This window comes from Halorubrum sp. Eb13 (assembly GCF_002252895.1).
In the GTDB taxonomy this organism is placed as follows: domain Archaea; phylum Halobacteriota; class Halobacteria; order Halobacteriales; family Haloferacaceae; genus Halorubrum.
In genome coordinates, this window is record NZ_NHPE01000036.1 from 1 (window position 1) to 48,684 (window position 48,684).

Consider the following 48,684-nt stretch of genomic DNA (forward strand, 5'->3'; position numbering starts at 1 on the left):
CGCGTCGGCGAACGCGGGGTCGAGCGCGCGCTCCAACTCGTCCGGCGCGATCTCGACGCGCGCCAGCCCGTCGTGGTCGCGGACGCGGAACCCCTCGAACCCCCACTCGCGGAGCACTCGCTCGGCCTTCTCCACCCGAGTGAGACGCTCCTCCGTCACCTCCAGCCCGGTCGGGATCCGCGAGGAGAGACACGCCATCGACGGCTTGTCGGCGACCGACAGACCGTACGCGTCCGCGATCGCCCGCACCTCCGCCTTCGAAATCCCGGCGTCCAACAGCGGCGAGAACACGTCCAGCTCCTCGACCGCCCGCAGGCCGGGGCGATGCCCCTCGCCGGGGTCGTCGGCGTTGGTCCCGTCGCAGACGGTGCCGATGCCCAGCTCCTTGGCCGCATCGTACATTCGGCCGAGCCGCATGGTGCGGCAGTGGTAACACCGGTCGCCGTCGTTGGCGACGAAGTTCGGGTCGTCGAGCTCGGAGAAGGTGACCGTCTCGTGGCGGATCCCGATCTCGCCCGCGACTCGATTCGCGTCGTCGAGCTCCGCGGCGGGCAGGGTCTCGCTCCGCGCCGTGCAGGCGACCGCGTCGTCGCCGAGGGCGTCGCGCGCGAGCGCGGCGACGACCGCGGAGTCGACGCCGCCCGAGAAGGCGACGAGGACCCCGTCGCGCTCGGCGAGGGCGTCGCGGGCGGCCGCCGCCTTCGCCGCCGTCTCCGGGTCGAGCGCGTCCCCGTCGGCGGCGAGGGTGTGATGGCTCATGGCCCCGCGTTCGCGGGCGGCGGGAAAAAGCGCGTCGGCCGCGGCGCGGAGACGGGATCGCGACCCCCCATCCTTTTGCGCGTCGCCGCGATAGCGGCGAGTAGATGGATCTGGAGGCGATCCCCGGCGTCGGGGCGAAAACGGCGGACGCGCTGCGCGACCTCGACGATCCCGCCGGGACCGTCGAGTCGGGAGACGTCGCCGCGATCGCCCGCGCGCCCGGCGTCAACGAGGCCCGCGCGGCCCGGATCGCCCGCGGCGCGATCCGCCGGCGACACGGCGACGACGGCCGCGTGCTGGCGACCGACCGCGCCCGCGAGGTGTACCGAGAGGCGATCGACCTGCTGCGCGAGCGCACCGTCACCGACTACGCCGCCAAGCGGCTGGAGACCTTTTATCCGAGCGCGTCCGCCTCGCGGATCGAGGAGGCGCAGTCGTTCGTCGAGGCGGCGATCGAGCGCGATCCCGTCCCCGCGGTCCGCGAGGCGCTCGCCGGCGTCGAGCCCCTCGCCGACCCGCCGACGGTCCGGGTGCGAGACCGCTGTCTCGCGACCGCCGACGCCGAGACGCTCGCCCGCGCGGAGTCCGCCGCCCCGGAGCTGTCGGTCGAGACCGTCGAGAACGCCCGCGACGTCTCCGAGCTCGCCCGGTCGTACGCGACCGTGATCGTCCTCGACGAGGAGTTCGCGGGGCTCGACGTCGAGGGCGACGTCCACGTTCGCCCGAACGCGCTCGATGAGCCCGCCGAGACCGTGCCCGAGCGCCTGCTCTCCTTCTTCGCCGCGAACCGCGAGCGGCTGGAGGCGGCCGCGGCGGTCCACGAGGCGGCCGCGACCGCGGGCGACCCCGTCTCTGACGGCGATCCCGCCGCGGACCCAGACCGTCTCCGCGACGCCCTCGCCCGGCTCGACGACGACGGAACCGTCGTGGGCGACGAGGAGCTGACCCGACTGACAGCCGCCGTCGACGACCTCGACGCCGCGGTGTCGACCGCGGAGTCGGTCGCCGACGACCGCCTCCGAGAGGCGATCCGCGAGCGAGACGTGACGATCGAGGGGACCGACTTCCTCTCCTTAGTCGAGCAGGGCGCCCGCGTCGACTCCCTGCTTGACCGCGAGCTCGCCGACGAGTACGACGAGGCGATGGCCCGCGCCCGCGAGCACCTCGCCGACGCGCTCCGTCTGGCGCCCGAGGAGGCGGAGCTCGCAGACCGCGTCTTCGGCGGCGACCCCTCGTTTCCGGTCGACCACGACGAAACGGCCGTCTCCCGGCTCAAGAACGAATTGACCGCCGCGCGCGACCGGCGCGCGGCCCGGCTGAAGGCCGAGCTGGCGAGCGACCTCGGCGAGCTCCGCGAGCCCGTCGAGGACCTCGTCCGGGACGCCCTCGAACTCGACGTGGAGCTCGCGATCGCGCGGTTCGCCGCCGACTTCGACTGCGTCCTGCCCGAGGTGGTCGGTCCCGAGTCGTCCGACTCGGGCTTCCGGATCGAGGGCGGTCGCTCCCCCCTCCTCGACGTCGACTTCGCCGACGCCGAGCCGGTCGACTACGCGGTGTCTGGCGCGACGCTCCTCTCCGGGGTCAACTCCGGCGGGAAGACGTCCACGCTGGACCTCGTGGCGCTCGTGGTCGTGCTCGCCCAGATGGGGATGCCCGTCCCCGCCGCGTCGGCGACGGTCGAGCGCTTCGAGGAGATCCACTACTACGCGAAGTCGCAGGGCACCCTCGACGCGGGCGCGTTCGAGGCGACTCTCCGCGACTTCGGCGACCTCGTCGAGGGCGCCGACGGTCGGCTCGTCCTCGTCGACGAACTGGAGTCGATCACCGAGCCCGGCGCCTCCGCGAAGATCATCGCGGGCATCCTGGAGGCGCTCGACGGGCAGAACGCGACCGCCGTCTTCGTCTCCCACCTCGCCCGCGAGATCCGCGACGCGGCCGACTTCGACGTCGCCGTCGACGGGATCGAGGCCGAGGGGCTCGTCGACGGCGAACTGCGGGTGAACCGCTCCCCGCGGAAAGGACACCTCGCGCGGTCGACCCCGGAGCTCATCGTCGAGAAGCTCGCCGGCGACCGCGACACCGAGTTCTACGGGGACTTACTGGAGAAGTTCTGACCAGGGAGCGGTCGTCCTCAGTCGTCGCCCAGCTCCGCCGTGACCGTGATCTCGACGTCGAGCGGCGCGGGGAGCCGGGACACCTCGACGCAGGTCCGCGCCGGGTACGGCTCCGAGAGGAACGACCGGTACGCCTCGTTCACCGCGTCGTAGTCGTCCATGTCGGTGAGGTAGGCGGTCGCCGACACGATGCGGTCCGGCGTCGTCCCGGCCGCCTCCAGTATCGCGGCGACGTTTTCGAGCGTCTGCGTCGTCTGTTCGGCGACCGATTCGGGCGCCTCGCCCGTGTCGGGGTCCACGCCCGTCTTCCCCGAGACGTGGACCGTGTCGCCGGAGACGATCCCCTGCGAGTACGGGCCGAGGGCCTCCGGCACGTCGTCTGTCGTTATCTCTCGCATCGGTCGGAGCGACGGCGTGCCGAGGTATCAAGATGCGGGTCGCTCACAGGTCGGGTCGCCCGATGACCGGTATCGCCGGCGCCGGCCGACGACCCGCGACCGACTCGGCGGGACCGTTCAGAGCCAGACGAGGCGCCACTCGTCGCCGGCGGTCGCGACGAGCCACTCCAACTCGGTGCCGTTCGCGCTCCGGTCGCCGTCGAGGGTCACCGCAACGACGGCGTTCTCCGCGGCGATCGCCTCGACGGCCTCGTCGTCCACCCAGGCGTTGAAGAAGTCGGAGACGCCCCTGATTCGCTCGGCGCCGACGTCCCTCGAGACGACCTCGGCGTCGGCGAGGTCCTGTCGCCGAGCCCCGTCGAAGAAGCCCGGAACGTCCGCCGCCACGTCGGACAGCGGTGAGACGGGGTGGGAGAGCTCGTCGACGTCGTCCGCGAACGCCTCGGCGCTCTCGGCCGCCTCGGCCCGACGGTAGAACTCCCTGACGACCGCCGCCGGCCCCTCGGGTTCGCCGGGCCACACGAGCCGCCACTCGTCGTCGTCGGTCGCGACCAGCCACCGGAGCTCGAACTCGCCGCCGTCGACCCCGTCGTCCGCGACGATCGCCGAGACGACGGCGTTCTCCGCCGCGATCGATTCGACCTCCGTATCGTCGAGCGACGCGGCGAGGAAGTCGGAGATCGACCGGATCCGGTCGGCCGAGACGTCCTCCGCGACGACCGCCGCGTCCGCGAGCTCCTGGCGGAGAGTGGCGTCGAACGCCATCGGCACGTCCTCGGCGAGACGCGAGAGCGGAGACGCGCCGTGCGCGAGGTCGCGGATGTCGTCCGCGAAGGCCTCGGTGTCTCCGGCCGCGCTCGCCCGCCGGTAGTACTCCTCGACGACCGTCGTGGGACCGTCGGCGTCGACGCCGCCGGCGATGGAGGTGCGTCCGGCCGCGAGCGCGAGGACCGCTACGCCGCCCGCAGAGAGGAACGAACGTCGTTCCATACCGGGACACCACGGATAGTTGAAACAAAACGATTTTCCCAATTTCGCCCGGAATCTCACCGCAGAGACGCCCGCGCGCCCTTCGGCGCTCCGACGCTCAGTCGTCGTCCGCGGCCGCGGGCTTCCGACGGTCGTCGCGCGGCCCGGCGATGTCGACGTCGGGGAGCAGATCCCGGAGGTACCGCCCCGTGTGAGAGTCGTCCTCGCGGGCCACGGCCTCCGGGGTCCCGCTGGCGACGAGTTCGCCGCCGCCCTCGCCGCCCTCGGGCCCGAGGTCGACGATGCGGTCGGCGTTCTTCACCAAGTCGAGCTCGTGCTCGATGACGACCACGGTGTTGCCGCCGTCGACGAGGCGGTGGAGCACGTCGATCAGCTTGCGCTCGTCTTCCTTGTGGAGCCCCGTCGTCGGCTCGTCGAGGAGGTAGAGGGTGTCCCCCGTCGCCTTCTTGCCGAGCTCCTCGGCGAGCTTCACGCGTTGGGCCTCCCCGCCCGAGAGCGTGGTGGAGGGCTGACCGAGCTCCATGTAGCCGAGCCCGACGTCTTTCAGCAGTTTCAGGCGGCGCTGGAGCCCCTGGTGGCTCTCGAAGAAGTCGTACGCCTCCTCGACGCTCATGTCGAGCACGTCGGAGATGGTCGCGCCCTTATACGTGACGTCGAGCGTCTCGTCGTTGTAGCGCGCCCCCCCGCACTGCTCGCAGGGGACGTACACGTCCGAGAGGAAGTTCATCTCGATCTTCACGGTCCCCTGGCCGCCGCACTCCTCGCAGCGCCCGCCCTTCACGTTGAACGAGAAGCGACCCTTCTCGTAGCCGCGGCGCTTGGAGAGCTTCGTCTCCGCGAACAGCTCGCGGACGTAGTCGAACACGTCGGTGTACGTCGCGGGGTTCGAGCGCGGCGTCCGCCCGATGGGCGACTGGTCGATGAGCCGCACCGTCTCGACGTTCTCGATCCCCTCGATCGCGTCGTGCTCGCCGGGGTCGACCGAAGTGTTGTCGTTCATCTCGCGGGCGAGCCCCTTATAAAGGACGTCGTGGACCAGCGTCGACTTCCCGGAGCCGGAGACGCCCGTGACGGTCGTCAGCGTGCCCAGCGGGATCGATACGTCGAGGTCCGTGAGGTTGTGCTGGCGGGCGCCCCGCACGGTCAGTTCGCCGTCCGGCTCGCGGCGCTCCTCGGGCACCGGGATCTCTTCTCGGCCCGCGAGGTAGTCGGCGGTGACCGACTCGTCGGCCGCGACGATGTCGTCGAAGTCGCCCTGCGCGACCACCTCGCCGCCGCGCTTACCGGGGCCGGGCCCCATGTCGATGATCTCGTCCGCGCGGCGCATCGTCTCCTCGTCGTGCTCGACGACGACGAGGGTGTTCCCGAGGTCGCGGAGCCCGGTGAGCGTGTCGAGCAGACGGTCGTTGTCGCGCTGGTGGAGCCCGATCGACGGCTCGTCGAGGACGTACAGCACCCCGACGAGCCCGGAGCCGACCTGCGTCGCGAGCCGGATGCGCTGGCTCTCGCCGCCGGAGAGCGTCGACGCCTCGCGGTCGAGCGTGAGGTACTCCAAGCCGACTTCCTCCATGAAGCCGAGACGCGCGCGGATCTCTTTTAAGATCTCCTCGGCGATCGTCGTGTCGCGCTCGCCGAGCCGGTCTTCCATCCCCTCGAAGTGCGCCCGGGCGTCGGCGATCGACATTTGGTTCACTTCGGTGATCGGCGTGCCGTCGACGAGCACGTGGCGCGACTGCTCTTTCAGACGGGTGCCCTCGCACTCCGGGCACGTCGTCACGGCCATGAACTCCTCGATGTGGTCGCGGGCGCGCTCGGAGTCGGTCTCGACGTGGCGTCGCTCTAAGTTCGGGATGACGCCCTCGAACCGCTCGGTCTTCTCGCGGGTGCCGTTCTTCGTTCTCCACTCGAAGTGGACGAGGCCGTCGGTGCCGTAGAGGAACTGCCGCCGGATCGCCTCGTCGAGCGCCTCGAAGGGCGTCTCAAGCGAGACGCCGAAGTGGTCGGCGACGTTGTCGAGCTGCCGGGAGTAGTAGGTGCGGTCGTAGCTCCACGGCTCGAAGACGTGTTTGAGCGGCTTCGAGGGGTCGTCGATTACGAGGTCCTCGTCGACCTCCTTCGTGGAGCCGATCCCCTCGCACTCGGGACAGGCACCGTACGGACTGTTAAAGGAGAACGAGCGCGTCTCGATCTCGGAGAACTGGAAGTCGGAGTTGGGGTTGCCGAGCTCCTCGGAGAACTCGACGACCAGTCGGTCGTCGCCGTCGGCGTCCTCGGCGAGCGACCCGGTCGAGCGCGTGTTGGAGGCGAAGGGGACGTCCGCCGGCGGCTCCGGGACGATCAGCTTGAGCGCGCCGCCGGCCTCCTCCAAGGCGGTCTCCACGGAGTCGGTGATCCGCGAGCGAGCGTCTGGCGAGACGGTCACGCGGTCGACGATCACGTCGATGGTGTGGTCGTAGTTCTGGTCGAGCTCGGGGTCGTCGAGCGTCAGGTCGACGGGCTCGCCGTCGACCTCGACGCGGGCGTACCCGTCAGAAACCAGCTCCTCGAACAGCTCCTCGAAGGCGCCCTTCTGGTCGCGGACGACCGGCGCGGCGATCTTCGCGCGGGTCCCCTCGGGCAGTTCGAGGATCGGGCTCACCATATCCTGCGCGGACTGCTCGCCGACCTCTTCGCCGGTGACGGGGTCGTACTGGGTCCCGATCCGGGCGTACAGCAGTCGGAGGTAGTCGTGCAGCTCGGTGACGGTTCCCACGGTCGAGCGGGGGTTGTTCGCGGCGTTCTTCTGGTCGATGGAGATCGCGGGCGAGAGCCCCTCGACGGCTTCCACCTGCGGCTTGTCCATCTGCCCGAGGAAGTTACGGGCGTACGCCGACAGCGACTCGATATACCGGCGCTGTCCCTCGGCGTACACCGTGTCGAACGCGAGCGACGACTTCCCCGACCCGGAGAGCCCGGTGACGACGGTGAACTCCTCGCGCGGGATCCGGACGTCGAGGTCCTTGAGGTTGTGTTCCTCGGCGCCGCGGACCTCGATGTAGTCCTTACTCATTTCGTCCGCTCATAACGTGCGCGCGCGGGAATACTCGTCGGTCGCGGCGGCGCCTCGCTCGGTCTCGCGGGCCGCGGTACCCGCGCTCGGTCGGCCTCGACGGCCGCGCTCAGCTACCCTTGACGCCCGCGCCCAGCTACCCGACGCCCGCGCTCAGCTACCCCCGACGCCAGCGCCGGTCAGGGCTCGATGACCCGCGAGGGCGGCGAGAGGTTCCGGCGCCCGCCGAACGTGACGAGGAACAGCAGGCCGACGCCGACCCCGTACGCCGCCATCAGCGGGAGCGTCGCGAGGATCATCGTGATCACGTCCGCGGGGGTGAACACCGCCGCGAACAGCATGATCCCGACGGTGACCTCGCGCCAGCGGCTCCGGAAGACGCGGTAGGGGACGCCGGCGTTGTTCAGCAGGATCATGGCGATGGGGATGTCGGCGAGGAAGCCGATCCCGATCGTCGTGTAGACGACGAGCCAGAGGAAGTCGCTCACCTGGTAGGTTATCACCATGTCCGCGAGCCGCGCGTCCGTCACGAGCCAGCCGATGAGCCCCGGCGCGATGTAGGCGTACCCGAGCGCGAAGCCGCCGAGGAGTCCGCCGAGCAGTGCGCCCGCCCAGAGGTACACCTTCCAGATCCGTCCGGCGACGAAGCCGCGCTCGCGGAGGGACGGCCACGCGTAGTAGAGCGCGACCGGGAACACCGCGACGATCCCCAGCAGTATCGAGAACTTCACCATGAAGATCAGCGCCTCGACGGGGTGGAGCGTGATGATGTTGATCCCGCCCTCGACCTCGGCCGGGACGCGCCGTTCGAGGTCGTTGCGCACCGTCTCGAGCCCGCCGAGGTACAGCCACGTGAACGCCGCCGCCATCACCGAACCGAAGACGGCGACGAGCCGGAACGACCGCGAGCGCAGCGAGTCGAAGATGAACTTGAGGTCGGTGTAGTACCCCCCGATGTCGTCTTCGGCCTCCTCCTCCTCGCCGTCGGTGAGCTCGGAGAGGAACGTCGAACTCGCGCGCGAGGTCCGGTCCTGCATCGTCCCCATCAGCCCGCCTTGGTCGCCGCCGCCCGCGCCGCCGGTCCCGCCCGACCCGGTCGCGTCGGCGTCGCCGCTCTCGTCGCCGTCGGCGCTCTCGTCTCCGCCGTCGCCGTCCCCGTTCACCTCGTCGAAGCGGTCGAGGATCGCCTGCGCCTTCGTCGGGTCGTCGTCGTCGATGGCGGCCTGCGCGAGCGCGAGCGACTCCTCTTCGTCCATCTCCGCGAAGGCGGCGGCGGGCGCGGCCCGGACGCCCGCGGCGTCGAGTTCGCCCACGTCGATCGCGGCCGGATCGCCGTACTGGTACCCCGCGCTCGTCGTGTCGAGGTCGGCGTAGACGGCCCACAGCGTCGCGACGGCGACGAACACCAGCGCCCAGACGGCGGCGTAGATCCCCGCGGCGGTCGCGGTGTCGACGCCGAGGCCGGCGCCCGGTTCGAGGAACCGCCAGTCGCTGTTGACCAGCCGGAGGAGGTCGTTGACCGCGGTCCGACCGCCGTACTCGTAGAAGGCGTACACGAGCCCGCCGCCGAGGACGGCCGCGCCGCCGACGACGTTCCAGTGGTTCCGGGCCGCGCCGAGCACGTCGATGCGGTCGGAGCTCCGCTGGGCCGTCACGACGAGCTTCGCGAGGTAGAGGCTGAAGCCGTAGAGGGCGATCAGCGGGAACGCCCACATCAGCTGCGTGAACGGGTCCGGCGGCGAGAACACCGCGCCGAAGACGAAGATGGCGACGACCGCGTAGCGCCACTTGTCGCGGAACGTCTCGTACTGGACGATCCCCGAGTACGAGAGCCCGGTGATCAGGAGCGGCATCTGACCGGCGAGGCCGAACGACAGCGAGAGGAAGACGATGAACTCCGTCCACATGACGATGGAGTACGTCGGCTGGATCCCCGCCTCCAGCCCGAAGCCGGCCAGGAAGGAGAACATGATCGGGAAGAACGCGTACACCCCGTAGCCGACGCCGACGCTGAACAGTCCGACGCCGAGGAGGCCGATCCCCGCGAGCTTCCAGCGCGGGATCGGCGACTGCGGCCACGCGCCGCGGGCGCGGAGCTCGTCGCGGGAGACGTAGATCAGCGGCGGGATCGCGACGATAGCGCCGACGATCAGTCCGATCTTCGCCTGGAGGAGGATCACCTCGAACGGGGTGGTCGCGATGACGTCGGCCTCGGCGGCGACCGCGGGCGACATGTTCGACTTGGTGACGGTGTACAGGAACTCCCAGATGTACGTGCGGAGCGCCCAGAACGTCGCGAGGAAACCCAGCAGGAAGACGACGAACACCTTCTGAAGGTCCTTCTGGATCGACCGCAGGAACGCCTTCGCCGACTCGCGTCCCTCCGCGAGCGACTGCTGGGTATCCTCGTCGAGGGCACTCGCCATACGAAAGGGGATGTCCGTCCCCGTTATCAACCTTTTCGACCCGCCCCGCGCGCCGCGAGCCGCGGGGTCGCGCTCGGCTCCATCCGAAAAGGCCTATAGTCGCCCGGTCGCGTAGGTGAAGTGAATGGACGACTCGGACCGGTCGCGCGACGAGCCATCGGCCCCCGAGGACGGCTCGGTCGACGACGCCACCAGCGACGGCGGCGGCACCGACGCGGGCGGAGACGAGCCGGACTCCGTCGGGACGGACTCCGTCGAGCCCGGGGTGTCCCCGGAAGTCACGCCCGAAGTCGACGGGGCCTCGGACACGGACGAGGCCGGCGACGCGGCCGAGGACGCCGATGCGACCGACGACGAAGACGGGAGCGGGACCGACGGCGCTGACGACGCCACCGGTGAGACGGGCGAGCGAGACGAGAGCGAGGACCCCGACGATCCGTCCTTCGTCCCCGACGACGACGCCGCGACCGCGGAGAGCCTCGGCGACGGCGGGACGCCGGCGACGGCCGAGGACGCGGCCGCGGCCGGTGCGGTCGAGGACGCGACGATCGTGGACGACGGCGCCGACGACTCCTTCGAGGGGTTAGAGGCGCCGGAGTCGGACGAGGAGATGCCGCTGGCGGCCCACATCGAGGAGATGATGCGGCGGCTCGCCGTCGTCTTCCTCTTCGGCGGGCTCGCGACGCTCGTCGTGGTGACGGAGTCGACGGAGCTCATCAACTACTTCTGGAGCTACCACATCCCCGCGCCGCTGGAGAACCGCCCGCGGCTGTACGGCCCCCTCGAACTCCCGCTCACGCGGCTGAAGGTCGCCGGGCTCGCGGGCGTCGTCGTCGGGCTCCCGGCGTTCGTCTACCAGACCTACCGGTTCATGAAGCCCGGCCTCTACGAGAACGAGCGGCGCTACTACCTCGCGGCGGTCCCGACGAGCCTCATTCTCGGCGGGATCGGCATCGCGTTCGCGCACTTCCTCGTGTTGCCGGCCATCTTCTCGTATTTCACCACCTACACCTCCGACGCCGCGACGATCGCGTTCGGGCTCGCGGAGACGTTCAACCTCATCGTCATCATGCTCGCGTTCATGGCGATCGTCTTCCAGATCCCGCTGTTCATCATGCTCGCGATCATGATGAACCTCGTCACCCGGCAGTGGCTGGAGGCGAAGCGCCTGCTGTTCTGGGGGGCGTTCCTCGGGATCGCGTTCCTGTTCAGCCCCGACCCGACCGGGATGGCGCCGATCATCGTGACGCTCACGATGATCGCCCTGTACGAGGGGACGCTCGCGATACTGCGCTGGACCGGGAACTAGATCGCGGTTCGAATTTCTGGCCTCGTTAGTACCCCCATACGGTGGATCGGTTTCGGTACTGAATCCCTAGTGTCGGTCGAACGCGAACACGGTGCGCGCGTGTCAGACGGAATCACTCGCAAGTTCGATCAGGCAAAGTCCGAAGATAAGTCCCGGACGTCGCCTATCTCTGGACGCGGTCGCTCCTCGTCGGTATCGCCTTGGAGGCGCCAAACGACACGGTCGACGTGCTCTCCGATGGCTGATTCGCGATCGACGAAGGGGGAGAGGCTGGGATACGTCGGTGAGCTCCCGTCGCTTACGGAGCCGTGACCGGTGGGGCCCGATGCCCCTTGAGATCCGGTTCAGTCGGTTTGCCGCCGCCCCGTGCGGCTCGATCTCACAGGCTCTGTGGCGGGTTCTGTGCCGGCTTGTCCATGTAGATCATCCCGATGACGTTGTGCTGTTTGGTGTTACCGCGCCGCTGTTCGGCGCTGATCTTGGCACCGCCGGGCGCCGGGTCGTACCAGTTCTGATCCTCGACGTCGACGCGGATGACGACGTCGTTAGCGCCGGGGTGATTCGGGTCGTAGATATTGATATACGTCTTGCCGCCCGACTCCGTGTAGTCGTACGCGAGCACCTGGTGGTTGTCCCAGAGTTGGCCGTCACCCGCGCGGACGTACACGAGTCCGACCACGACGGGCCGGCCGGTGTCGAGCGCGTCCTTCACCCGGCGGAACTCCGAGACGGACTTGGCGCGTGTGAACGTCGACGGGAGGTAGAACTTGAGGAACTTCGCGAGGTCGTTCCATCCGCTGGCGTGGTCGAACGTATCGAGCTGGCGCTCCCAGAGGTAGTTGAACAGCCGACCGGACTGGGGCGTCCTTACTCCCTCCGGAATCGCCCGGTCGTGCATGAAGAAGTCCTTGGCGGCCAGCGCCATTCCGCCGCACAGCCCGTACTCTCGGTCGATGTTCTCGATCTGGTTGTCGATGTTCGCCGGCAGATCCGGGATGTTCGGCATCTCGTTGAACGAGTTGCCGAATTCGAAGCCGTGACAGCTCGGCCGGAACTCGTCGATCGGGCGGCGATTGCCGAGCACGAGCTGCGGCGCGACTAAGTAGCCGATCGTCTCGTCGTTGTGGGCGCCGTCGCGGTTCTCCTCCTCTTGAACCCGGACATCGGCGCCGCGCCTGTTCACATTGCGATTTCGCGTGACGATTTCGTGCCATCCGTTGTACGTCTGGCAGTGACTGACGAGGACCGGGTTGCACTCGAACGTCTCGGCGTACGAGTAGTCGTTGTTGTCCTCGTCGTCGTCGAACTCGTGGTCCGCGACCGTGGTGCCGGCCTCGATCGGGAGGTCGCCCTCGAGTTCGTGGACGCCTTCCTCGAGTACGACGTACCCGATCTCCTCTCGATCGTGGCTGCCGTCGAGGTAGTTCCACTCCTCGATCTTGACGTCGAACGAGCCCGAGTCGACGTTCCGTATGCGGGTGTGCGACGGGTTCTCCCCGTTGTACGTCATGAGTTGCGCGAACGCGACCGGGTTCGCGTAACTGCCATCGAGAGACACGGTGTGCCACGTCTCACGATCGGGTTGGTCTGTCGCGAGTACGCCGGCCTCGCCGATGAGCGTGTCGGCGTCGTCGTGGATCCGCCCACTGGCTGTCGCGAAGATCGCGACGTCCTCGATCGTGTGAGCCATGTCGTCGTCAGCGGACTGCTCCTCCTCGAGGAACAGCTCGAACCCGCTGGAGCCGACGTTGCGCATCCGAACCCCCACAGGATTACCGCCGTTGAACGTCTCGACCGATGCGAGCGCTACCGGGTCGGTCGACGGCACGCCGGCTAGGCTGCTGTCGACCCATTCCTCGGTCGCCTCCACGAGCCCCGTCGTGACAGGGGGCGTGCTCCGCGGTGCGGCGACGTATCCTATCGTCTCGGTTTTGTGTTCATCGTCACGACCCTGTTCTTCCTGCACGCGGATCTCCGCGCCGCTCGCCGACACGTTCCGGTGTCGCGTGACGATCTCGTTCGTCCCGTTATACGTCTGCGATCGCGACACCAAGACCGGGCTGTGTCCGACCGGGCCGCTGAAGCCGACGTTCGTCCAGCCGTCGTCGCCCCGTGTCGTCCCGACCTCGACGGTCTCACCGCCGGCGAGGTCGTGGACGCCTTCCTCGAGCACGACGTACCCGATCTCCTCTTCGTCGTGTCGGCCGTCGAGGTAATCCCACTCCTCGATCTGGAACTCGAACCGGTCCGCGGAGACGTTTCGGATGCGGCCGTGACACGGGTTCGAACCGTTGTGGCTCATCACCTGCACGAACGCGACCGGGTTCGCGTAGCTCCCCTCGAGATCGACCGCATGCCACTCTCCGCGCCCCGGCTGGTCGGTTCTGAGCACGCCCGCTTCGCCGATCCGGGCGCCGGCGTCGTCGTACAGCGGTCCGGTCCCGGTCCTGAGGTAGCCGATCGCCTCCTCGTTGTGGTTCATCTCGTCGTCTGCGGACTGCTCCTCCTCGACGAACACCTCCATCCCGCCCCGTCTGACGTTCCGCAGCCGGGCGTCGGCGGTATTCGTCCCGTTGTAGGTGTCGATCGATGCGATCACGACGGGGTCGGACGGTCTGGCTCCGGAGAACCGGACGCCCGCTCTCTCGTGCGTGGTAGCGACGTGCTCGGCGGGCATCGCCGAGCGGAGCTGCGGCATCGCGAGGTAGCCGACCGTCTCGCTCACGTGGGCGCCGCCGCGTGCCTCCTCCTCCTGCAGCCGGACCGCCGCACCGGACCCGGAGACGCGGCGATTCCGCGTGACGACCTCATGAGCTCCGTTCCGGGTCTGACACCGCGTAATGAGTACCGGGTCTGTTCCGAGGTCCTCGCCGAAGAGGGCGTCCGACCAGGCATCCGTCTCGGACCTCGTCCCGACCACGAGCGGGACGCCGCCGTCGAGCTGGTGGGTCCCCCACTCCAGCACGACGTACCCGATCCGCTCGGTGGTGTGCTGGCCGTCGAGGTAATTCCACTCCTCAATCTGGAACTCGAACTCGGAACCGTAGCCGCCGCTGACCGATCGGAGCCGGACGTGACACGGGTCCGAGCCGTTGTAGCTCATCACCTGCGCGAACGCGACCGGGCTCGTGAATTCCCGTTCTAGGCTAACGGTGTGCCACTCGCCCTCGTCGGTCTGGTCGGTCGTGACGACTCCGGCCTCGCCGATGGTCGTCCCCGATTGGTCAGTAATCGGGCCGGCCTCGGTCGCGAAGAAGCCGATCTCTTCGACGTTGTGTCTGATCTCGTCGTCCGCCGACCGCTCCTCCTCGACGAACAGCTCCATCGTCTCGGACTCGGCGTTCCGCATGCGGACGTCGGCGGTGTTGTGGCCGGCGTACGTGTCGATCGACGCGAGCACGACCCGGTCGGATGCTGCCGACGGTAGCTCGAGTTCGCCCCATTCGTGCGAAGCTGCCACTCGCCCTGATAGCTGTTCTACCATGTTAACAAACGACACTGTCGCACATTATATAATTATTTGACACTTCATCAGATAATTCATGTGATAAGAACCTCAATTGTGCACCTATCCGTCTTAAGCTAATCGGAGCGTTCAGAGAACGCCCGCTGTTAGAAACGTGCTAACCGGTGGATACCCGGCTTTCACCCGATTCGGTGATAGAGGAGCGTTTGGTAAATCGCTTAACGAATTTTCGGCTGCACAGACCGGCTCTGGCAACCGGGTTCGACCAGCGCAATGGCGAGAAACCAGTGGCTGATCTCTTGGTTTGACCGCCAGCAATCTCATTCGTTGCGCCTCGTCCTCGCCGCTGTCTGCTTGAGTCTCACCCGACTGCACCGCCCCGTACCTCACGCCCCCCTACCCCGCGGCTCACTACGTTCGCCGCCTCCCTCGTGCGTGCTGCTCGCGGCCGTGGGGCGCTCGCAGGCACGCGCCACCGCACATCACTTATCAATAGTCCTGTGCCACGCTCGGCTTCCGCTCCTCCTCACTCCCCGCCGAGCAGTTCGACGAGCAGCGCGTTCTGCGCGTGCATCCGGTTCTCCGCCTGGTCCCAGACGAGGGCGCGGTCTGACTCCAGCACGTCGTCGGTGACCTCCTCGCCGCGGTGCGCGGGCAGGCAGTGCATCACCTTCGCGTCGGTGCCCGCCAGCAGGTCCGCGTTCAGCTGGAACCCGTCGAAGGCGGCGAGCTTCTCCTCGCGCAGGTCCTCCTGCCCCATCGAGATCCACACGTCGGTGTAGACGACGTCGGCGCCGTCGATCGCGGCCTCGGGGTCCGTGGTCGGCTCCACGTCCGCCCCGAACTCGGCGGCGCGGTCGAAGACGTCGGGGTCCATCCCGTAGTCGGCTGGGGTGGCGACGGAGACGTCGACGCCGGCCATCGCGGCGCCGACGACGAACGACTGCCCGACGTTGTTGCCGTCGCCGACCCACGCGACGGTGGCGTCCTCTCCGACCGTCTCGCGGATGGTGAGCAGGTCGGCGAGCGTCTGGCAGGGGTGCGCCTCGTCGGTGAGCCCGTTGATCACGGGGCAGTCGGCGTACTCGGCGAGCGTCTCGACGTCCTCGTGGTCGAACAGCCGGGCCATCACGCCGTCGACGTACCGGCCGAGCACGCGCGCGGTGTCCTTCAGCGGCTCACCGTGGCCGAGCTGGATGTCGTCCGGCCCGAGGAACATCGCGTGGCCGCCGAGCCGGGTCATCCCCGTCTCGAAGGAGACCCGCGTGCGCGTCGAGGGCTTCTCGAAGATCATCCCGAGCGTCGCGTCGCCCAGTCGGGGGTCGGTCTCGCCCGCCTTCATCGCGGCGGCGCGGTCGAGCAGGGCGTCCAGTTCGGCGGGCGTCACGTCGTCGATGTCGAGGAAGTCGTCGGTGGCGAGTGGCATCGTGTGGTGTGTGGTGCGTGTGGTCCGTGGTGTCGTTCGAAAACGGTCGCGTGTCGGTGCTCGCGAGGCGTCAGGTCACAGTCGCTTCCGACAGACGTCGGTCAGGACGGTCACGGCGCGGTCCAGCTCGGAGAGCGGGAGCCGCTCGTCCGGCGCGTGGTCCAGGTCCGAGTTCCCGGGGCCGTAGGTGACCATCGGGCAGTCCCACGCCGCCGCGAAGAGGTTCATGTCGCTCGTCCCGGTCTTCCGGAGCAGGCGCACGTCGCCGCCGGCGCCCCGGATCGCGACGCGGAACGCCCGCGCCAGGCCGGTCCGCGGGCTCTCCATCACGGGCGGCATCGGGTCGCCCCAGTGGACCGACCCGGTCGACAGCTCCGCCTCCGCGAGCTCGTGGATCTCGTCGACCGGTCGGGAGGGCGGCACCCGCAGTTGGACGTCCATCGTCGTCTCCACCGCGAGCCCGTCGTCGCTCAGCCCGCCGTCGATCGAGATGGGCTTGGTCGTCACCTGATCGAACACCGCGGTCTCCGGGTCCTCGGGGGTGAACGCCTCCTCGACGCCGTGCCACCAGTCGATCGCGTGCTGGATCGCGTTCGGCTCCGGCCGCGAGGAGTGGCCCGACTCGCTCGTGTTCACGTACGTCCCCTCAAGCAGGCCGCGGTAGCCGAGTGTGATCCCGGCCCAGCCGGAGGGCTCGCCGTTGATCACCGCCTCCGGCGCGTCGCGGTCGTCGATGAGGTGTCTCGCGCCGCCGGAGTCGACCTCCTCGCGGACGACGCCCGCGAACGAGACGCCCGTCTTCACCGCCGCGACCGCCATCGAGACCAGCGGTCCCGTCGCGTCGACCGCCCCGCGACCCCACAGCACGGGCTCGCCGGGCTTGCCGACGCGGACGTCGGACGGTTCGGGCAGTTCGCCTTCGGGGGGCGACGCCCGCACCTCGACCGGGATGTCGCCCGGGACCGTGTCGACGTGCGAGGTCAGGAGGACGGCGTCGTCGGCGGGCGCCCGGACGTTCCCGCCGTCGTCGACCCACGCGTCCCGACCGTTCGCCTCGAAGAAGTCGACGAGCCGCTCCGCGGCCCGCTCCTCTTCGCCCGAGGGCGAGGGGATCGACACCATGTCGTACAGCAGCTTCCGGGCCGGCGTGTCGCAGGCGGCGGGGTAGCCCCCGCCGGCGACGACGTCGGTCCCGGCCGCGGACGACTCGGCCGCCGCGTCCTCGGCGTCCGACTCCGCGCCGCTCTCGCGTCCCTTCCCGGTCGCCATCACCCGATCACCTCCGCGAGGGCGTCGACGACCGCGTCGGCGTGCTCGCGCTCGATCGTCAGCGGCGGGAGCAGGCGCAACACGGTCCGGCCCGCCGGCAGCGCGAGGATCTGGTGGTCGATCGCGAGGTCGCGAAGCAGGCGGTTCGAGCCGCGCTTCACCTCGATGCCGATCATCAGGCCGTCGCCGCGCACGTCGCGGACCTCGTCGCCGAGGCGCTCCTCGACCTGCCCGCGGAGGTACGCGCCGACCTCGGCGGCGTGGTCCGGGAGCCCCTCGCGCTCGATGACGTCGAGCGTGGCGCCTGCCGCCGCCGACACCACGGGCCCGCCCGAGAACGTCGAGCCGTGGTTCCCGGCGTCCTCGGCGATCCAGTCGCGGCACAGCGTCGCGCCGATCGGGAGCCCGCTGCCGAGCCCCTTCGCGGTCGTGAGGACGTCCGGGACGACGTCGTGCTTATCGGCCGCCCATAGCGACCCCGTGCGGCCGAGTCCGGTCTGGATCTCGTCGAGGATCATCGCCGCGCCCGACGTCGCCGTCGCGACGCGGACCGCCTGCAGGTACTCGGTGTCGGCGGGGTTGATCCCGCCTTCGCCCTGGAGGGGTTCCAGGATCACCGCGGCGGTCTCGTCGTCGACGGCCTCGCGCATCGCCTCGGCGTCGCCGTACTCGACGAACTCGACGCCGCCCGCGAGCGGCTCGAACCCGTTCTTATACTTCTGTTTCCAGGTGGTCGCGAGCGCGCCCATCGTCCGACCGTGGAACCCCTGGGTCGTCGCGACGATCTTCTCGCGGCCCGTCGCGTGCCGGGCGAACTTCAGCGCGGCCTCGTTGGCCTCCGTGCCGGAGTTACAGAGCCAGACGTTGTCGACGTCGACCGGCCCAGTCTCGGCGAGCCGCTCGTACAGCGCCGTCCGCGCCGCGTGCGGGTACGACGCCTGCACGTACATGAGCTCTTCCAGCTGGCTCGTCGCGGCGTCGACGACCTCGGGGTGGCAGTGACCGACCGGCGTGCAGGCGTAGCTCGCCCCGAAGTCGAGGTACTCGGTGCCGTTGGTGTCCGTGACGTACACCTCGTCGCCCGAGGCGATCTCGATCGGCTTCTCCGAGAAGACGAAGCCGCTCACGCGGTCTCGCCTCCGCTCTCGGCCTGATCTGCGACCGCCGACCGCTCGATCGCCGTCCCCTCGCCGCCGAGCGCGGCGACGATCGGGTCGTTGACGTTGGCGTCGGCGACGACGACGCGCCCGGCGCCGCCGGAGAGCGCCTCCGTCGCGGCCATCACCTTCTTGCCCATGAACCCCTCGGCGGCGTCCTCGACCGCCGCCAGATCGTCGGGCGTCGACGCCGACTCGATCAGCGTGTCGGGGTCGTCGGGGTCCGCGTACACGCCCGCCACGTCCGTCAGCAGGACGAGGTCGGCGCCGAGCGCGCCGGCGACCGCGGCGGCCGCCCGGTCGGCGTCGGCGTTGACCGGCGTGACGCCGCCGTCGCTCTCTCTCCCCTCCATCGGGGGCGAGACGACGGGAGTGTAGCCGTCGCCGAGCAGTCCCGAGAGGAGACCGGCGTTCACCGACTCGATCCGCCCGGAGTGCTCGCCGCGGCGGATCTTCTTCTTGCCGTCCTCGACCACGCGGACCGCCGACTTGCGAGGCCCAGAGAGGAGCCCGCCGTCGACGCCCGAGAGGCCGACCGCGTCGACGCCGGCCTCGCGGAACCGGGCGGTCAGCTCCGTGTTGAGCTTCCCGGCCATCGCCATCGTGAACGCCTCCATCGCGTCCGCGTCGGTGAACCGGCCCGTGACGCCGGAGGCGGACTCGACGTACTCCGGCTCCATGCCGAGCCGCTCGATCGTCTCGTCGACGACCGTGGAGCCGCCGTGGACGACGACGATCCGCCGCCCGTCGGCGGCGAGGCGGGCGACGTCGCCGACCGCGCCGGCCGGGTCGACCGCCTTCGCGCCGCCGATCTTGACGACGACGGGGGGCTCGTCGGCGGGGTCGCCCCCGCCGTCGGCGACCGCGACCGTCGCGTCGCGCCCGCCCCTCATGGCGATCCCACCGGGTGGAGTCCCCCGAACTCGAGACCGGCGGTCTCCGGCAGTCCGAGCGCGACGTTCGCCGCGTGGACCGCCTGGCCCGCCGACCCCTTGGTCATGTTGTCGATCGCCGAGAAGACGACGACGCGCCGGTTGCCGGGGTCGAGCTCGAAGCCGACTTCGCCGTGGTTCGTGCCCGCGACCGACTTCGGCTCTGGGTAACGGTAGACGCCGCCCCCGCCGGAGACGATCCGCATGAACGGCTCGTCGGCGTACGCGCCGCGGTACGCCGTCCACAGGTCCCCCTTCGAGACCGGCTCGTCGGGGAAGACGTGGCAGGTCGCGCTCGCGCCGCGCACCATGTCGACCGCGTGGACGGTGAAGGAGACGTCGAGTCCGAGGTACGCCTCGATCTCCGCCTCGTGGCGGTGTCCGGTCGGGGCGTACGGGCGGACCACGCCGGAGCGCTCCGGGTGCGAGGAGGCCGCGCCGCCGCCGGCGCCGCCCTCCGAGGAGCCGACCTTCACGTCGACGACGACCTCGCCCGCGTCCGGGCCGAGCGCACCGGCGTCCACGAGCGGCTTCAGCCCGAGGATCGTCGCCGCCGCGTTGCAGCCCCCGCCGGCGATCAGGTCGGCGCCGGGGAGGTTCTCGCGGTTGATCTCGGGGAGCGCGTACTCCGCGCGCTCCAGGTACTCCGGCGACTCGTGGCCGTCGTACCACTCGTCGTAGGCGTCGGCCTCGGGCAGCCGGAAGTCGGCCGAGAGGTCGACGACGGTGTCGGCGACCTCGAAGTACTCGTCGATCCGCCCCATCGAGACGCCGTGCGGCGTCGCCGAGAAGAGGACGTCGACCGACTCGAGGTCGCCCGGGTCCGAGAAGCGCAGGTCGAGTCCGCGCAGGTTCGGATGCGACCGGCCGACGGTCATGTTGTCCGCCGACCGCGACGTGGCCTGCACCACGTCGAACGCGGGGTGGCCGGCGAGGAGCCGCAGCAGCTCGCCGCCGGTGAACCCGGTGCCGCCGACGACGCTCGCGGTGTACGTCTCGTCGGGCGTCGCGTCGTCCGCGGCGGTCGCTCCGGACTCCGCCGTCATGCGGTCGCCTCCGTGGCGTCGTCGTCCGCGGCGTCGCCGTCGGCGGCCGCGGCGGCCTTCGCCTCCAGCCAGTCGACGACTTCCGCGGGGACGTCGACGTCGGTGGCCGCGTCGAGCGCCTTGAACTCGACGGTGTGGTTCACCTCGTGGACGGTGTACTCGCCGGAGTCGGTCCCGCCGACCTCCATCAGGTCGACACCGAGCATCCCGCCGCCGACCGCCTCGCTCGCGCGCTCGACCAGTTCCAGCGCGCGGTCGTCGAGGTCGAACGACGCCGTCTCGCCGCCCTTCGCGGCGTTCGTGAGCCAGTGGTCAGACGACCGAGTCATCGCGGCTATCGGCTCGCTGTCGACCGCCAGCACGCGGATGTCGCGGCCGGGCTTGTCGACGAACTCCTGCACGTAGAACACCTTGTGCTCGTAGTGGCCGAGCGTCTCCTTGTGCTCTAAGATCGCCTCGGCCGCGTCCCGGGTGTCGATCTTCGCCATCAGCCGGCCCCACGAGCCGACGACGGGCTTGAGCACGCAGGGGTAGCCGAACGACTCGATCGCCTCCAGCGCGGCCTCCTTCGTGAACGCGACCTCGGTCGCCGGGGTCGGGACGTCCGCCTCGGCGAGCGCGAGCGAGTTCTTCGCCTTGTCGGCGCAGACGTCGCCCGTCTCCGGGCCGTTCACGACCGGGACGCCGTAGCTGTCGAGGAACCGCGCCGCGTACAGCGAGCGGCTCGTCGACAGGCAGCGGTCGACGACCAGATCGAGGCCGTCGACGTTCGCGGTCGTCGACTCCAGGCCGAACCGCTCCTTGCGTACGTCGATCTTCTCGACGTCGTGGTCCCGGTCGCGGAGCTCGTTGAGCAGGAGCTTCTCGTCCTTCCGGATCCGGGAGTAGAGGATCCCTACGCGCATGTCGACCACTCGGGAGTCGCGGTCGCGGCGATCGTCGCCATCTACTCGCCCCAGTCCTCCTCGAGTTCGGGGGCCTCCTCTAACACGACGGGGTCCAGCGAGATGACCTCCAGCTCGGTCCCGGTGACCGGGCTGTCGATGATCTCGCCGACCTCGACGTCGGCCGGAAGCTCGATCTCCTCGCCCGTGATCGGGTCCTCTGCCAGCAGCGTGTCGGTGTCGGTCGTCATCGTGGCAGACACTCGACTGCGAACGGTGATAAAGGCTTCGAACTTATTGGATAGTTTACATAAAATGGATCGGCCGCTAACGGAAGCAGTTCGGCGAAATCGGGCCGTATCGAGATCGGATGTCAGATCTCGGTAGTAAATGTGTTCCCCTTACGGGGACGGTCGTCGACGTCGGTCGGGGGGGCGCCGACCGAGGCGACGAACGCCGAGCGGTCGTCGCGGCTCAGACATAGCGATCGACCTCCGCGCCCAGCGCCTCGCTCGCGGCGGCGAGCGCGTCGCGCTCCGCCGCCAGCGCGTCGCGGTCCGCCTCGATCCCGGACTCGACGACGGCGAGTTCCTCGGCGACCGCCTCGGGGGCCGGTCCCCCGGCGGAGTCGCGGCTCGCCACGCTGGCCGCGGGGTCGAGCGCCGACTCCAACTCCTCGCGGCTCACGTACGCCGAGAGGGGCTCACCGGTCACGTTTCGAGTGCCCTCGTCAACTTTTGCGGCCGCCGCGTCTGGCGAGTCGTCGTCACCCACCGTCTCCGCGGCCGTCGCGACGATCTCGTGGGCCGTCCGGAACGGCAGCCCGCTCATCGCGAGCAGGTCGGCGACCCCCGTCGCCGTCGAGAAGCCGTCGCCCGCGGCGCCCGCGAGCGCCGCCGCGTCCCAGTCGGCCGTCGCGACCGCGCCCGCCGCGACCTCGGTCGCCTCCCGCACGTCGTCGGCGATCTCGAACACGCCCGCGTGGGCGCGCTGGAGATCGCGGTTGTACGCGCGCGGGAGCCCCTTGAGCAGGCTCAGCGTCCCCGTCGCCTCCCCGATCGCGTCGCCGGCGACGCCGCGGGTCAGCTCCAGCGTGTCGGGGTTCTTCTTCTGCGGCATGATTGACGACGTGGACGAATACGCGTCCGACAGCTCCACGAACCCCTTGTTCGAGAAGAGGATGAGGTCCTCCGCGAGCCCCGACAGCGTCGTCGCGAGCGTGGCGCAGGCGGTCGCGCCCTCCGCGAGGAAGTCGCGGGCCGACGCCGCGTCCGTGGAGTTCCGGACCTGACCGTCGAACCCGAGCAGCTCGGCGGTGCGGTCGCGGTCGATATCGAACGGCGTCCCGGCGAAGGCGGCCGCGCCGAGCGGCGACCGGTTGACCCGGTCGTACGCGTCGAGCAGGCGCTCGGTGTCGCGCGCGACCCCGCCCTCGTACGACAGCAGGTAGTGCGCGACCGTCGTCGGCTGGGCCGGCTGGAGGTGCGTGTAGCCGGGCATCACGGTCTCGGCGTGCTCGCTCGCCACCTCGACGAGCGCCTCGCGGAGCGCGACCGTGGCCTCGGCGGCCGCGAGCAGGTCCTCACGGAGCCGGTACCGGATGCAGGTCGCCACCTCGTCGTTGCGCGAGCGGGCGGTGTGCATCCGCCCGCCGTCCGGCCCGACGCGGTCGATGACGGCCGTCTCGATCGCCTCGTGAACGTCCTCGCCGTCCGGGAGGTCGCCGTGACCGGCGGCCTCCACGTCGTCGAGCGCGCCGAGGATCTCGCCGGCGACCGCGTCGTCGACGATCCCCCGCTCGGCGAGCATCACCGTGTGCGCGCGGTCGACCGCGAGGTCCGCCTCGAAGATGGCCGCGTCGGCCGCGAGGCTCGACAGGAACTCGCGGGCGGGGCCGCCGCTGAAGCGGTCGCGCCGGACGGCGGTGCCGGGATCGTCGTCGGTCATCTATTCGGACTCGCCGTCGGTTCCGCTCCCGTCGGTCGCCAGTTCCGGCTTCGACACCGACGCCTTCACGTCGTTGGCGAGGCGCTCCTGGAGCCCGTGGTACTTCGCGACGCCCGTGGCGTCGGCCTGCGCGATGCCGGCGACGTCCTCGGTGTTGAACGAGGCCATCTCCTCGGAGTAGACGGCGTACTCGGAGTCGCGGGCGACGACGCGGCAGTTCCCGCCCGACACCTTCACCGTGGCCGTGCCGGTCACCACGTCCTGCGTCTCGTCGACGAAGGCGTTCAGGGCGTCGACGACGGGCGCGAACACGAGGCCCTGGTACGCCTTCTCGGACCACTCCTGCTCGATCCCCTTCTTGAACGAGCGCTCGTTCTTCGTGAGCACGAGGTCCTCCAGCGCCTGGTGGGCCGTCAGCAGGACGGTCGCGGCCGGGTGCTCGTAGTTCTCGCGCACCTTCAGCCCGAGCATGCGGTCCTCCATCACGTCGGTGCGGCCGATGCCGTAGCCGCCGGCGTACTCGTTGAGGTGCTGGATGAGCGGCACCGGGTCCATCGCCTCGCCGTCGACGGCGACGGGGACGCCCTCCTCGAACGTCACCTCGATGGTGGTCTCGCCCTCCGGCTCGGCGGTCCACTCGTAGATGTCCTCCGGCGGCTCGTAGTCCGGGTCCTCCAGCTTGCCGCCCTCGACCGCGCGCGACCAGATGTTCTCGTCGATGGACCAGACGCCGCCGTCGCCGGCCTCGACGGGCAGGTCCTTCTCGGCCGCGTAGTCGATCTCCCACTCGCGGGTGAGCCCGAGCTCGCGGACGGGCGCGATGACCTCCAGATCCGAGCCGCGCCAGACGGCCTCGAACCGGAGCTGGTCGTTCCCCTTCCCCGTGCAGCCGTGCGCGATGGCGTCACAGCCCTGATCCTCGGCGACGCCCAGGATCGCCTCGGCGATGACGGGGCGCGCGAGGGCGGTCCCGAGCGGGTAGCCCTGGTACGTCGCGTTCGTCTTCACCGCGTCGAAACACAGGTCCGCGAACTCCGCTTTCGCGTCGACGACGTGGAGGTCGAGCCCCAGCGCCTCGGCGGTCTCCTCGGCCTCGTCGAACTCCTCGGTCGGCTGCCCGACGTCGACGTTGACGCCGATGACCTCGTCGTAGCCGTACTCCTCTTTCAACAGCGGCACGCAGACTGTGGTGTCGAGTCCCCCACTGAACGCGAGTGCAACGGTTGCCATTACAGGAGTACACTGGGTTCACACTCTTAAATTCACCGCTTTAGATATAGTAAGAAAAAGGCAGCGGCGACGCTATCGGCGGACACAGCTGTCACTCTACGGGACGAAACGGCGCGAACGCGACGAGGGATGAAGATTACTGGCCCGAGGGGGCCCGTCGTCGCGCCGCGCCGGAAGCCGGTCGCGGCGGTCGGACGCCTCGTCGCGGTCGCGGGGCTCGTCGGCCTCGGAAGAGGGCGGCGTCGAGACGAGCCTCCGCGGTCATCACCAGTACTTAGTTTCGTTCCGAGATAAAAACGTTCCGCACCGGCGGCCCGATCGCAAGCCTTGCCGCCCGCGGCGAGGTCCGGCCGCGTCGGTCGACGAGCGGACCGACCGCGCCTACAAGGCCTCCCGATACGCCTCCAGCGTCCGCTCGACGTCCTCCTCCGTGTGCGCGTAGGAGGTGAACTGGCACTCGAACTGGTTGGCGGTGAGGAACACGCCGCGCTCTTTCATCTCCTGCCAGAACACGCGCTCCCAGCGGTCGGTCGCGGCGCTGGCGACGTCGGCGCCGGTCTTCGGACAGCTGTCGTACCGGGCGCAGTCGGGGTCCTGCCGACAGCCGCCCGCGCAGCAGGCGTCCGGGTCGTCGGGCGCCTCGCGGGTGAAGATCGTCTTGAACATCGAGTCGGTGCCGACGACGGTGTACTCGGGCGCGCGCTCCGCGCAGATCTCGGCGATCCCCTCGCGGAGCTTCCGGCCGAGCCGGTCGACGTGCTCGTACACGTCGTTCTCGGCGGCGTACTCCAGGTTCGCCTTCCCGGCGGCCATCGTCACCGGGTGCCCGGAGAAGGTGCCGGACTGGAACACGTCGCCCGCGGGCGTGAACCCCTCGATCACGTCGGCGCGCCCGCCGATCGCGCCCACCGGGAACCCGCCGCCGATGATCTTGCCGAAGGTGGTCACGTCCGGCGTGACGCCGAACTTCGACTGCGCGCAGCCGAGGCCGCCGACGCGGAACCCGGTGATCACCTCGTCGAAGATCAGCAGCGAATCGTGGCCGTCGCACAGCTCCCGGAGCGTCTCGTGGTAGCCGTCGATCGGTGCCACGATCCCCGTGTTGGCGAGGATCGGCTCGACGAGGACGGCGGCGATCTCGTCGCCGTGCTCCGCGAACACCTCCTTGGCGGCCTCCGGGTCGTTGAACGGGATCGGGAGCGTGTGCCGCGCGAACTCCTCGGGGATGCCCGCCGTCGACGGGTGCGCGTCTCCCGGCGACCCCTCGACGAGCGTCGACTCCTGCGCGCCGTGGTAGCCGCCCCGCATGACGACGATCTTGTCGCGGTCGGTGTGGCCCCGCGCGAGCCGCACCGCCGACACGGTCGCCTCCGTCCCCGAGTTGACGAACCGGATCGACTCGACGCTCGGGACGTGCCGCGCCACGAACTCGGCGTGCTCGACCTCGATCTCCGTGGGCGCGCCGTACATCGGCCCCTCCGCGACGTGCGACTGGATCGCCGCTTCGACGGGGCCGGGCAGGTCGTGGCCGTACAGGAGCGGGCCGTACCCCATCACCCAGTCGACGTACCGGTTCCCGTCGGCGTCGATCACGTGCCCGCCGTCCCCGCGCTCGATGAAGAACGGGTGCGGCATCGTCGCTCGAACGGAGGAGTTGACCCCGCCCGGCATGACCGACAGCGCGCGGTCGTACAGCCCGCGGGAGCGCTCGTGGTTCATACCGATCGGTTGGGACGGCGGGATGAAAGTAGTTGCCGACCGCCCCCGAGATCGGCGACGCGCCGTCGGACCCCGCGTCGAAGGGCGCCGCGGCTCGGCGCCGTGGCGTCGTCGAAAAAGCGCGCGTCGAAACCGCTCGTTCGCCGCTCCGAACCGCTTCCGGGCCGGTCGCGCCGCTACCAGACTACACCGCCTCCGGGCCGGTCGCGCCGGTGCGGACCTGCAGCGCGTCCTCGACCGGCATGATGAACACCTTCCCGTCGCCGGGCTCGCCGGTCTTCGCGGCGTCCGCGATCGCGTCCGCGACCTCGTCGGCCGGGATGTCGGCGACGACGACCTCGACCTTCACCTTCTGGTGGAGGTCGACCGTGAACTCCTCGCCGCGCCACTGGCCCTTCTTGGCGGGCTGGCTGCCGCGGCCGGAGACGTTCGTCACGGTGAGCGAGGGCGCGTTGACCTCCGCGAGCGACTGCTTGATGGCCCCGAGCTTGTCCGGGCGGACGACCGCGGTGACCATCTTGATCTGGGAGCCCGCCTCCTCGCCGCCGTCGGCGCGCGGGGAGTCGTCCGTGGTGTCGACCACGGCGGGGCCGCCGTCGGTCGCGACGCGGTCGCCGCCGAACTCGGGGTAGGTCTCGACGCCGTGCTCGGAGATGTCGAGCCCCTCCTGTTCGTGTTCGGGCGTGACGCGGGCCTCGCCGCTCAGCTTGAGAGCGTACCAGACGGCCGCGGTCGCGGTGAGCGTCCAGCCGCCGATGATGACGACGCCGGTCAGCTGGGCGACGAAGTGGGCGCCGACGCCGGCGCTGAGGGCGCCGGGCGCGGCGACGAACGGGAACAGCAGGGTCCCGAGCACGCCGGCGCTGCCGTGGACCGGGAACACCGCGCAGACGTCGTCGATCTTGAGCGTGTCCGAGACGAACTCGAAGACGAGGGGGAGCTGTCCGCCCGCCAGGAGACCGACGACCAGCGCGCCCCACCACGCCGTGGTGTCGGGGATGGCGGTGATGCCGACGAGCCCGGCCAGCAGGCCGTTGGCGACGTACAGCGTGTCGACCTTCCCGGTGCGGAGCCACACGACGAGGGCGGCGCCGATTCCGCCGGCCGCCATCGCGATCGTCGTGCCCATCGCGACGAGGTTGACGGTCAGCGTGTTGAACACGCCGCCGCTGACCACGGAGGCCGTCCCGACGTTGAAGCCGTACCAGCCGAACGCGAGGATGAGCGTCCCGAGCACGGCGAACGTCAGCGAGTGGCCGGGGATGACGTTCGTCGAGCCGTCCTTGGCGTAGCGGTCCATCCGCGGACCGAGCACGGCGGCGGCGGTGAGACCCGCGATACCGCCCATGCCGTGGACGATCATGCCGCCGGCGAAGTCGTGGAACGCGACACCGGTCAGCTGCGCGACGAGCCCGTCGCCCGACGCCGACCAGGTGAACGCGATGACCATTGGGTAGATGACCGCGGCCAGCAGGAACGTGTACGTGACGTACGCGCGGAGCTTCGCGCGACCGGCGACCGCGCCGGACACGATCGTCGCGGCGGTCATGGCGAACACCGCGCCGTAGAGCCAGTTGACGTACGGTCCGACCGCGCCGGACTCGACGGCGAGCTCGCCCCCGGAGAACAGCGTCCCCGCGGCGGAGACCGGGCCGCCGGAGCCGCTCATGACGCTCGTGAACGCGGTCCCGATCAGGAAGAACACCGCCACTCCGACGCTCCACGTCAGGAGGTTCTTCGTCAGCTGGTTGGCGACGTTCTTCGAGCGAACCTGCCCGGCCTCGAGCATGGCGAAGCCCGCGTGCATGAAGAAAATCAGGAACGTCACCATGAGGATCCACGTCCCGTTCATCGCGGACGCGAACGTGCTCGGATCGATCGTCGCGAGTACGCTGGTCGTCACGATTCGACCACCTCAACTGAACATACGTCCTTCGAACTGCGCGTTTCGTCCGTGTTCATGTGCTGAATCACGTTCTGGCATGGAGTAACAGGGATATATAAACGTTCGAGTTGGGTTTCACAAAAAACTGCTTTGATAATACGGCGGATGTCAGATATAAGGACGGATACATGGTGTATAAGGTTATATTCTCGGCGGATCTATTGCAATCCTTGCGATCGAATCGGACGGACGTTTTGTAAAATTATTGGCAATAAGCGACGGATCGGGCGATATCGGGGTGCGTGGCGCCGGGCGCGGCCGCTTCTGGCGATTTTTGCCACGCGGGATCTCCGCCGTTACCGTCGTGGGGGTGTCAGACCCCCGATTTCGAGCAGTTCGGGCGTTCCGAAAGGAAGTTTACGTTTGTCAACCGGATCCGCATTCGAATTCCGGATCCGGGAGCAGGGCCGCACGTTCGCGTTCGAATCGGGTACAGACGGCGCCGGACCGGGATCGGGTTCCGCTATTCCGGCTTCAGCCCCTCGCCCTGCACGCGCATCACGGCCTCGCCGTCGGCGAGGTTCGGCGCGTCGACGAGGCGGACGATCCGCTTGTCGCCCTTCGACTTGCGGAGGTACATCCGGAACGTGGAGGCGTGACCGAGGATGTTGCCGCCGATCGCCTGCGTCGGGTCACCGAAGTAAGAGTCTGGATTCGACGCGACCTGGTTGGTGACGAGGATGGCGGTGTTGAACAGGTCGCCGATCCGCATCAGGTCGTGGAGGTGCTTGTTGAGCTTCTGCTGGCGGTCGGCGAGTTCGCCTCGGCCGACGTACTCGGCGCGGAAGTGGGCGGTCAGCGAGTCCACACAGACGATCCGGATGGGCCACTCGCTCTCCTCGTGTTCCCCGGCGAGCTCCTTGGCCTTCTCCGCGAGCAGGATCTGGTGGTTGGAGTTGAACGCCTTGGCGACGTGGATCTGGTCGAGGAACGCCCCGATCAGCTCCTCCATCGCCTCCTCGTCGCTCGGCGTGCCCTCGATCTCGCGCCGCTCCATCTCGTCGGCGAGGATCTCGTCGTCAAGTCCGCGGACCATGTCGTCGATCCGCTCCGGCCGGAACGTGTCCTCGGAGTCGACGAAGATACAGCCGCCGCTGAGGCCGCCGTGCTCGGGCGGGAGCTGGACGTTGACGGCCATCTGGTGGGTCACCTGCGACTTCCCGGACCCGAACTCGCCGTACACCTCGGTGATCGACTGCGTCTCGATGCCGCCCCCGAGCAGTTCGTCCACCTCGTCGATCTGCCAGGAGAGCTTCCCGATCTCCTCGCGGCGTTCGAGCACGGTCGCGCCCGTCTCGAAGCCGCCGACGTCGGCGGCGTCGCGGGCGGCGTTGATGATGTCGCTGGCGGACGACTCGCCGATGTCCGCGGTGTTCGACATCTCGCCGGGGCTGGCGACGGCGATCGACTGGTAGCTCTCGAACCCGTTCTCGACGAGCTTGTCCGCGGTCGCTGGGCCGACTCCGGGGAGGTCCTCGAGTTCGTCTTCTGGCATGTACACGACTCTTGTTCGCCATCCCGTATAAAGACTGGTTTACACCTGAGTGAAAGTGAAAAGACGGCCGGGACGCACTCCGGAATGCGTCGGCTCCGTACATAAGCGTCCGCGCCGAAACGAGTCGGTTCCCGGCGGGCGAAACTGATCGTTTCGCACCCGGCACCGCCGGTCGCGGTCGGCGACGCGCCGCCGGCCGGTCAGAAGCCCACGCGTCGGACGTACCCGAGCTCGCGGATCTCGACGAGCAGCTCGCCGGGCAGCTCCGCGTCGGTGATCACGTACAGCTTCGGGTCGTCGGTGAACTCGGGGTCCTCGCTCAGCACCTGCCGGATCGAGACCCCGTGGTCGGCGAGGATGCCGGTCACCTCGGCGACGATCCCGGCCTCGTCGGCGGCGGCGACCTCGATGGTGAGGACCGTGAGGTCGAGGACCGGCGCCAGGTCCATCAGGCTCGGCACCGAGGAGATGTTGGTGAAGATGCGCTTCAGTTCGGGGTCGTCCAGGATGGCGTCGGTCGTCGAGTCGACCACCCGCCGGTCGACGTCGAGCTCGCGCGCGATCCCGGTGTACGGGATCTCGATTCCGCCCGAGACGACGCGGCCCTCCTCGTTGACGGAGAAACCGCGCTCTAAGAACAGCCGGATGACCGCCTGCTGGCTCGGTGACCCCTCGAACTTCTCGAGGATCTCGTCGAACATTCGTTACTACGGGCGGTCGCGGCGCGCCGGTATAAATGACGGTGCGTCGCGCCCGTCGGCTCGCGTCGCGGGAGCGACGACCGGCCTCAGTCGACCAGCCCGGCGTACGCGCCGCCGAGCGCGACGCCGTACACGAGGTGACCGATCGCGCTCAGCGCGCTGACGTTGGGAAGCGGGGGATTCGCCGGGGAACCGACCGCGGAGAGCCAGACCGGCATCACCAGCACGGCGAGCGCGACCCAGACCGCGAGCCCGTACGCCGCGCCGGCGCCGAGCGACGCTCCGGTGCTCTCGCCGATCGAGGGCCGCACCCCGACGAGCGCGGCGAAGCCGACGCCGATGACCGCACCGTGGGACATGTGGACCACCCAGCCGAGGAACGGCGCCGCCGGCGGCGCGAGCCCGTACATCGACGGGATCACGACCTCCAACAGCGGCGCGGGGATCACGTACGTCATCACGAGTCCGAAGACGACGCTGCCGACGAGCCCGCTCGCCACGCCCGCCTTCCAGTTACCGGCCTCGGTCGATACTTCGCTCGTCGCTGTCGCGGTTTCAGTCGCCATGTCGTCTCCTACCTCGCGAAAGAACCGGTAATACGTGCTGGTAAAATGCGTTCGCCGTACACTCGACCCAAACTTATATCTTCGTTAGGTTTTCGTTAGTAAATTAATACTCCGATACCCCGTCAGCGACGCCGATCGTCCCTCGACCACTTCCGCCGCGGCACCCCACCCCTTTTAGCCGATGGCGACGAACCTCGGCCCGTGTCAGAGTCGCCGCATCTGCGGTTCTTCCCGTACGAGGAGCCGTATCCGAACCAGCGCGAGGCGATGGACAGGATCGCCAACGCGCTGGACCGGGGACAGGACGTGCTGTTCGAGGGGGCGCCCGGAACGGGCAAGACCCTCTCCGCGCTCGTGCCCGCCTTAGAGCACGCCCGCGAGCACGACCGCACGGTCGTGATCACGACTAACGTCCACCAGCAGATGCGGCAGTTCGTCGAGGACGCCCGCGCGATCACCGGCGAAGAGCCCATCCGCGCGGTCGTGTTCAAGGGGAAGTCGTCGATGTGCCACATCGACGTCGACTACCAGGAGTGTCAGACCCTCCGCGACACCACCCGCGAGCTGGTCGAAACGGAGAGCGAAGTCCGCGAGCTGGAGACCCGCCAGCGCGAGCTGCTCGCCGAGAGCCGCGAGGGCGACGCCGGCGCGGCCGAGGCCCGCGAGGCGATCATGGACGAGCTCGACGAGCTGGAGACGGCGATCGACGAGTACGAGGCCGCGAACGTCTGCGCGCACTACCGGAACAACCTCGTCGAGGACACCGACGAGTTCTTCGGGTGGCTGTTCGACGACGTCCGCACCCCAGAGGACGTGTACGCGTACGCGGACGAGCGCGAGCTCTGCGGCTACGAGCTGCTCAAGGAGGGAATGGAGGGAGTGGACCTGGTCGTCTGCAACTACCACCACCTGCTCGATCCGAACATCCGCGAGCAGTTCTTCCGGTGGATCGACCGCGACCCGTCGGAGATAATCACCGTCTTCGACGAGGCGCACAACGTCGAGGACGCCGCCCGCGACCACGCCACCCGCACGCTCACGGAGACCACCCTCGACGCCGCCTTGGAGGAGCTCGCCGACAGCGACGACTCCCGCGCCGAGGCCGCCGAGAACGTCGTCCACGCGTTCCGCGACGCCGTGGTCGAGACGTACGACGACGCGCTCGGGTTCGGCGAGCGCGAGTCGGTCGGCGAGAACTGGGAGGACCTCTCCGTCGCCAACGACGACCGCCGCGACGACCTGACGCTGGCGTTCCTCCGGAACTACGAGGGGAAGGGGATCGACACGGAGACGGAGCTCGCCGTCCAGCTCGGGCAGGCGTTAGACGAGGAGTACGAGCGGCGCTACCGGGACGGCGAGACGACGACCCGGACCGAGTGTCAGACCCTGCAGGTCGCTCGGTTCGTCTCGACGTGGATGGAGGAGGGAACCGAGTTCGGTCAGTACCCGGTCGTCTCCGTGCGTCGCGACGGCGCCACCGACGAGGTGTACGGCCGCGCCGAGCTGTACACCTGCATCCCCCGTCGAGTGACCGAGGCGCTGTTCGACGAGGTCGCCGCCTCGGTGCTGATGAGCGCGACGCTCCGCCCCTTCGATGTCACCGAGGACGTGCTCGGGCTGGAGGACGCGGTGTCGCTCGCGTACGAGATGGGGTACCCGGAGGAGAACCGTCGGACGTTCGCGGTCGACGCCCCGCCGCTGTTCGCCTCCGAGCGCAACGACCCGGAGACCCAGGAGGCGGTGTCGTCGCTGCTGCGCGACGCGATCCGTTTCACTCCGGGCAACACGCTCGCCTTCTTCCCCTCGTACGCCGAGGCCGAACGGTACTACGAGCGGCTCGGCGGCTCGGCGGGGACCGGTGCCGGAGGCGACGTCGGGGCCGGAGCCGGACTCGCGGGCGCCGACCTCGGCTCCCTCTACCTCGACGGGCCCGATCAGGACGAGGAGGACCTGCGCCGGACGTTCGTCGACAGCGACGACGCCGCGCTGTTCACCTCGCTGTGGGGAACGCTCGCGGAGGGAGTGAGCTTCGACGCCGACGACGCCCGGACGGTGGTGGTCGTCGGCGTTCCCTACCCGTACCTCTCCGACCGTATGGAGGCGGTTCAGGACGCCTATGACCGGGCGTTCGCCGATCGCGACCGCGCCCGCGACCCCGGCTGGGCGTACGCCGTCGAGATCCCGACGATCCGCAAGACCAGACAGGCGCTCGGCCGCGTGGTCCGCGGTCCCGACGACTTCGGCGTCCGGATCCTCGCCGACCGCCGGTACACGACGGCGGACATGGGCAAGTACTCGGTCCGGAGCGCGTTCCCGCCGGAGGAGCGGGAGGAGCTGCTCGACGTCGACCCCGAGAAGCTGAAGTTCGCGATGCTCAACTTCTACGGTGACCACGACGCGTACGACGGGTCGCCACCGGAGCCGTGACGCTGTGGGGCCGCCGCCGAGCAGGGGATGGGCTGTGGGGCCGCCGCCGCGCCGGGGGTGAGGCTGTGGGGCCGCGGCCGTGCCGGATCCGCACCGGACGTCGGCTACCCCGGCATCGTCGCGAGCAGCGCCGTGATCCCGAACAGCACGATCGACAGCAGCGTCGTGATCACGGCGTGGATCACGGTCATCCCGGCCACGACCCGCCGGGGCTGGTCGTAGCTCCACGCGAACATCGCGCCGTCGACGAGGAGCGCGGCCGGGACGAGGAGCGCCTCGGAGACGGCGAACGCCCCACCGACGACGCCGATCACCGCGGGGAGCGGACCGACGTAGAGGGCGCGGCGCGGGTCGACGTCGCCGAGGATGTTCCGGGCGGCGAGGTGTGCGGTCACGGAGAGGAACAGCGCGAACAGGATGGTCGTCCCCAGCACCGTGATCGGCGTCACCGTCTGAAGAAGCATACCCGACCTACGGGACGGCGGGTAAAAGTGGTCGCGGGATCGGTCCGTCGCGAGCGGCGCGGCGTCGCCCGCCTACGCCAACAGCCCGAGGCCGTCCAGCTCCTCGACGATCACGTCGACGGCGGCCGCCGCGTCGTCCGGGCTCGTCCCGCCCGTGACGACGAGCTTCCCGCTGCCGAACAACAGCGCCACGACGTCCGGTTCGTCCAGCCGGTAGACGAGCCCGGGGAACTGCTCCGGCTCGTACTCGATGTGTTCGAGCCCGAGCCCGATCGCGATCGCGTTGAGGTTGAGGCTCTCGCCGAGGTCGGCGGACGTGACGATGTTCTGGACCGTGATCTCGGGTTCCTCGATCGGGATCTGGAGCGCGCGGAGCTCGTCGAACACGATGGCGAGGCTCTCGTGGACGGCGTCGATCGAGTTCGCGCCCGTGCACACGATCTTCCCGGACCGGAAGATCAGCGCGGCCGATTTCGGGTCCGTGGTGCGGTACACGAGCCCGGGGAACTGCTCGGGGTCGTAGTCGGCGCCCTCCAGGTCCATCGCGACGCTCTGGAGATCGAGCTCCTGCCCGATCCCCGTGGAGGCAACGACGTTCTCTATCGTGATCGTCTCCTTCGGATCGGCCATTACTACTAACACGATCGGTTGATTCATTTAAAAAGGTGCGTGGTCGGAACCGCTATCCTCTTGCGAGCGGCTCCCCGACTCCGGGGCGTGTACTGGCTCGAACTCGCCGGGGAGACGGACGCCTTCGCCGCCCGCGAGGCCGCCACCGCCGCGACCGGCGTGGAGCTGCTCGCGCCCGGGGTCGCCGCCGCCGGCAGCGTCGGACTCACCCGTAGCGACGCGGCGGGCGACGACCCACGCGCCGGCGGCGACGCCCCGGGCGCCGCGAGTGCCGCGACCGATCGCGCCGGAGTGCGCCGGCTCGCCTACACCCGCGCCGCCCACGAGGCGGTCGCCCGCACGGACGCCGACCTCGCCGCCGCCGTCGCCGCGCTCGACGCGGCGCCGCTCGACCGCTCGGGGACGGTCGCGGTGCGGGCCCGGAACGTCCGGAACACGGCGACCGTCTCGACGAGCGACGCCGAGCGCGCCCTCGGGGGCGTCCTCGTCGACCGCGGGTTCGACGTCGACCTCGACGACCCCGACCACGTCCTGCGCGCGCTGTTCGCGGCGGGCGAGCGCGCCGTTCACGACGCGATTCCCGGCGCCGACGGCGGCGACGCGTCCGTCTGCGCGCTCGGCTGGGTCGCCGCGGAGGCCGCTCGCGACTTCGCCCCCAAACCGACCGACCGCCCGTTCTTCCAGCCGGGGAGCATGGCGCCGGCCGACGCCCGCGCGTACGCCAACCTCGCGGGCGCCGCGCCCGGCCGGACCCTGCTCGACCCGATGTGCGGGACCGGCGGGCTCCCGCTGGAGGCCGGGCTCGTCGGCGCCGACGTCGTCGCCTGCGACGCCCAGCGGAAGATGGTCCGCGGGACGCGGGAGAACCTCCGCGAGTACGTGGGTGACTCCCCGGAGCACCCGAGCTGGCACGTCGCCCGCGGCGACGCCACGGCCCTCCCGCTCCGCGACGACGCCGTCGACGGCGTCGCCTTCGACGCGCCGTACGGCCGCCAGTCGAAGATCGCCACCCACGACCTCGCCGACCTCGTCTCGGGCGCGCTCGCGGAGGCGGCCCGGGTCGCGCCCCGCGCCGTCGTCGTCGCCGACCGGGACTGGCGCGGGTCGGCCCGCGCGGCGGGCTGGACGGTCGACGCCGCCTTCGAGCGCCGCGTCCACCGGTCGCTCACCCGACACGTGCTGGTGCTCGATCGGTCGTGAGCGCGTCCGATCTCGGCCCGTGATCGCCGCGACAACGCCGCGTTCGCACCGTCCCGAGAGTGAACGACCGGTCGGTGATACTCGGCATCTGAGCGTCGCAACCGACAAGTTTCAGTTTCACTCTCCCTCCGGGCAACGGTTAAGTGGACGGCCTCTCGTGGTGTGCACATGACCGGGGACGCCGGCGGCGACATGCTCTCGTGGGACGAGTCGGTGTTCCGCGACGAGTCGGTGTTCGAGATCGACCACGTCCCCGAGACGTTCCGCCACCGCGAGAGCCAGCTGGAGAGCCTGAAGTACGCGCTTCGCCCCGCGGTGCGCGGCTCTCGCCCCCTCAACACGATGGTGCGCGGCCCGCCCGGCACCGGCAAGACGACCGCGGTCCAGAAGCTGTTCGGCGAGCTCGGCGCCCGCACCGACGTCCGGACGGTCCGCGTCAACTGCCAGGTCGATTCGACGCGGTACGCCGTTTTCTCCCGGCTGTTCGAGGGGATCTTCGACTACGAGCCGCCCTCCTCGGGGATCTCCTTCAAGAAGCTGTTCGGTCAGATCACCGACCGGCTCGTCGAGGAGGACGACGTGCTCGTCGTCGCCTTAGACGACGTGAACTACCTCTTCTACGAGAACGAGGCGTCGGACACCCTCTACTCGCTTCTGCGCGCCCACGAGGCGCACTCGGGCGCGAAGATCGGCGTCATCGTCGTCTCCTCGGACCTCGGGCTCGACGTGATCGACGACCTTGACACCCGCGTGCAGTCGGTGTTCCGCCCGGAGGAGGTGTACTTCCCCGTCTACGACGCCACCGAGATCTACGACATCCTCTTCGAGCGCGCGAAGCGCGGCTTCCACGACGGCGTCATCGCCGACGCCGAGCTGGAGCGCGTCGCCGACCTCACCGCCGAGAGCGGCGACCTCCGGGTCGGGATCGACCTGCTCCGCCGCGCCGGACTGAACGCCGAGATGCGCGCCTCGAAGACGATCGCCGACGAGGACGTCGAGTCGGCGTACGACAAGTCGAAACACGTCCACCTCTCGCGGTCGCTCCGTGGGCTCTCGGAGTCCGAGCGCGCCCTCGTCCGCGTCCTCGCGGAGAACGACGGCGAGCGCGCCGGGACGGTGTACGAGGCGTTCCGCGACGAGACCGACCTCGGCTACACCCGTTACTCCGAGATCATCAACAAGCTCGACCAGCTCGGCGTGATCGAGGCCGAGTACGCCGACGTCGAGGGGCGCGGCCGCTCCCGCGAGCTCTCCCTGGCCTACGACGCGGAGGCGGTGCTGGACCGGCTGGAGTGATCGACGCCGACGCCTTTTCGGTTCTCCCCGTCGAGTCGGTGGTATGAAGACGAGCGGCGGGAGCGACGCGGCGAAGCGACGCGCCGGCGAGTCGGCGGCGGCGGCGGTCGACGACGGCGACGTCGTCGGCCTCGGAACGGGCTCGACCGCGGCCCACGCGATCCGCAGACTGGGCGAACGAGTCGACGCCGGGCTGGACGTCCGCGGGGTTCCGACCTCGTTCGCGAGCCGCGAACTCGCCGCCGACCGCGGGATCCCGCTGCTCGACCTCGACGAGGCGACGGGGCCCGACGCGCCCGGGATCGACGTCGCGATCGACGGCGCGGACCAGGTCGCGGTCGGCGACGGCGGGCCGACCGCGGGCCCGCTCATAAAGGGCGGCGGCGCCGCGCACGCCCGCGAGAAGCTGGTCGACGCCGCGGCCGACCGCTTCCTCGTCGTCGCCGATCCGTCGAAGGAGGCCGCGGCTCTCGACCGCCCCGTTCCGGTAGAGGTGCTTCCCGCCGGCCGATCCGCGGTGGCCGAGGCGGTCCGCGCGGCGGGCGGCGAGCCGACCCTCCGCCGCGCGGAGCGGAAGGACGGCCCGGTCGTCACCGACAACGGGAACCTCGTGCTCGACTGTTCGTTCGGCGAAATCGCGGAGCCCTCGGCGCTCGCGACGGCCCTCTCCGCGACGCCGGGCGTCGTCGAACACGGCCTCTTCGTCGACCTCGCCGACGAGGTCCACGTCGGAACGGACTCCGGGGTTCGGGTGCTCACGCGCTGATCTCCGGGACGCGGTCGCTACCGACGTGCGCGGGGGTCGCGCCGCTCTGCGGTCGGCGCGCGGTCAAAAAATCGGGTCGAGAGTCGCGTCCGCCTTAGAGGTCGCGCGGCTGGACCGTCTTCCGGTCGTTGGCCTCGGCGCGGCGCGCGGCGTCTTCGAGCAGCTCGTCCACTTCGTCGTCGAGCGCGTCGTAGAAGTCCGAAGCGACGTTCTTGTCGTCCAGCGCTTCCTTGACGGCCGCTTTGACAATAAGGTCTGCCATGCGATCGGTGATATCCATCGACAGTTAATAAGAGTTCCTGAATTCGACCGCGAGGGGCGCCCTGCGGCCCGTTCGCGAGGGGGTGCCGGAATGCTTCCTTATAAGCTTTGTGAGACCGCTCGGCGAGCGGGGCCGCTCGCCCGCCGCGGACCGATAGGTTCGACCCGTTCGGCCCCTGACGGGGACGCATGCGCGACACGCTCAAGGCGCTCGACGCCGGCGATATCGGCGTCGCGGAGGCGGAATCGCGGCTCGCGGGCTACGCGACGACGGCGGCCGGCCGGTTCGACGCCGCCCGCGAGCACCGACGAGGGATCCCCGAGGCGATCCTCGCGGAGGGGAAGACGCCGGCGGAGGTCGCGGCGCTGACGGCGACCGCGGTCGAGACGACCGGCCGCGCGCTCGTCACCCGGGCCGACGCCGAGGACGCGGCGGCGATCCGGACGGCGATGGCGGACCTCGATCTCGAGACCGCGGCGTCGCTCGACCCCACCGTCGACCACGACGAGCGGGCCGGGACCGTCGTCGTCCACGCCGCCGACTTCGACCCGCCCGCGCTCGACGCGACGCTCTCGGTCGTCGCGGCGGGCACCGCCGACGCGGCGGCCGCGGGCGAGGCGGCGGTGGTCGCCGGCGAGATCGGCGCGACCGTCGACCGCGTGGACGACGTCGGCGTCGCGAACCTCGACCGGATCCTGGACCAGCGCGACCGGGTCCGCGAGGCCGACGTCGTCGTGGTCGCGGCGGGCCGCGAGGGGGCGCTCCCCACGGTCGTCGCGGGACTCGTCGCGGCGCCGGTGATCGCGCTCCCGGTGTCGACGGGATACGGCGTCGGCGGCGAGGGCGTCGCCGCGCTCCACGGTGCGCTCCAGTCCTGTTCGGTGCTCACGACGGTGAACGTCGACGCCGGCTTCGTCGCCGGGGCGCAGGCGGGGCTGATAGCGCGCGCGGTCGACGCGGCGCGGCGCGACTGACCGCCGGCTCCCCACCCGTCTCATGACGGGGCTTTATATGTAGATTTCCGGAAGCTGGCGGGGGTGAGAAAGGGTATTTGTCCGTCGAAACCTTACGATCTATCGCCGGCAATCACCGGTACCGAATGCCACTCTGTGACCACTGCGGGTCGCACGTCTCGGACCGCTTCGCACGCGTCTTCGCGGACGAGTACGGCGACCTGAACGCCTGTCCGGACTGTTCCGCGAACGCCGGGATCGCCGAAGTCTCCCGAGAACGCGCTCGTACTGGGGACTGACCCGGTCGATCCCGCCGCGACACCGCACCCGACCGCGTTCGCGCCGCCCGCGCGTCCGGCTTCCCCGACCGCGCCGAGACCGGCAGGTATTCCTCGCGCCCGCGCCGACCGGGCGCCGTGTCGACGCCGAGTCAGGACGCGCCGCACCACGTCTACGTGATCGAGTGCGCGGACGGGACGCTGTACACCGGCTACACCACCGACGTGGAGCGGCGCGTTGCCGAGCACGACGCCGGAGAGGGCGCGAAGTACACCAGGGGACGGACTCCCGTGACCTTACGGCACGTTGAGTCGTTCGACTCGAAGTCGGCGGCGATGTCGCGGGAACACGAGATCAAGTCGCTCACCCGCGCGCAGAAGGAGGCGCTGATCGGGGCGGAGAACGACTGAGTCACGCCGGCCGATCCGCGGGGCTCGGCCGGTGTCGGTCGGCTCCCGGCTACTCCACGAGCCGTTCGATTTCGGTGACCAGGATGCCGCTCGCGCCGACAGTCTTCAGCTCCGAGATCGTCGCGAACACGTCGCGCTCCTCGACGACGGCGTGGACCGCCACCATCCCGTTCCCGTCCTCGTCGGCCTCGACGTCCATCACCGTCGGGCCGCCGAGCCCGGGGATCACGTCTTTGACCTCGTCGAGCCGCTCCGTCGGCGCGTTCATCATCAGGTAGCGCCGGCCGTCGGCCGCGAGCACGGACTCGAACGCGGTCAACACCTGTTCGACCTTCGGGTCGTCGACCACGTCGGGGCGCGCGAACAGCCGCACCGAGGAGTCGAGCACGTCGTCGATCACGGCCAAGCGGTTCACCTTCAGCGTCGTCCCCGTCGAGGTGATGTCGACGATGGCGTCGGCCATGTCGACGTGGGGCGTCAGCTCCGTCGCGCCCGTCACGGTGACCACGTCGGCGTCGACGCCCACCCGATCGAGGTAGTCGTGGGTGACCGCCGGGAACTCGGTGGCGACGGTCCCGCCGGCGAGGTCGCCGACGGTCTCGACCGCGCCGTCCTCCGGGGCCGCGAGGACGAGCTTACAGGAGCCGTACCCCAGATCGAGCAGGTCGACGAGGTCGCCGTCGGCCGCGGACGCGGCGCCGTCCGCCACGCCGCCGGACTCCGCCGCCTGATCGAGCCCCGTGATCCCGAGGTCGGCCGCGCCGTCCCGGACGTACTCGGGGATGTCGGCCGCGCGCGCGAACAGCACCGTCACGTCGGGGTCGACGGTGTCGGCGTACAGCTGGCGGTCGGCGGTCTCCTCGACGTGGAGCCCCGCGCGCTCCAACAGCGAGAGCGTCGGGTCGTGCAGGCGGCCCTTGTTGGGGACGGCGATGCGCATACGGATAGCGTCGCGGGGCGACGGGGAAACGTTTTCGTCCGGTGAGCGGCGGACGGGATCCATGCGCAGCCGACTAATCAGACACCGTGGCGGCGGCGCGTGCCGACGAGCGGCCGACAGGCCGTGAGTCAGCGCGCGCGAGGGAGTCGCTGGCGTGGGACGCGCCAGCGACAGGGCGAGAGCAAAGCTCTCGCTTGCAACCGGCGCGTAGCGCCGGTGACGAGGCTGGGGAGGCGTGAGGTACGGTGGCCGTGCGGGGGCGGGACTCAAAGGGGCAGTCGCCGGCGGCTTCGCCGCCGGCTGCCAGAGGCGCGAAGCGCCTCGCTGTCGCGAGGACGAAGCACGCTGCAGCAAGCACCGCAGCGAACAACGCGAGTGAGGAGCGCAGCAAAGCGCGCGAGTCCTCGCGGCTGGGGCTTTGGCGGTGTTCACCGTCGATCGGCAGCCAACGGTTTATAACCGAGCGGCCGGGACTTTGGAGACCTCGATCCTCTCTACCGACCGGCATTCCCGCCTCCGGCCGCGCCAAACCGCCGTCTGACCACCCAATACGCGACGGGGAGACAGCAGGCGAACGCGATCGGCCAGACGGTCAGCTGCGCGGCCGGGTCGGGCGGCGACACGAGGCTTCCGGCGATCATCCCGCCGATTCCGGCGACGGCGACGGTAACGGCGGCTCGCTCCACTCGGCCCGGCGGCCGCTCGCGGGGCCGCCCGCGACGCCACCAGAGGAGGTAGTACGCCAGTACGATCCCCGAGAGCGGTGCGAAGACGGCCCAGACGGTCGGATAATCGCTTCCGCGAGCGTGTGCGTCGAAGTTCACCCAGACGCCTGTCGCCAACAGAACGAACAGGAAGAGGGCCATGCCGAACGCGACGGCGGGTGAGAACGGGAGGGACACGATCTGGTGTTCAGCCCGATCGATAATGGGTCTTCTCCGGAGCGGAACCGTCCGCGCGAGACGATTTCGCCGCAGTCACTTACCTAGCCGCGCCGCTCAAGTGTCTCGCCACCCAACGACGCGTATCGTGAGCGACGCCGACTCTCCCCTCTCGGAGGACCGCCCGACCGTCGACCGCCCGCTCCGGGTCGACGCCCCGTTCGAGCCCGCGGGCGACCAGCCCGAGGCGATCGAACAGCTCGTCGAGGGGTACGAGTCGGGCGCCGACAAGCAGACCCTCCTCGGCGTCACCGGCTCCGGGAAGACGAACACCGTCTCGTGGGTCGCCGAGGAGCTGGACCAGCCGACGCTCGTGTTGGCCCACAACAAGACGCTCGCGGCCCAGCTGTACGAGGAGTTCCGCGAGCTGTTCCCGGACAACGCCGTCGAGTACTTCGTCTCCTACTACGACTACTACCAGCCGGAGGCGTACGTCGAGCAGACGGACACGTTCATCGACAAGGAGATGTCGATAAACGAGGAGATCGACCGCCTCCGCCACTCCGCGACCCGCTCCCTGCTCACCCGCGACGACGTGATCGTCGTCGCCTCGGTCTCGGCCATCTACGGGCTCGGCGACCCGCAGAACTACCGCGACATGGCGCTCCGCCTGGAGGTCGGCGAGGAGGTCGGCCGCGAGGAGCTGCTCGCCCGGCTCGTCGACCTGAACTACGAGCGCAACGACGTGGACTTCACGCAGGGCACCTTCCGCGTCCGCGGCGACACCGTCGAGATCTACCCGATGTACGGGCGGTACGCGGTCCGGGTGGAGCTGTGGGGCGACGAGATAGACCGCATGATCAAGGTTGACCCGATGAAAGGTGAGGTCGTGAGCGAGGAGCCCGCGGTCATGCTTCACCCCGCCGAGCACTACTCGATCCCCGACGACCAGCTGGAGCAGGCGATCGCGGAGATCGAGGACCTGATGGAGAAACGGGTCAGCTACTTCGAGCGGCAGGGCGATCTGGTCGCCGCCCAGCGCATCGAGGAGCGGACCACCTTCGACATCGAGATGCTCCGGGAGGCGGGCTACTGTTCGGGGATCGAGAACTACTCGGTGCACATGGACGACCGGGAGTCGGGCGACGCCCCCTACACCCTCCTCGACTACTTCCCCGACGACTTCCTCACCGTGATCGACGAGTCCCACCAGACGATCCCCCAGATCAAAGGGCAGTACGAGGGGGACAAGTCCCGGAAGGACTCGCTCGTCGAGAACGGGTTCCGGCTCCCGACCGCCTACGACAACCGTCCGCTCACCTTCGAGGAGTTCGAGGAGAAGACGGACCGGACCCTCTACGTCTCGGCGACCCCGAGCGACTACGAGCGCGAGACCTCCGACCGCATCGTCGAGCAGATCGTCCGGCCGACCCATCTCGTCGACCCGAAGGTGGAGGTGACGGGGGCGACCGGGCAGGTCGAGGACCTCCTCGATCGGGTCGACGACCGGATCGAGCGCGACGAGCGCGTCCTCGTCACCACGCTCACCAAGCGGATGGCCGAGGACCTCACGGAGTACTTCGAGGAGGCCGGCGTCGACGTGGCGTACATGCACGACGAGACGGACACCCTCGAGCGCCACGAGATCATCCGCGACCTCCGGCTCGGCAACATCGACGTGCTCGTCGGGATCAACCTGCTCCGCGAGGGGCTCGACATTCCGGAGGTCTCGCTCGTCGCGATCCTCGACGCCGACCAGGAGGGGTTCCTCCGCTCGACGACGACTCTCGTCCAGACGATGGGGCGGGCCGCCCGCAACGTCAACGGCGAGGTCGTCCTCTACGCCGACCGGATGACCGACTCGATGGAGGCGGCGATCGAGGAGACCCAGCGCCGCCGCGAGATCCAACTGGAGTACAACGCCGAGCACGGCTACGAGGCGACGACGATCGACAAGCCGGTCGGCGAGACGAACCTCCCGGGGTCGAAGACGGACACCTCGTCGGTCAGCGTCGGCGACGTCGAGAGCGAAGACGAGGCCGAAGCGCAGATCGAGGCGCTCGAAGACCGGATGGAGGAGGCCGCGAGCAACCTGGAGTTCGAACTCGCCGCGGACATCCGCGACCGGATCGCCGAGCTCCGCCGGGCCTTCGAACTCGACGCCGACGACGGAGGCGTGCCCGCGCCGATGGTCGACGAGTAGGCCGGCGCGCCGATCCGTCTCGGCCGTCCGTCTCGACCGTCTCGCTCGACCCGGCTCGACCGTCCCGCTTCCACGCCCTCGGTTCGACGCCTCCGATCGCCCCGCGTCCGCCCGATTCTCACGCGCCGAGACGCGCGACGACGGGGTTTTATCTCCGACCGTCAGAGCCCGTCACATGCACCGCCGCGCGGTCGTCGTCGGCGCCCTCACCGCCGCCACGGCGGGGTGCGTCGACCGCCTCCACGACCTCGCGGCGTCGACGCCCCGCGACCTCGGCGTCCGGAGCCGCTCCATCGACGGGAACCCGCTGGTCGACGGACAGAGCGTCCTCGACCGTCCCGCGGAGATCATCACCCACGCCGCCTCCTTCCGATCGAGCGCGGAGGCGAGGAGCGCGCTCCGTCCCGACGCGACGGAGACGCGGGCGTTCGTCGACGCGACCGCCTTCGTCGACGACGACGGGGAGGCCGTGCTCGTCGTCGCCCAGCGGCTCACGGCGCCGGCCGTCGCGCTCCGACTCGGTGCGATCAGCCGCACCGGCGACCGCTCGCTCCGGATCGCCGTCGACCGAGTCGGCGTCCGCGGCGACGTCGACACCGACGACCCGGTCGTCAAGACCCTCCTGATCCGACTGACGGACGAGCGGGGACCGCCCGAGCGCGTCGTCGTCTCGATCGACGGCGACCGCGCCGGCGTGACCGTGTAGGGCCCCGCCGCGGGCGACGCGTTCAGATCGCGCGCCGCCGACCCGCGTCGCGCCCCTCGCATCCCGGCACCGATCCCGTCTCAGTCCCGCGATCGTTTTGTGTCCCGGCGGCGTTCCCGTCGGTATGACAGCTCTCCGCCGCCGCCTCCTCGGACTCGTCCTGCTCGCGGTCGCCGGCGCCGCGTTCGCGGGCGCCGCCACCGTCGCGCCCGCGGTCGTCCCCGGATCGGCGACCGCGTCCGGCACCCCAGACTTCGTCGTGCCGTCCCCGGTCTCGCTGTTGGTCGCGCCCGCGCTCCTCGCGGCCGGATCGGTACTGGTGGTCTCCGGCGGGGCCGCGCTCGTCGACGCCGACCTCTCCGCGCGGACCGCCCTCCTCGCGCCCGCGCTCGGTGCCGTCGGCGCGCTCGCGCTCGGCGCGGGGATCGGTGCGGGCTTCGGGGCGTCCCTCGCCGCGTTTGGCCTTCCGGAGTCGCTCGCGGCGCTGCGCTCCGGTCCGCCCGCCGCGGTCGCGGCCGGCGCCGTCGTCGGCGGGGCGGTGGCGCCCGTCGTGCGCGCGTCGACCACGGAGGACACGGTCGCGCTGCTCGTCGCCGCGGTCCTGCTGCTCGCCTCGGTCGTCGCCGTCCCCGGCTCGGTGCTCGCTCTCGTCGCCGGGGGCGTCGCCGGCGTCCTCGCGGTGGGCGCGCTCTGGGCGGTCGATCCGGCGAACTGGCGCCCCTGACGGCCCGGATTCGTTCGAGACCGACTCCGACCCTAGTTCCCCGGGCGCTCGCTCTCGGCCTCCAGCTCGACGTCGCGGTCGGCCTCGCAGGTCTCCTCCTCCTGCCAGGTGAGGTCGACGTCGTCCGAGTCTCACGTCTCGTCGGTCTCTCGCTCGCGTCCGGCTCCGGGTTCGCGCTCCTCGCCGAACTGCTCGGCGGAGTCATCGCGATTGGACTACGCGGGTGCTTGACGCCGCCAGTTGGGCACTGTAGCGACCACCCGTAACCGGAGATTACCGCTCAGTCCCCGCCTCGGCACCGCCCATTCGTGGATCGGAGGAACGACTCCGCCCTCCTAGTGTGAAAGTGAGCTTGTTATACTACAATTTTGTTGGTAATACTTATACCGGTGGAGTCTGTGTGGTCCGATACGGTTCACACGGCTACACTCACGTCACGCTGTAAGACCGTCTCCCGAGCGACACGACTGCGGTCGGACTCACCAGACTGATGCTAGACAGTGGCAGAGGCAATCCAACGCAATCGGTCACGTTTGAGATGACCAACGATGAGTGAAAGCGAAAACGCAAACACGAACGCGAGTACAGGCGCAGACATAGAGACGGACATCTTCTCGGAGAGAAAACAGCTGAAGCCCTACGAGTACAGCGAGTTTCTCGACTACGTCGAGGCGATCCGGAACAGCTACTGGGTACACACGGAGTTTAATTTCGACGGAGATGTCCAAGACTTCAGGGTCAACACGACTCCTGCTGAGCAGACCGTTATCAAACGGACGATGTTGGCTATCGCGCAGATCGAGGTGCAAGTGAAGACGTTTTGGTCGGATATCTACGAGGAGATGCCCAAAGCCGAGGTCGGGAACGTGGGTATGACCTTTGCGGAAAGCGAGGTGCGGCACATGGACGCCTACAGTCACCTACTCGACGTCTTAGGAATCACGGACGATTTCGAGCAGGTAACTGAGGAGCCGGCGATCAAAGAGCGGATCGAGTATCTCGATGAGTATCTGGAGAAGAGCGAGAGCGATGATGAACGGGAGTACGTGATGAGCATCCTGCTGTTCAGTACGTTCGTCGAACACGTATCGCTATTCAGCCAGTTCCTCATAATGACGAGCTTCGACAAGCACGAAAAGAAGTTCACGGGGATAGCGAACGCCGTCGAAGCAACCAGCAAAGAAGAGCAGATTCACGGTCTGTTCGGGATTGAGCTGGTGGAGACGATCAGCGAGGAGAACCCGGACCTCTTCGATGACGACTTCGAGGAGGACGTCCAAGAGGCCTGTCGGCAGGCCTACGAGGCAGAGCTGGAGATTCTGAATTGGATATTCGCTGACGGCGAGCTGGAGTTCCTTCCTCGAGCGCACGTCGACGCGTTTCTGCGAGACCGGTTCAATCAGAGTCTAGAAACCGTCGGCGTGGAACCGATATTCGAGACGGACGACGACCTGCTTGAGGAGACGCGCTGGTTCGACGAGGACATTATGATGACCAAGGACAACGACTTCTTCAGCAAGCGGTCGACCACGTACAACAAACACACGCAGAGCGTTACCGCCGAGGACATGTTCTAACAATGGCACAAACAGAACTCGAAAGCGTTGAGCAACAGCATACGGAACCGTTCTACTGGCTGAACGAGGACAGTAGGGAGTTTCTCAGAGAGGGGTACCTGATCGAGGGCGTCGAAGCGGAAGAGAGAGTCAGACAGATAGCGGAGCGCGCCGAAGAGATCCTCGGTGAGGAGGGCTTCGCGGACAAGTTTTACGAGTACATGAGTCGGGGCTTCTATAGTCTCGCGAGCCCGGTGTGGTCCAACTTCGGACTGGACAGAGGCCTTCCTATCAGTTGCTTCGGCAGCTACATGGAGGATAGCATCGAGAGCATTCTCTACACCCAAGCCGAGGTGGGTGAGATGACCAAGCAGGGCGGCGGCACGAGCGGATACTTCGGTGAGCTGCGGCCGCGAGGCAGTCCGATAACGAACAACGGCAAGAGCAACGGGAGTTACAGCTTCACAGAGCTGTTCGATACGATCATCAACGTCATCAGCCAGGGCGAAACCCGGCGGGGGCAGTTCGCCGGCTACATCGACGTCGAACACGACGACCTAGAAGAATGGCTTAACATCAAAACCGAAGGGGACCCAGTACAGGACATCTACTACGGAGTCATCATCGGTGACGACTGGTTTCAGGCGATGATTGACGGCGATGAAGAGAAGCGAGAGACTTGGGCGGACATTATCGAGACCCGGATCAATATCGGCGTTCCGTATATAATCTTCCGGGGGAACATGAACGAGGGGAAGCCACAGGTCTACAAGGACAAGGATTACCAAATAAACGCGTCCAACCTGTGTACCGAGATAGCGCTGCCGGCCACGGCGGACGAGAGCTTCGTCTGCTGTCTCTCAAGTATGAACGCTCTCCACTACGACGAATGGAAGGATACCGATGCAGTGGAGACTCTGACGCGATTCCTGGACGCGGTGATGGAGGAATTCATCCAGCGCACGGAGGGAGTACAGTTCATGGAGCGGGCCGTGCGGTTCGCGAAGAGACACAGAGCGATAGGGATCGGCGTCCTCGGGTGGCACAGCTACCTCCAGAGCAACATGATCCCCTTCGACAGCATGGAGGCGATGGAGAAGAACGGGGAGATCTTCCGGACCATCAAAGAGCGGAGCTACGAGGCGAGTGAAGCGCTTGCGGATGAGTTCGGGGAGCCGGAGGTTCTCGAGGGCTACGGCAGGCGGAACACGACGACGATGAGCGTGGCTCCGACGAAATCGAGCAGCGTCATTCTGGGTCAGGTCAGTCCGAGCATCGAGCCGCTGAAATCGAACTACTTCGTGCGAGACGGTGCGAAGCTAAAGTCGACGCAAAAAAACAGATTCCTTCAGGCGATACTGGCGGAGCGGGGCAAAGACACCCGCGAAGTCTGGGACAGCATCGCCAATAAGGACGGGAGCGTTCAACATCTCGAGTGTCTGACGGACGAAGAGAAAGAGGTGTTCAAGACCTTCGCCGAGATACCGCAGATGGCGATCATCAATCAGGCAGCACAGAGACAGAAACACATAGACCAAGCACAGAGCGTGAACATCTCGATCGATCCGAGTGAAGTGAGCGTCAAGGAGATCAATCAGCTCTACATAGAAGCTTGGAAAAAAGGGGTCAAGAGCCTCTACTATCAGCACAGCGTGAATGCCGCACAGAAATTCAGTCGAGATATTCTCGAGTGTAGAGCCTGTGAAAGCTGATCGCTACTCGTGGCGGCTCGCCTACCGTCTCAGTCACTCCCAGACTCCGACTCCAGATCGATGTCCCGGTCCGCCTCGAGGTGGGCGTCTTCGGCTCTGGGAACGTCAGCGACCCGTGCGGCGGCGCGATCGTGGTTCCGGCGAGCTTCTCTGTCGACGACGTGCGGCAGCCGCGAGTCGGGCTTACGTCCCCGGGCGCTCGCTCTCGGCCTCCAGCTCGACATCCCGGTCGGCCTCGCGGGTCTCTCCCTCCTGACGGGCGAGGTCGACGTCGCGGGCCGTGTCCGCGTCGCGGGTCTCGTCGGTCCGTAGATCGCTGTCGGCGACGGTGTCGAGTTGTTCGAGGGCGCTCTCGATGTCCTCCAAGCCGAGCATCTTCTCCGTCTCCTCGTCGAACTCCTTGCTCTCTAACCCCTCCATCTGCTGGACGTCGGAGCCGGAGAGCGC

Annotated in this window: 39 protein-coding genes and 1 pseudogene; 14 read left to right on the forward strand and 26 right to left on the reverse strand. The window is 69.0% G+C overall.

The features are described 5' to 3' along the window. Nucleotides 1-759 (reverse strand): ATP-dependent sacrificial sulfur transferase LarE (larE, locus tag DJ75_RS04095; protein ID WP_094522804.1); only part of this gene is annotated, 759 nt, incomplete at its 3' end. A gap of 104 nt (nucleotides 760-863) precedes the next feature. Between larE and DJ75_RS04100 the strand changes: the two genes are divergently transcribed. Further along, nucleotides 864-2,873, forward strand: a complete 2,010-nt coding sequence (locus tag DJ75_RS04100) for a helix-hairpin-helix domain-containing protein (protein WP_094522806.1) — start codon at nucleotides 864-866, stop codon at nucleotides 2,871-2,873. A 17-nt stretch (nucleotides 2,874-2,890) separates the two neighbouring features. On the opposite strand, the gene DJ75_RS04105 is transcribed toward DJ75_RS04100, so the two are convergent. From DJ75_RS04105 to DJ75_RS04120, 4 genes are all read right to left on the reverse strand, one after another. Beyond that, nucleotides 2,891-3,271: a RidA family protein gene (locus tag DJ75_RS04105; protein ID WP_094522808.1), complete on the reverse strand. Its 381-nt coding sequence runs from the start codon at nucleotides 3,269-3,271 to the stop codon at nucleotides 2,891-2,893. Between the two features lie 117 nt (nucleotides 3,272-3,388). Beyond that, nucleotides 3,389-4,261 carry a hypothetical protein gene (locus DJ75_RS04110; RefSeq protein WP_094522810.1) on the reverse strand — a complete coding sequence of 291 codons (873 nt, stop codon included), beginning with the start codon at nucleotides 4,259-4,261 and terminating at the stop codon, nucleotides 3,389-3,391. A gap of 97 nt (nucleotides 4,262-4,358) precedes the next feature. After that, a complete protein-coding gene (uvrA, locus tag DJ75_RS04115) occupies nucleotides 4,359-7,310 on the reverse strand; it encodes an excinuclease ABC subunit UvrA (protein WP_094522812.1) in 2,952 nt (983 codons plus the stop codon). A gap of 179 nt (nucleotides 7,311-7,489) precedes the next feature. Further along, a complete protein-coding gene (locus DJ75_RS04120) occupies nucleotides 7,490-9,736 on the reverse strand; it encodes a twin-arginine translocase subunit TatC (RefSeq protein ID WP_094522814.1) in 2,247 nt (748 codons plus the stop codon). Between the two features lie 124 nt (nucleotides 9,737-9,860). Here DJ75_RS04120 and DJ75_RS04125 point away from each other — a divergent pair, with 124 nt between their 5' ends. Next, nucleotides 9,861-11,045, forward strand: coding sequence for a twin-arginine translocase subunit TatC (locus DJ75_RS04125; protein ID WP_094522816.1), 1,185 nt, complete (start codon nucleotides 9,861-9,863; stop codon nucleotides 11,043-11,045). A 379-nt stretch (nucleotides 11,046-11,424) separates the two neighbouring features. Here the strand turns inward: DJ75_RS04125 and DJ75_RS04130 are convergent, their stop codons facing one another. From DJ75_RS04130 to DJ75_RS04200, 15 genes are all read right to left on the reverse strand, one after another. After that, nucleotides 11,425-14,529 carry a hypothetical protein gene (locus DJ75_RS04130; RefSeq protein WP_094522818.1) on the reverse strand — a complete coding sequence of 1,035 codons (3,105 nt, stop codon included), beginning with the start codon at nucleotides 14,527-14,529 and terminating at the stop codon, nucleotides 11,425-11,427. A gap of 508 nt (nucleotides 14,530-15,037) precedes the next feature. After that, nucleotides 15,038-15,937: an ornithine carbamoyltransferase gene (gene argF / locus DJ75_RS04135; RefSeq protein WP_094522820.1), complete on the reverse strand. Its 900-nt coding sequence runs from the start codon at nucleotides 15,935-15,937 to the stop codon at nucleotides 15,038-15,040. A 75-nt stretch (nucleotides 15,938-16,012) separates the two neighbouring features. Then, the gene (locus DJ75_RS04140; RefSeq protein WP_094522822.1) at nucleotides 16,013-17,206 is read right to left on the reverse strand and encodes a [LysW]-lysine hydrolase; all 1,194 of its coding nucleotides are present in this window, start codon (nucleotides 17,204-17,206) and stop codon (nucleotides 16,013-16,015) included. Next, complete coding sequence (locus DJ75_RS04145) at nucleotides 17,206-18,333, reverse strand: aspartate aminotransferase family protein (protein ID WP_094522824.1); 1,128 nt, start codon at nucleotides 18,331-18,333, stop codon at nucleotides 17,206-17,208. The genes DJ75_RS04140 and DJ75_RS04145 overlap by 1 nt, the downstream gene beginning before the upstream one ends. After that, nucleotides 18,330-19,256, reverse strand: coding sequence for an acetylglutamate/acetylaminoadipate kinase (locus DJ75_RS04150; RefSeq protein ID WP_094522826.1), 927 nt, complete (start codon nucleotides 19,254-19,256; stop codon nucleotides 18,330-18,332). The genes DJ75_RS04145 and DJ75_RS04150 overlap by 4 nt, the downstream gene beginning before the upstream one ends. Further along, nucleotides 19,253-20,341 carry an N-acetyl-gamma-glutamyl-phosphate reductase gene (gene argC / locus DJ75_RS04155; protein WP_094522828.1) on the reverse strand — a complete coding sequence of 363 codons (1,089 nt, stop codon included), beginning with the start codon at nucleotides 20,339-20,341 and terminating at the stop codon, nucleotides 19,253-19,255. The genes DJ75_RS04150 and argC overlap by 4 nt, the downstream gene beginning before the upstream one ends. After that, a complete protein-coding gene (gene lysX / locus DJ75_RS04160; protein WP_094522874.1) occupies nucleotides 20,338-21,246 on the reverse strand; it encodes a lysine biosynthesis protein LysX in 909 nt (302 codons plus the stop codon). Before lysX ends, argC begins: the two co-directional genes overlap by 4 nt. A 41-nt stretch (nucleotides 21,247-21,287) precedes the next feature. After that, the gene (lysW, locus tag DJ75_RS04165; protein WP_094522830.1) at nucleotides 21,288-21,476 is read right to left on the reverse strand and encodes a lysine biosynthesis protein LysW; all 189 of its coding nucleotides are present in this window, start codon (nucleotides 21,474-21,476) and stop codon (nucleotides 21,288-21,290) included. A 223-nt stretch (nucleotides 21,477-21,699) separates the two neighbouring features. Beyond that, on the reverse strand, nucleotides 21,700-23,172 hold the full coding sequence (gene argH / locus DJ75_RS04170; protein ID WP_094522832.1) for an argininosuccinate lyase: 1,473 nt from the start codon (nucleotides 23,170-23,172) through the stop codon (nucleotides 21,700-21,702). Next, nucleotides 23,173-24,402: an argininosuccinate synthase gene (locus DJ75_RS04175; RefSeq protein WP_094522834.1), complete on the reverse strand. Its 1,230-nt coding sequence runs from the start codon at nucleotides 24,400-24,402 to the stop codon at nucleotides 23,173-23,175. It abuts the gene before it with no gap. A 381-nt stretch (nucleotides 24,403-24,783) separates the two neighbouring features. Continuing rightward, nucleotides 24,784-26,121 (reverse strand): glutamate-1-semialdehyde 2,1-aminomutase, encoded by a 1,338-nt coding sequence (locus DJ75_RS04180; RefSeq protein ID WP_094522836.1) that lies wholly within the window; start codon nucleotides 26,119-26,121, stop codon nucleotides 24,784-24,786. A gap of 184 nt (nucleotides 26,122-26,305) precedes the next feature. After that, nucleotides 26,306-28,024 carry an ammonium transporter gene (locus DJ75_RS04185; RefSeq protein ID WP_176451168.1) on the reverse strand — a complete coding sequence of 573 codons (1,719 nt, stop codon included), beginning with the start codon at nucleotides 28,022-28,024 and terminating at the stop codon, nucleotides 26,306-26,308. 505 nt (nucleotides 28,025-28,529) lie between these two features. Continuing rightward, nucleotides 28,530-29,561, reverse strand: coding sequence for a DNA repair and recombination protein RadA (gene radA, locus DJ75_RS04190; protein WP_094522838.1), 1,032 nt, complete (start codon nucleotides 29,559-29,561; stop codon nucleotides 28,530-28,532). A gap of 200 nt (nucleotides 29,562-29,761) precedes the next feature. Continuing rightward, nucleotides 29,762-30,262: an ACT domain-containing protein gene (locus tag DJ75_RS04195; protein WP_094522840.1), complete on the reverse strand. Its 501-nt coding sequence runs from the start codon at nucleotides 30,260-30,262 to the stop codon at nucleotides 29,762-29,764. Between the two features lie 86 nt (nucleotides 30,263-30,348). Continuing rightward, on the reverse strand, nucleotides 30,349-30,828 hold the full coding sequence (locus DJ75_RS04200) for a histidine kinase (RefSeq protein ID WP_094522842.1): 480 nt from the start codon (nucleotides 30,826-30,828) through the stop codon (nucleotides 30,349-30,351). A gap of 201 nt (nucleotides 30,829-31,029) precedes the next feature. On the opposite strand from DJ75_RS04200, the gene DJ75_RS04205 reads away from it, so the two are divergent. Beyond that, entirely contained in the window at nucleotides 31,030-33,255 is a 2,226-nt protein-coding gene (locus DJ75_RS04205; RefSeq protein WP_094522844.1) for an ATP-dependent DNA helicase, read from the forward strand. Nucleotides 33,256-33,359: 104 nt separating this feature from the next. On the opposite strand, the gene DJ75_RS04210 is transcribed toward DJ75_RS04205, so the two are convergent. Both DJ75_RS04210 and DJ75_RS04215 read right to left on the reverse strand, forming a co-directional pair. Continuing rightward, on the reverse strand, nucleotides 33,360-33,719 hold the full coding sequence (locus DJ75_RS04210) for a hypothetical protein (protein ID WP_094522846.1): 360 nt from the start codon (nucleotides 33,717-33,719) through the stop codon (nucleotides 33,360-33,362). A gap of 72 nt (nucleotides 33,720-33,791) precedes the next feature. Continuing rightward, complete coding sequence (locus DJ75_RS04215; RefSeq protein ID WP_094522848.1) at nucleotides 33,792-34,349, reverse strand: TATA-box-binding protein; 558 nt, start codon at nucleotides 34,347-34,349, stop codon at nucleotides 33,792-33,794. A gap of 87 nt (nucleotides 34,350-34,436) precedes the next feature. On the opposite strand from DJ75_RS04215, the gene DJ75_RS04220 reads away from it, so the two are divergent. The 3 genes from DJ75_RS04220 to rpiA all read left to right on the forward strand — a co-directional run bounded on the left by DJ75_RS04220 (nucleotide 34,437) and on the right by rpiA (nucleotide 37,611). Continuing rightward, nucleotides 34,437-35,549, forward strand: coding sequence for a methyltransferase domain-containing protein (locus DJ75_RS04220; RefSeq protein WP_094522850.1), 1,113 nt, complete (start codon nucleotides 34,437-34,439; stop codon nucleotides 35,547-35,549). 168 nt (nucleotides 35,550-35,717) lie between these two features. Next, entirely contained in the window at nucleotides 35,718-36,845 is a 1,128-nt protein-coding gene (locus DJ75_RS04225; RefSeq protein WP_094522852.1) for an ORC1-type DNA replication protein, read from the forward strand. Between the two features lie 43 nt (nucleotides 36,846-36,888). Continuing rightward, a complete protein-coding gene (gene rpiA, locus DJ75_RS04230) occupies nucleotides 36,889-37,611 on the forward strand; it encodes a ribose-5-phosphate isomerase RpiA (RefSeq protein WP_094522854.1) in 723 nt (240 codons plus the stop codon). 94 nt (nucleotides 37,612-37,705) lie between these two features. Here the strand turns inward: rpiA and DJ75_RS04235 are convergent, their stop codons facing one another. Continuing rightward, nucleotides 37,706-37,873, reverse strand: a complete 168-nt coding sequence (locus tag DJ75_RS04235; RefSeq protein WP_004047560.1) for a DUF1931 family protein — start codon at nucleotides 37,871-37,873, stop codon at nucleotides 37,706-37,708. Nucleotides 37,874-38,061: 188 nt separating this feature from the next. On the opposite strand from DJ75_RS04235, the gene larB reads away from it, so the two are divergent. From larB to DJ75_RS04245, 3 genes are all read left to right on the forward strand, one after another. Next, on the forward strand, nucleotides 38,062-38,847 hold the full coding sequence (larB, locus tag DJ75_RS04240; protein WP_094522856.1) for a nickel pincer cofactor biosynthesis protein LarB: 786 nt from the start codon (nucleotides 38,062-38,064) through the stop codon (nucleotides 38,845-38,847). Nucleotides 38,848-38,972: 125 nt separating this feature from the next. Then, a complete protein-coding gene (locus tag DJ75_RS18490) occupies nucleotides 38,973-39,125 on the forward strand; it encodes a hypothetical protein (RefSeq protein ID WP_170938278.1) in 153 nt (50 codons plus the stop codon). Nucleotides 39,126-39,242: 117 nt separating this feature from the next. Further along, entirely contained in the window at nucleotides 39,243-39,515 is a 273-nt protein-coding gene (locus DJ75_RS04245; RefSeq protein ID WP_094522858.1) for a GIY-YIG nuclease family protein, read from the forward strand. A 49-nt stretch (nucleotides 39,516-39,564) separates the two neighbouring features. On the opposite strand, the gene hisG is transcribed toward DJ75_RS04245, so the two are convergent. Together hisG and DJ75_RS04255 are read right to left on the reverse strand one after the other, a co-directional pair. Further along, the gene (hisG, locus tag DJ75_RS04250) at nucleotides 39,565-40,455 is read right to left on the reverse strand and encodes an ATP phosphoribosyltransferase (RefSeq protein WP_094522860.1); all 891 of its coding nucleotides are present in this window, start codon (nucleotides 40,453-40,455) and stop codon (nucleotides 39,565-39,567) included. A gap of 494 nt (nucleotides 40,456-40,949) precedes the next feature. Next, complete coding sequence (locus DJ75_RS04255; protein WP_094522862.1) at nucleotides 40,950-41,357, reverse strand: hypothetical protein; 408 nt, start codon at nucleotides 41,355-41,357, stop codon at nucleotides 40,950-40,952. Between the two features lie 127 nt (nucleotides 41,358-41,484). On the opposite strand from DJ75_RS04255, the gene uvrB reads away from it, so the two are divergent. The 5 genes from uvrB (at nucleotide 41,485) to DJ75_RS04280 (ending at nucleotide 48,237) form a co-directional block, all read left to right on the forward strand. Continuing rightward, complete coding sequence (gene uvrB / locus DJ75_RS04260; RefSeq protein ID WP_094522864.1) at nucleotides 41,485-43,539, forward strand: excinuclease ABC subunit UvrB; 2,055 nt, start codon at nucleotides 41,485-41,487, stop codon at nucleotides 43,537-43,539. Nucleotides 43,540-43,714: 175 nt separating this feature from the next. Further along, nucleotides 43,715-44,245 (forward strand): hypothetical protein, encoded by a 531-nt coding sequence (locus tag DJ75_RS04265; RefSeq protein ID WP_094522866.1) that lies wholly within the window; start codon nucleotides 43,715-43,717, stop codon nucleotides 44,243-44,245. A 124-nt stretch (nucleotides 44,246-44,369) separates the two neighbouring features. Further along, nucleotides 44,370-44,969: a hypothetical protein gene (locus DJ75_RS04270; RefSeq protein ID WP_094522868.1), complete on the forward strand. Its 600-nt coding sequence runs from the start codon at nucleotides 44,370-44,372 to the stop codon at nucleotides 44,967-44,969. Nucleotides 44,970-45,517: 548 nt separating this feature from the next. Beyond that, complete coding sequence (locus DJ75_RS04275) at nucleotides 45,518-46,546, forward strand: ribonucleotide-diphosphate reductase subunit beta (protein WP_094522870.1); 1,029 nt, start codon at nucleotides 45,518-45,520, stop codon at nucleotides 46,544-46,546. A 2-nt stretch (nucleotides 46,547-46,548) separates the two neighbouring features. Beyond that, on the forward strand, nucleotides 46,549-48,237 hold the full coding sequence (locus tag DJ75_RS04280; RefSeq protein ID WP_094522872.1) for a ribonucleoside-diphosphate reductase subunit alpha: 1,689 nt from the start codon (nucleotides 46,549-46,551) through the stop codon (nucleotides 48,235-48,237). A gap of 183 nt (nucleotides 48,238-48,420) precedes the next feature. Here DJ75_RS04280 and DJ75_RS04285 read toward each other — a convergent pair. After that, nucleotides 48,421-48,684: pseudogene (locus tag DJ75_RS04285) on the reverse strand (SPFH/Band 7/PHB domain protein); the annotation flags it as partial.

Coding starts and splice junctions, on each gene's coding strand:
- DJ75_RS04125 (WP_094522816.1), top strand. CDS start 9,861: ATGGACGACTCGGACCGGTCGCGCGACGAGCCATCGGCCCCCGAGGAC.
- DJ75_RS04265 (WP_094522866.1), top strand. CDS start 43,715: ATGCACCGCCGCGCGGTCGTCGTCGGCGCCCTCACCGCCGCCACGGCG.
- DJ75_RS04105 (WP_094522808.1), bottom strand. CDS start 3,271: ATGCGAGAGATAACGACAGACGACGTGCCGGAGGCCCTCGGCCCGTAC.
- DJ75_RS04110 (WP_094522810.1), bottom strand. CDS start 4,261: ATGGAACGACGTTCGTTCCTCTCTGCGGGCGGCGTAGCGGTCCTCGCG.
- DJ75_RS04275 (WP_094522870.1), top strand. CDS start 45,518: ATGAGTGAAAGCGAAAACGCAAACACGAACGCGAGTACAGGCGCAGAC.
- uvrA (WP_094522812.1), bottom strand. CDS start 7,310: ATGAGTAAGGACTACATCGAGGTCCGCGGCGCCGAGGAACACAACCTC.
- hisG (WP_094522860.1), bottom strand. CDS start 40,455: ATGCGCATCGCCGTCCCCAACAAGGGCCGCCTGCACGACCCGACGCTC.
- DJ75_RS04210 (WP_094522846.1), bottom strand. CDS start 33,719: ATGCTTCTTCAGACGGTGACGCCGATCACGGTGCTGGGGACGACCATC.
- DJ75_RS04270 (WP_094522868.1), top strand. CDS start 44,370: ATGACAGCTCTCCGCCGCCGCCTCCTCGGACTCGTCCTGCTCGCGGTC.
- DJ75_RS04225 (WP_094522852.1), top strand. CDS start 35,718: ATGACCGGGGACGCCGGCGGCGACATGCTCTCGTGGGACGAGTCGGTG.
- argC (WP_094522828.1), bottom strand. CDS start 20,341: ATGACGGCGGAGTCCGGAGCGACCGCCGCGGACGACGCGACGCCCGAC.
- DJ75_RS04235 (WP_004047560.1), bottom strand. CDS start 37,873: ATGGCAGACCTTATTGTCAAAGCGGCCGTCAAGGAAGCGCTGGACGAC.
- DJ75_RS04200 (WP_094522842.1), bottom strand. CDS start 30,828: ATGGCGACTGAAACCGCGACAGCGACGAGCGAAGTATCGACCGAGGCC.
- DJ75_RS04280 (WP_094522872.1), top strand. CDS start 46,549: ATGGCACAAACAGAACTCGAAAGCGTTGAGCAACAGCATACGGAACCG.
- DJ75_RS04100 (WP_094522806.1), top strand. CDS start 864: ATGGATCTGGAGGCGATCCCCGGCGTCGGGGCGAAAACGGCGGACGCG.
- DJ75_RS04215 (WP_094522848.1), bottom strand. CDS start 34,349: ATGGCCGATCCGAAGGAGACGATCACGATAGAGAACGTCGTTGCCTCC.
- rpiA (WP_094522854.1), top strand. CDS start 36,889: ATGAAGACGAGCGGCGGGAGCGACGCGGCGAAGCGACGCGCCGGCGAG.
- DJ75_RS04120 (WP_094522814.1), bottom strand. CDS start 9,736: ATGGCGAGTGCCCTCGACGAGGATACCCAGCAGTCGCTCGCGGAGGGA.
- argH (WP_094522832.1), bottom strand. CDS start 23,172: ATGACCGACGACGATCCCGGCACCGCCGTCCGGCGCGACCGCTTCAGC.
- DJ75_RS04180 (WP_094522836.1), bottom strand. CDS start 26,121: ATGAACCACGAGCGCTCCCGCGGGCTGTACGACCGCGCGCTGTCGGTC.
- lysX (WP_094522874.1), bottom strand. CDS start 21,246: ATGCGCGTAGGGATCCTCTACTCCCGGATCCGGAAGGACGAGAAGCTC.
- DJ75_RS04175 (WP_094522834.1), bottom strand. CDS start 24,402: ATGGCAACCGTTGCACTCGCGTTCAGTGGGGGACTCGACACCACAGTC.
- DJ75_RS04130 (WP_094522818.1), bottom strand. CDS start 14,529: ATGGTAGAACAGCTATCAGGGCGAGTGGCAGCTTCGCACGAATGGGGC.
- DJ75_RS04140 (WP_094522822.1), bottom strand. CDS start 17,206: ATGGCGACCGGGAAGGGACGCGAGAGCGGCGCGGAGTCGGACGCCGAG.
- DJ75_RS04195 (WP_094522840.1), bottom strand. CDS start 30,262: ATGTTCGACGAGATCCTCGAGAAGTTCGAGGGGTCACCGAGCCAGCAG.
- argF (WP_094522820.1), bottom strand. CDS start 15,937: ATGCCACTCGCCACCGACGACTTCCTCGACATCGACGACGTGACGCCC.
- lysW (WP_094522830.1), bottom strand. CDS start 21,476: ATGACGACCGACACCGACACGCTGCTGGCAGAGGACCCGATCACGGGC.
- larB (WP_094522856.1), top strand. CDS start 38,062: ATGCGCGACACGCTCAAGGCGCTCGACGCCGGCGATATCGGCGTCGCG.
- DJ75_RS04150 (WP_094522826.1), bottom strand. CDS start 19,256: ATGAGGGGCGGGCGCGACGCGACGGTCGCGGTCGCCGACGGCGGGGGC.
- DJ75_RS18490 (WP_170938278.1), top strand. CDS start 38,973: ATGCCACTCTGTGACCACTGCGGGTCGCACGTCTCGGACCGCTTCGCA.
- radA (WP_094522838.1), bottom strand. CDS start 29,561: ATGCCAGAAGACGAACTCGAGGACCTCCCCGGAGTCGGCCCAGCGACC.